This window comes from Brachybacterium sp. AG952, from assembly GCF_004362645.1.
GTDB lineage: Bacteria > Actinomycetota > Actinomycetes > Actinomycetales > Dermabacteraceae > Brachybacterium > Brachybacterium conglomeratum.
The window spans coordinates 1-53918 of the sequence record NZ_SNXV01000008.1 but is presented as its reverse complement, the minus strand read 5'-3'; the positions used below and the strand labels follow the sequence as shown (position 1 = coordinate 53918).

At 72.7% G+C, this 53918-nt stretch carries 55 protein-coding genes and 1 pseudogene (1 of these 56 running past the window's edge); 20 read left to right on the top strand and 36 right to left on the bottom strand.

The window, feature by feature from the left end; translation table 11 throughout:
- On the top strand, window positions 1–55 hold the 3' end of the coding sequence (locus tag DEU31_RS16305) for a LacI family DNA-binding transcriptional regulator (protein WP_133677899.1). It extends 977 nt beyond the left edge of the window; the window shows 55 of its 1032 coding nt (coding positions 978–1032); its start codon lies beyond the left edge, outside the window; it ends in the stop codon at window positions 53–55.
- A gap of 174 nt (window positions 56–229) precedes the next feature.
- Entirely contained in the window at window positions 230–1798 is a 1569-nt protein-coding gene (locus tag DEU31_RS16300) for a glycoside hydrolase family 32 protein (RefSeq protein ID WP_133677917.1), read from the top strand.
- Between the two features lie 130 nt (window positions 1799–1928).
- Here DEU31_RS16300 and DEU31_RS16295 read toward each other — a convergent pair whose 3' ends face one another.
- Together DEU31_RS16295 and DEU31_RS16290 are read right to left on the bottom strand one after the other, a co-directional pair.
- Window positions 1929–3494, bottom strand: a complete 1566-nt coding sequence (locus DEU31_RS16295) for a glycoside hydrolase family 68 protein (protein WP_133677898.1) — start codon at window positions 3492–3494, stop codon at window positions 1929–1931.
- A 312-nt stretch (window positions 3495–3806) separates the two neighbouring features.
- Window positions 3807–4010 (bottom strand): hypothetical protein, encoded by a 204-nt coding sequence (locus DEU31_RS16290; RefSeq protein ID WP_243733870.1) that lies wholly within the window; start codon window positions 4008–4010, stop codon window positions 3807–3809.
- A 19-nt stretch (window positions 4011–4029) separates the two neighbouring features.
- Here DEU31_RS16290 and DEU31_RS16285 point away from each other — a divergent pair, with 19 nt between their 5' ends.
- The 3 genes from DEU31_RS16285 (at window position 4030) to DEU31_RS16275 (ending at window position 5053) form a co-directional block, all read left to right on the top strand.
- Window positions 4030–4275, top strand: coding sequence for a hypothetical protein (locus DEU31_RS16285; RefSeq protein ID WP_208110002.1), 246 nt, complete (start codon window positions 4030–4032; stop codon window positions 4273–4275).
- A 116-nt stretch (window positions 4276–4391) separates the two neighbouring features.
- On the top strand, window positions 4392–4742 hold the full coding sequence (locus tag DEU31_RS16280; protein WP_133677897.1) for a type II toxin-antitoxin system RelE/ParE family toxin: 351 nt from the start codon (window positions 4392–4394) through the stop codon (window positions 4740–4742).
- A 5-nt stretch (window positions 4743–4747) separates the two neighbouring features.
- The gene (locus DEU31_RS16275; protein ID WP_133677896.1) at window positions 4748–5053 is read left to right on the top strand and encodes a helix-turn-helix transcriptional regulator; all 306 of its coding nucleotides are present in this window, start codon (window positions 4748–4750) and stop codon (window positions 5051–5053) included.
- A 189-nt stretch (window positions 5054–5242) separates the two neighbouring features.
- On the opposite strand, the gene DEU31_RS16270 is transcribed toward DEU31_RS16275, so the two are convergent.
- Window positions 5243–5581 (bottom strand): hypothetical protein, encoded by a 339-nt coding sequence (locus DEU31_RS16270; RefSeq protein ID WP_133677895.1) that lies wholly within the window; start codon window positions 5579–5581, stop codon window positions 5243–5245.
- A gap of 45 nt (window positions 5582–5626) precedes the next feature.
- Between DEU31_RS16270 and DEU31_RS16890 the strand changes: the two genes are divergently transcribed.
- Window positions 5627–5794 (top strand): hypothetical protein, encoded by a 168-nt coding sequence (locus DEU31_RS16890; protein WP_166649557.1) that lies wholly within the window; start codon window positions 5627–5629, stop codon window positions 5792–5794.
- A 288-nt stretch (window positions 5795–6082) separates the two neighbouring features.
- Window positions 6083–7477: a DUF4041 domain-containing protein gene (locus DEU31_RS16265; RefSeq protein ID WP_133677894.1), complete on the top strand. Its 1395-nt coding sequence runs from the start codon at window positions 6083–6085 to the stop codon at window positions 7475–7477.
- Between the two features lie 186 nt (window positions 7478–7663).
- Here DEU31_RS16265 and DEU31_RS16260 read toward each other — a convergent pair whose 3' ends face one another.
- The 4 genes and pseudogenes from DEU31_RS16260 to DEU31_RS16245 all read right to left on the bottom strand — a co-directional run bounded on the left by DEU31_RS16260 (window position 7664) and on the right by DEU31_RS16245 (window position 12169).
- A complete protein-coding gene (locus DEU31_RS16260) occupies window positions 7664–8560 on the bottom strand; it encodes a carbohydrate ABC transporter permease (RefSeq protein ID WP_133677893.1) in 897 nt (298 codons plus the stop codon).
- A complete protein-coding gene (locus DEU31_RS16255) occupies window positions 8557–9396 on the bottom strand; it encodes a sugar ABC transporter permease (RefSeq protein WP_243733869.1) in 840 nt (279 codons plus the stop codon). Before DEU31_RS16255 ends, DEU31_RS16260 begins: the two co-directional genes overlap by 4 nt.
- A gap of 25 nt (window positions 9397–9421) precedes the next feature.
- Window positions 9422–10651 (bottom strand): annotated as a pseudogene (locus DEU31_RS16250) (sugar ABC transporter substrate-binding protein).
- Between the two features lie 129 nt (window positions 10652–10780).
- A complete protein-coding gene (locus DEU31_RS16245; RefSeq protein WP_133677891.1) occupies window positions 10781–12169 on the bottom strand; it encodes an alpha-glucosidase/alpha-galactosidase in 1389 nt (462 codons plus the stop codon).
- Between the two features lie 104 nt (window positions 12170–12273).
- On the opposite strand from DEU31_RS16245, the gene DEU31_RS16240 reads away from it, so the two are divergent.
- On the top strand, window positions 12274–13251 hold the full coding sequence (locus DEU31_RS16240; protein ID WP_133677890.1) for a helix-turn-helix domain-containing protein: 978 nt from the start codon (window positions 12274–12276) through the stop codon (window positions 13249–13251).
- 19 nt (window positions 13252–13270) lie between these two features.
- On the opposite strand, the gene DEU31_RS16235 is transcribed toward DEU31_RS16240, so the two are convergent.
- The 7 genes from DEU31_RS16235 to DEU31_RS16205 all read right to left on the bottom strand — a co-directional run bounded on the left by DEU31_RS16235 (window position 13271) and on the right by DEU31_RS16205 (window position 19805).
- Window positions 13271–13588 (bottom strand): hypothetical protein, encoded by a 318-nt coding sequence (locus DEU31_RS16235; RefSeq protein ID WP_133677889.1) that lies wholly within the window; start codon window positions 13586–13588, stop codon window positions 13271–13273.
- Window positions 13589–13619: 31 nt separating this feature from the next.
- Complete coding sequence (locus DEU31_RS16970; protein ID WP_208110001.1) at window positions 13620–14189, bottom strand: CPBP family intramembrane glutamic endopeptidase; 570 nt, start codon at window positions 14187–14189, stop codon at window positions 13620–13622.
- Between the two features lie 1007 nt (window positions 14190–15196).
- Entirely contained in the window at window positions 15197–16132 is a 936-nt protein-coding gene (locus tag DEU31_RS16225) for an FAD binding domain-containing protein (RefSeq protein ID WP_133677888.1), read from the bottom strand.
- A 4-nt stretch (window positions 16133–16136) separates the two neighbouring features.
- Complete coding sequence (locus DEU31_RS16220) at window positions 16137–16925, bottom strand: ABC transporter permease subunit (RefSeq protein WP_133677887.1); 789 nt, start codon at window positions 16923–16925, stop codon at window positions 16137–16139.
- Entirely contained in the window at window positions 16925–17791 is an 867-nt protein-coding gene (locus tag DEU31_RS16215; protein ID WP_133677886.1) for an ABC transporter permease subunit, read from the bottom strand. Before DEU31_RS16215 ends, DEU31_RS16220 begins: the two co-directional genes overlap by 1 nt.
- 21 nt (window positions 17792–17812) lie before the next feature.
- Window positions 17813–18646 (bottom strand): ABC transporter ATP-binding protein, encoded by an 834-nt coding sequence (locus tag DEU31_RS16210; RefSeq protein WP_133677885.1) that lies wholly within the window; start codon window positions 18644–18646, stop codon window positions 17813–17815.
- Between the two features lie 70 nt (window positions 18647–18716).
- Window positions 18717–19805, bottom strand: coding sequence for an ABC transporter substrate-binding protein (locus DEU31_RS16205; RefSeq protein ID WP_133677884.1), 1089 nt, complete (start codon window positions 19803–19805; stop codon window positions 18717–18719).
- A gap of 460 nt (window positions 19806–20265) precedes the next feature.
- Between DEU31_RS16205 and DEU31_RS16200 the strand changes: the two genes are divergently transcribed.
- Window positions 20266–20922: a nucleoside deaminase gene (locus DEU31_RS16200; RefSeq protein ID WP_133677883.1), complete on the top strand. Its 657-nt coding sequence runs from the start codon at window positions 20266–20268 to the stop codon at window positions 20920–20922.
- An 82-nt stretch (window positions 20923–21004) separates the two neighbouring features.
- On the opposite strand, the gene DEU31_RS16195 is transcribed toward DEU31_RS16200, so the two are convergent.
- Genes DEU31_RS16195 through uraH form a run of 5 tightly spaced genes read right to left on the bottom strand, consistent with a single transcriptional unit; the run spans window position 21005 to window position 28073 of the window.
- A complete protein-coding gene (locus DEU31_RS16195; protein ID WP_133677882.1) occupies window positions 21005–24046 on the bottom strand; it encodes a molybdopterin cofactor-binding domain-containing protein in 3042 nt (1013 codons plus the stop codon).
- On the bottom strand, window positions 24043–25311 hold the full coding sequence (locus DEU31_RS16190) for an XdhC/CoxI family protein (RefSeq protein ID WP_133677881.1): 1269 nt from the start codon (window positions 25309–25311) through the stop codon (window positions 24043–24045). Before DEU31_RS16190 ends, DEU31_RS16195 begins: the two co-directional genes overlap by 4 nt.
- On the bottom strand, window positions 25308–26735 hold the full coding sequence (allB, locus tag DEU31_RS16185; RefSeq protein WP_208110000.1) for an allantoinase AllB: 1428 nt from the start codon (window positions 26733–26735) through the stop codon (window positions 25308–25310). The genes DEU31_RS16190 and allB overlap by 4 nt, the downstream gene beginning before the upstream one ends.
- Window positions 26736–26746: 11 nt before the next feature.
- Window positions 26747–27751, bottom strand: coding sequence for a factor-independent urate hydroxylase (pucL, locus tag DEU31_RS16180; RefSeq protein WP_133677880.1), 1005 nt, complete (start codon window positions 27749–27751; stop codon window positions 26747–26749).
- A 1-nt stretch (window position 27752) separates the two neighbouring features.
- Window positions 27753–28073 (bottom strand): hydroxyisourate hydrolase, encoded by a 321-nt coding sequence (gene uraH / locus DEU31_RS16175; RefSeq protein ID WP_133677879.1) that lies wholly within the window; start codon window positions 28071–28073, stop codon window positions 27753–27755.
- Between the two features lie 270 nt (window positions 28074–28343).
- On the opposite strand from uraH, the gene DEU31_RS16170 reads away from it, so the two are divergent.
- Complete coding sequence (locus DEU31_RS16170; RefSeq protein WP_133677878.1) at window positions 28344–29438, top strand: ABC transporter substrate-binding protein; 1095 nt, start codon at window positions 28344–28346, stop codon at window positions 29436–29438.
- A gap of 150 nt (window positions 29439–29588) precedes the next feature.
- On the opposite strand, the gene DEU31_RS16165 is transcribed toward DEU31_RS16170, so the two are convergent.
- From DEU31_RS16165 to DEU31_RS16140, 6 genes are all read right to left on the bottom strand, one after another.
- Complete coding sequence (locus DEU31_RS16165; RefSeq protein WP_243733868.1) at window positions 29589–30491, bottom strand: MurR/RpiR family transcriptional regulator; 903 nt, start codon at window positions 30489–30491, stop codon at window positions 29589–29591.
- A complete protein-coding gene (locus DEU31_RS16160) occupies window positions 30488–31789 on the bottom strand; it encodes an allantoate amidohydrolase (RefSeq protein WP_133677877.1) in 1302 nt (433 codons plus the stop codon). Before DEU31_RS16160 ends, DEU31_RS16165 begins: the two co-directional genes overlap by 4 nt.
- The gene (locus DEU31_RS16155; RefSeq protein WP_243733867.1) at window positions 31786–33054 is read right to left on the bottom strand and encodes an alanine--glyoxylate aminotransferase family protein; all 1269 of its coding nucleotides are present in this window, start codon (window positions 33052–33054) and stop codon (window positions 31786–31788) included. Before DEU31_RS16155 ends, DEU31_RS16160 begins: the two co-directional genes overlap by 4 nt.
- Before the next feature lie 132 nt (window positions 33055–33186).
- Window positions 33187–33684: a 2-oxo-4-hydroxy-4-carboxy-5-ureidoimidazoline decarboxylase gene (locus DEU31_RS16150; RefSeq protein ID WP_133677876.1), complete on the bottom strand. Its 498-nt coding sequence runs from the start codon at window positions 33682–33684 to the stop codon at window positions 33187–33189.
- The gene (locus DEU31_RS16145) at window positions 33681–35456 is read right to left on the bottom strand and encodes an AtzH-like domain-containing protein (protein ID WP_133677875.1); all 1776 of its coding nucleotides are present in this window, start codon (window positions 35454–35456) and stop codon (window positions 33681–33683) included. Before DEU31_RS16145 ends, DEU31_RS16150 begins: the two co-directional genes overlap by 4 nt.
- Entirely contained in the window at window positions 35453–36544 is a 1092-nt protein-coding gene (locus DEU31_RS16140) for an acetamidase/formamidase family protein (RefSeq protein ID WP_133677874.1), read from the bottom strand. The genes DEU31_RS16145 and DEU31_RS16140 overlap by 4 nt, the downstream gene beginning before the upstream one ends.
- A gap of 99 nt (window positions 36545–36643) precedes the next feature.
- Between DEU31_RS16140 and DEU31_RS16135 the strand changes: the two genes are divergently transcribed.
- Window positions 36644–37381, top strand: a complete 738-nt coding sequence (locus DEU31_RS16135; protein WP_133677873.1) for a YoaK family protein — start codon at window positions 36644–36646, stop codon at window positions 37379–37381.
- A gap of 35 nt (window positions 37382–37416) precedes the next feature.
- Here the strand turns inward: DEU31_RS16135 and DEU31_RS16130 are convergent, their stop codons facing one another.
- The 3 genes from DEU31_RS16130 to DEU31_RS16120 all read right to left on the bottom strand — a co-directional run bounded on the left by DEU31_RS16130 (window position 37417) and on the right by DEU31_RS16120 (window position 40022).
- Window positions 37417–38100: an NTP transferase domain-containing protein gene (locus DEU31_RS16130; protein WP_133677872.1), complete on the bottom strand. Its 684-nt coding sequence runs from the start codon at window positions 38098–38100 to the stop codon at window positions 37417–37419.
- An 11-nt stretch (window positions 38101–38111) separates the two neighbouring features.
- Complete coding sequence (locus tag DEU31_RS16125; RefSeq protein ID WP_279535636.1) at window positions 38112–38834, bottom strand: response regulator transcription factor; 723 nt, start codon at window positions 38832–38834, stop codon at window positions 38112–38114.
- A 423-nt stretch (window positions 38835–39257) separates the two neighbouring features.
- A complete protein-coding gene (locus DEU31_RS16120; RefSeq protein WP_133677871.1) occupies window positions 39258–40022 on the bottom strand; it encodes an SDR family NAD(P)-dependent oxidoreductase in 765 nt (254 codons plus the stop codon).
- A 150-nt stretch (window positions 40023–40172) separates the two neighbouring features.
- On the opposite strand from DEU31_RS16120, the gene DEU31_RS16115 reads away from it, so the two are divergent.
- Window positions 40173–40961, top strand: coding sequence for an SDR family oxidoreductase (locus DEU31_RS16115; protein WP_133677870.1), 789 nt, complete (start codon window positions 40173–40175; stop codon window positions 40959–40961).
- Window positions 40958–41647, top strand: coding sequence for an FCD domain-containing protein (locus DEU31_RS16110; protein ID WP_133677869.1), 690 nt, complete (start codon window positions 40958–40960; stop codon window positions 41645–41647). Before DEU31_RS16115 ends, DEU31_RS16110 begins: the two co-directional genes overlap by 4 nt.
- Here DEU31_RS16110 and DEU31_RS17345 read toward each other — a convergent pair.
- Window positions 41619–41744: a hypothetical protein gene (locus DEU31_RS17345; RefSeq protein WP_279535635.1), complete on the bottom strand. Its 126-nt coding sequence runs from the start codon at window positions 41742–41744 to the stop codon at window positions 41619–41621. The genes DEU31_RS16110 and DEU31_RS17345 overlap by 29 nt on opposite strands.
- Window positions 41745–41971: 227 nt before the next feature.
- Here DEU31_RS17345 and DEU31_RS16105 point away from each other — a divergent pair, with 227 nt between their 5' ends.
- The 5 genes from DEU31_RS16105 (at window position 41972) to DEU31_RS16085 (ending at window position 46156) form a co-directional block, all read left to right on the top strand.
- The gene (locus DEU31_RS16105; RefSeq protein WP_133677868.1) at window positions 41972–42640 is read left to right on the top strand and encodes a DUF4282 domain-containing protein; all 669 of its coding nucleotides are present in this window, start codon (window positions 41972–41974) and stop codon (window positions 42638–42640) included.
- Window positions 42641–42729: 89 nt separating this feature from the next.
- Window positions 42730–43401: an RNA polymerase sigma factor gene (locus tag DEU31_RS16100; RefSeq protein WP_133677867.1), complete on the top strand. Its 672-nt coding sequence runs from the start codon at window positions 42730–42732 to the stop codon at window positions 43399–43401.
- Window positions 43398–44777 (top strand): protein kinase, encoded by a 1380-nt coding sequence (locus DEU31_RS16095; RefSeq protein WP_133677866.1) that lies wholly within the window; start codon window positions 43398–43400, stop codon window positions 44775–44777. Before DEU31_RS16100 ends, DEU31_RS16095 begins: the two co-directional genes overlap by 4 nt.
- Window positions 44778–44891: 114 nt before the next feature.
- Window positions 44892–45578 carry a hypothetical protein gene (locus DEU31_RS16090; protein ID WP_133677865.1) on the top strand — a complete coding sequence of 229 codons (687 nt, stop codon included), beginning with the start codon at window positions 44892–44894 and terminating at the stop codon, window positions 45576–45578.
- 2 nt (window positions 45579–45580) lie between these two features.
- Window positions 45581–46156, top strand: coding sequence for an OmpA family protein (locus DEU31_RS16085; protein WP_053917821.1), 576 nt, complete (start codon window positions 45581–45583; stop codon window positions 46154–46156).
- 96 nt (window positions 46157–46252) lie between these two features.
- Here DEU31_RS16085 and DEU31_RS16080 read toward each other — a convergent pair whose 3' ends face one another.
- The 4 genes from DEU31_RS16080 to DEU31_RS16065 all read right to left on the bottom strand — a co-directional run bounded on the left by DEU31_RS16080 (window position 46253) and on the right by DEU31_RS16065 (window position 49043).
- Complete coding sequence (locus DEU31_RS16080; RefSeq protein WP_010552177.1) at window positions 46253–46483, bottom strand: sulfurtransferase TusA family protein; 231 nt, start codon at window positions 46481–46483, stop codon at window positions 46253–46255.
- A 62-nt stretch (window positions 46484–46545) separates the two neighbouring features.
- Entirely contained in the window at window positions 46546–47628 is a 1083-nt protein-coding gene (locus DEU31_RS16075) for a YeeE/YedE family protein (RefSeq protein ID WP_133677863.1), read from the bottom strand.
- 80 nt (window positions 47629–47708) lie between these two features.
- Window positions 47709–48032: a hypothetical protein gene (locus DEU31_RS16070; protein WP_133677862.1), complete on the bottom strand. Its 324-nt coding sequence runs from the start codon at window positions 48030–48032 to the stop codon at window positions 47709–47711.
- 120 nt (window positions 48033–48152) lie between these two features.
- Window positions 48153–49043: a PD40 domain-containing protein gene (locus tag DEU31_RS16065; protein ID WP_133677861.1), complete on the bottom strand. Its 891-nt coding sequence runs from the start codon at window positions 49041–49043 to the stop codon at window positions 48153–48155.
- Between the two features lie 142 nt (window positions 49044–49185).
- On the opposite strand from DEU31_RS16065, the gene DEU31_RS16060 reads away from it, so the two are divergent.
- Window positions 49186–50436 (top strand): MFS transporter, encoded by a 1251-nt coding sequence (locus tag DEU31_RS16060; RefSeq protein WP_133677860.1) that lies wholly within the window; start codon window positions 49186–49188, stop codon window positions 50434–50436.
- Between the two features lie 118 nt (window positions 50437–50554).
- On the opposite strand, the gene DEU31_RS16055 is transcribed toward DEU31_RS16060, so the two are convergent.
- Entirely contained in the window at window positions 50555–50836 is a 282-nt protein-coding gene (locus DEU31_RS16055; protein WP_010552172.1) for a DUF2277 domain-containing protein, read from the bottom strand.
- Between the two features lie 236 nt (window positions 50837–51072).
- Between DEU31_RS16055 and DEU31_RS16050 the strand changes: the two genes are divergently transcribed.
- Window positions 51073–51984 carry a PfkB family carbohydrate kinase gene (locus tag DEU31_RS16050; protein ID WP_010552171.1) on the top strand — a complete coding sequence of 304 codons (912 nt, stop codon included), beginning with the start codon at window positions 51073–51075 and terminating at the stop codon, window positions 51982–51984.
- A 137-nt stretch (window positions 51985–52121) separates the two neighbouring features.
- On the opposite strand, the gene DEU31_RS16045 is transcribed toward DEU31_RS16050, so the two are convergent.
- Both DEU31_RS16045 and DEU31_RS17365 read right to left on the bottom strand, forming a co-directional pair.
- Window positions 52122–52919 (bottom strand): SDR family oxidoreductase, encoded by a 798-nt coding sequence (locus DEU31_RS16045; protein ID WP_010552170.1) that lies wholly within the window; start codon window positions 52917–52919, stop codon window positions 52122–52124.
- A 127-nt stretch (window positions 52920–53046) separates the two neighbouring features.
- The gene (locus tag DEU31_RS17365; RefSeq protein WP_010552169.1) at window positions 53047–53337 is read right to left on the bottom strand and encodes a hypothetical protein; all 291 of its coding nucleotides are present in this window, start codon (window positions 53335–53337) and stop codon (window positions 53047–53049) included.
- Between the last annotated feature and the right edge of the window lie 581 nt (window positions 53338–53918).

Below are 53918 nucleotides of genomic sequence, written 5' to 3'. Positions count from 1 at the left end.
GCAGCTGCGCGTGAGCTGCCCCGTCGTCGCCCGGGACTCGATCGCCGCGCGCTGAACCGCGGCCGCCGCTCGACCGCCCCCGCTACGACGCGACCCGTCGGCCGCATCGCTGCGCTCCGCAGGAGCACGCCCCTCCCCGCACCGTCGCACAGCCGTCGCGTCACGCACCGTCCCCGAACCGATCCGATCCGTCCCCGATCCCACCGATGATGATGGAGAACGCCCGATGATGATCAGACCCACCCGACGCGACCTGCTGCGCACCTCCGGCTGCGGAGCCCTGGCCCTCACAGGAGCCCTCCTGAGCACCACGACCTCCCCCGCCCTCGCCGAGGAGCCCGCCTCGCTCCGCGCCCGCTTCCATCTCACCCCGCCCCGCGGCTGGCTGTGCGACCCGCAGCGCCCGGTCCTCACCGGAGGCACCACGCAGCTGTACTACCTGCACTCGGAGCAGAACTCCGGGGACGGCGGGTGGGACCGGGCGTCCACTGCGGACCTGGTCACCTTCGAGCACCACGGGGACGCGATCCCGCTGCGCCCGGACTTCCCGGTGTGGTCGGGCTCGCTGGTGATCGACGAGGAGGACACCGCCGGCTTCGGCGCCGGCGCCGTGATCGCCCTGGCCACCCAGCCGACCGGCGGCGTGCGCCGGCATCAGGAGCAGTACCTGTACTGGTCCCTCGACGGCGGCGCGAGCTTCACTCAGCTCGATGACCCGGTCATCGTCAACGAGGACGGCCGCGAGGCGGAGACCCCGGCGGAGGTCGAGAACGCGGAATGGTTCCGGGACCCGAAGGTCCACTGGGACGCCGCGCGCGGGGAATGGGTGTGCGTGATCGGCCGCCACCGCTACGCGACCTTCTACACCTCCGCGGACCTGCGCACCTGGACGCTGCGCCGCAACTTCGACTACCGCCTCACCCCCCAGGACCCGGACCTCGGCGGCATCGAGTGCCCGGACCTCTTCGAGATGACGGCCGACGACGGCACCACCCACTGGGTGCTCGGCGCGAGCATGGACGCCTACGGCGTGGGGCTGCCGATGACCTACGCCTACTGGACCGGGACCTGGGACGGCGAGCAGTTCCTGGCCGACTCGCTCACCCCGCAGTGGCTGGACCACGGCTGGGACTGGTACGCGGCGGTGACCTGGCCCGCCCCGGAGGACCCCGCGCGTCTGCGGTACGCGATCGGGTGGATGAACAACTGGAAGTACGCGAACCGCGACGTGCCCACCGACCTCTCCGACGGCTACAACGGCCAGTTCTCGGTGGTCCGCGAGCTGCGCCTGCGGCGCGAGGCCGACGGGCGCTGCGCGCTCGTGTCCACGCCCGTGCCGGCGCTCGCGGCGGCCGCGCGCACGGTGCGCACGCTGCCTGACGTGACCGCGGACGGCGCGGCCGTGCTGGACGTCGACGCCCGCGCCTACGAGCTCGAGCTCGACCTGACCTGGGGGGAGGCCACGAACGTGGGCGTCTCCGTGGGACGCTCGGCCGACGGGTCCCGGCACACGAACGTGGGCGTGATCGACGGGCGCGTCTACGTGGACCGCGGCCCCTCGGATCTCGAGGGGTACTCCTTCGGAGAATTCCGCCGGGCGGAGGCGCCCATCGACCCCGCCGCGCGCGTCGTGCACCTGCGGATCCTGGTAGACACGCAGAGCGTGGAGGTGTTCGTCGACGACGGGTACACGGTGCTGTCCCAGCAGGTGCACCTGCTGCCCGGGGACACCGGCGCCTCCCTCTACGCCGACGGCGGCCCGCTGCACGCCACCGCGATCACGCTGCGGGAGCACTGAGCCCCGCCCCGGTCGGCGACGCGGCGCCGCCCCCTCTCGGGGACGGCGCCGCGTCGGTGATGCCGGGCTGCTCCTCCTGCGCGGTCGTCCGCGGGCCGTCAGGCCCGGGGCTCCCGGCGCAGGCCGCCGATCACTTGTAGTGACCGACCCCGCCCTTGCGCTTGTTGGTGGGGAGGTACGCGTACGGGCCCAGGCCGTCGTCGCCGAAGGAGTAGTCCACCGCAGAGGTCGCGGTGGCACCGTCCACGTCCACCTTCACGGTGGGCGAGAGGGTGCCGCCGCGGCGGCCCTCGACGTTGTCGATGAAGGACTGGACCAGGCCGCCGGGCTGGATGTAGTGCGAGTACGCCTGGAACTGGCGCGGGTTCTGACCCTCGGTGGGCGACTCGGGGGCGTCGGCCGGGAGGTTCAGGTCCACGGGACTGCCCAGCACCACGCCGGAGGAGTTCAGCGGCTGGAAGTCGGAGCGGATGCCGTCGCCGACGAAGCCGTAGACGCCGTCGGGGCCACGGAGGTCCGCCGCGTAGGTGAACTGGTGGGAGATCGTGAACAGGAAGTACTTCCCGTCCTCGATGATCATCTGGGGGCGCTCGGTCTGGTCGTTCACGCCGTAGGCGGTGAGGATCGGGGGGAGCATGGTCCAGGAGGTGAGGTCCTTGGAGTCCGCCCAGGCCAGGCCGATGTTGCCGCGCTGCCACTGGACGCCCTTGGCGTTGACCTCGTCGACGGTCTCCGCGAAGGGGTCGCCGTCGACGTAGCCGAGGTCCTCGGCGGTCGCGTCGGTCTCCGCGGTGCCGGGCACGCCCGCGCCGCAGCCTTCGAAGAGCATGAAGGTGATCCCGGGGGTCGCCGGGTCCTCGAAGGTGAAGGGGTCACGGAAGGAGAAGTACTGGTTCTGCTCCTGGGTCTGGTACCAGGTGCCGTCGGGCTCCGCGATCTCGAGGTGCTCGCCGAAGTCGGAGAAGCTCACGCCCTTCTTGGTGGCCTTGATCTTGCCGAGCACGGTCGCGAGCACGGCGGGCTTGCCGTCGGTGCCGGGACGCTTCTCGCCGAAGGTGGTCGCGGTGTAGAACACGCGCACCTTGTTGCCCTGCATCAGACGGGCGGAGCCGGACCACTCGGTGTTGGACAGGGAGGTCTCGTCCTCGAAGAGGTAGCCGCCGTAGGTCCAGGCCTCGTCGGGCTCGGCGGTCGAGGGGCGGGTGAAGTAGCCGATGCGGGCGCTCCAGTGGCGCTCGTCGAAGGGGATGTCGCGCGGGGCGACGAGGGAGAAGATGACGTCCCAGCCCTTGTAGCTCATCTGGTTGGAGTACTCGTCGGTCAGCGACCAGGTGTCCCAGACCCACACCTCGTCGGTCATGATCGGGAAGTCCACGGGGATCTCCGGCATGGTGATCGACTCGGGCATGGAGTTCTCGCCGCGCGCGACGGTCTCGTCGTTCTGGGTGCGCATGATCTGGCGGGCATCCGCACGGGTCCAGCGGGCGTGGAAGTCACTGGTGATCGGGTCGTAGGCCTGCTGGGTGTGCGGGGTGGGCTGCGGGCCGTCCGCGGTCGGGGCGTTCGGCGCGGCGGGGGCTGCCTGGGCCGCGGAGGAGCCGAGCGCCGAGGCGGTGCCGGCGGCGGCCAGCGTGCCCAGGGCGAGGGCGCCGAAGCCGCGGCGGGTGGGGTTCAGGGGGGTGGTGTGACGGGACACGTCTACTCCTGGATCGGGGATGCGGGAGACGGTTGCCGCGTCGAGGCGGACGTGCCGCCGTCGACCGCCGGCGCTCGTCGGATTCGACCTTGACACGTGCTGAAGCGGGCGCGTCAAACGGTCGTGACGGCGGCCACAGGGTCACTCATTCGCTTGAGGCCAGGCGCAGCGGCTTCCTTCAATGCAGGTCAGAGCGCCAGGGCCGCGCTCAGGTGAACGTTCCCGTGGAGCTCGGCAAGGCGTGACGGAGACCTCACGCAGACCGTCGGATCAGCGACGCGCCTCGAGCGGTCGACCAGCCGCCGGTCGGACTCAGCCATCCCGCAGCCGCTCCGGCAGCCGGTCCGCATGCGCGGCCCGCAGCTCCTCGGTCATCGCGCGGGAGTCCTCGAGGGTGAGCAGCGCGGCGGTCAGCCGCTCCAGCGCTACGGCGTGGAAGACGTTCTCGAGCTCGCCATCGAGCGCCGCGATCAGGCTCGACGCGCAGGGCGACCTCCAATCAGCCTGGCTACGCACGCAGGGCGTGGACCCCGCGATGGCTCCGCGCCATCTCGTCCCCTCCACCCATGACCTGACCTACGCGGTCGTCGCCGGGCTCGGCTGGGGGATGCTTCTGACCATGCAGGCCGAGCCGCTGCTGGCGAGCGGGGATCTGGTCGCGCTCGGCGGCGAGCCTGTCACCTCGGCGCTGTACTGGCAGGTGGCGAGGGCGCCGTCGACGCTGCTCGAGGGGCTGACGGAGGTGCTGGCGGCGGCGCGGCGGGAGCTGGTGCAGGGGTGAGTGGTGCACGCGAGAGCGGAATGCAGGTCACCGCAGCGTGGAACCGCCTTGCCAGCCCCAGCGACCGCAGTCACCCACATCTTGCCTGTAGAACCTACAGGTTCTAGGGTGAGGTGATGTGGCAGGTGGACATCGCTGCGATCGCCGACTGGCTGCGGGCACTGGACGACGACTCCCGTGAGCAGGTCGTCGCCGCGGTGGAACTCCTCGAGGAGCACGGCCCTCATCTGGGGCGGCCGCTCGTGGATACGGTGTCCGGGTCACGGCACAGGAGGATGAAGGAGCTCAGACCGGGTTCGTCAGGCAGTAGCGAGCTGCGCATCCTGTTCGCCTTCGATCCCGGCCGACAGGCGATCCTCCTGGTCGCCGGCGACAAGTCCGGGAACTGGACGAGTTGGTATCGGCGAAACATCCCCCTCGCCGACGACCTGTTCGATGAACATCTGCGCAGGCTGGAAGGAGAGTGACCGAGATGGCGATGTCGATGAAGGAATTCCTCGCAGAGAACCCGGTGGACCGCACGAAGGTCGACCAGCACAAGGAGCGGATGCTCTCCGAGGTCCGCGCCCACAGACTGCGGGAGCTGCGCGAGGCGGCCGGCCTCACCCAGCAGCAGCTCGCCGACCTCATCGGGGTCACGCAGCGCCAGGTGTCCAAGATCGAGCATGGCGACCTGGAGAGCACCAAGGTCGGGACGATCCGGGGCTACCTCGAGGCCGTCGGCGGGGAGCTCTCCCTGGAGTACGTCACTGGAGATGCCCGCGTCCAAGTCGCCTGATCACACGACGCTGGACTACATCCGGCACACGCTCGCCGCGCTCTGCTCCCAGCATCTCGCCCCTTCACGTCTGGCTGGACGCAGGGTGGATCGGCCGTTCAGGCGGTGCGCGGAGATCAGCATCGGCCCAGTCCCCGCGCGCCTGCAGAGAAGCTGGGGCTCACGGCACCTGCGGGCAGGGCGCTGACCTCACGCGGACTCGGACGGATTCGGGGGCCACCCCTCGAATCGCCCGGTGCTCGAGATCTGCAGACGCTGCTCTCGCGTGAGGTGACCGTTGAACCAGGCCGTGAACTTCGCCAGCGACGCGGCGTCGTCGACGCGGACGCCGAGGGAAGCGGCGTAGGCGCAGATGTTCTCCGGTGTCGAGGGGCGTGGGGGGTCTTCGACCGCTTCGAGAGCCGGGAGAACCAGCTCGCCGAGAAGCGCCCGCGCCGCTCCGACCTCCATGTTCTCACGATGCCAGCGTCGATGCGCCGCGAGGATCTCGAAGAATTCGCCGAGCGCGGCGATCTGCGCGAACAGCATCACCCTCGGCTGCCATTGGTGACGAGGCACGAGCTCGAGGAGCAGATGACGGATCCTCTCCTCGGTCCACCGGATCTCGGCGGGATCCCCGTGGGAGCCGACGAGGAAGACGAGCAGCGGCTTGACATGGTCAGCTTCGTCGACCGCCTGCTCCAGGGATACCGCGGAGCAGCGGCAGATCACGAACTGGTCCAACAGGCTGTCGATGGCTGAGCGGGGGTCCGAGGCCGCAGCTCTCGGTCGCGACGGAGACGTTGAGCGGGGTTTGCGGCGCCTCTTCTTCTTCGGCATACGGCCATCGTCGTCTCCTCACAGCCGTCGCGAATGTCGCTGTGGACAGCCCAGTGCTGTGGAGGGCAGGTCGGTGCCGAAATCCGGGCGTGACCGGTGGAAACATGCATGCGCTGTGCCCTGTCACGGAACCGTCACGTCGCACTCCGATGTCTGGCCCTCGCCATACGATCCAGGCATACCACCCAGCTTCGATGAAAGGCCATCTCCATGACCCACGCATCCCAGCCGCAGGCCCAGCCCGAGCTCGGCGTTCTCGACAAGTTCCTCCTCACGCCGAAGGCGCAAGAGCTTCTCGGCTGGCAGAGCAAGCAGATCGACCTGCTCGAGTCACGCCTCGATGCCGGCAGCCGTGCATATGCGTCGATGGATCGCTGGGTCAAGGAGCACGGCGGACCCGAGATCGTCGAGAACGAGGATGCACTTGCGAAGTCGCGGAACCAGCTCAGCAAGGCCAGGAAGGACCTTCAGACGGTCCGGGCCGAGGTAGCGCAGTTCAACGTCGACCTCACGATGGACAGCGCCGGAGATTTCGACCGCACGCATCCGGCGCAGGACTCCATCGGACTCAGCGGCGAGCTGCGCGATCTGCGCACCGAGATCAAGTCCGCGGTCAAGGACGGTTCTGCGGTCACGATTGCCAAGGAGGCCGACACGACCGGTCTCACCCCCGCGAAACGACGTCGCGCGGCGACCAGGATGGCCACCCTCGCCCTGCGTGCTTTCAATGCGGAGGCTGACGCCGTGATCGCGGCCGCGACAGCGAACAACGAGGACGCAAGTGCTCAGAAGATCGCGCGCTCGGCAGATGCGATCGGAAAACTCCTCGACACCTTCGACGGCGAAATCTCAACCAGCTACATCGAGCTGAAGGTGCGCGAACTGCGGCTTGCAGTTCGGCATGCGAAGGCAAAGGCATTCGAGCGGGAGCTCGAGAAGGAGCGACGTGCCGAGCTGCGCGAGCAGGCAAAGGCCGAGCGGGAGCTCGAAGCGGAACGCGATCGTCTGCGCAAGGAGCTCGCGCACTACGAGAACATCCGCCAGTCGATGCACGACAAGGGCGATGACGAAGGGCTCGCGCGCATGGAGGCCAAGCTCGCGGAGATCCAGCAGGGCATCGAGGACGTCGACCAGCGCGCCGCCAACATCCGCGCAGGGTATGTCTACGTCATCTCGAACGTCGGAGCGTTCGGCCAGCGGATGGTGAAGATCGGTCTGACCCGCCGCCTCGACCCCATGGATCGCGTGCGGGAGCTCGGTGACGCATCAGTGCCCTTCGGCTTCGATGTCCATGCTCTGTTCTTCGCCGACGATGCGGTAGGAGTGGAAGCAGAGCTGCATCGTCGCTTCGCCGACAAGCGAGTGAACCGTGTGAACCTGCGCCGCGAGTTCTTCTATGCCACCCCCGTCGAGGTCCGCGAGCACCTTGCTGAGGTTGCCGGTGACCTGATCGAGTTCCGCGAAGACCCTGAAGCGGCACAGTTCCGTGAGAGCCAGCAGCTCGCCGCGCAGGGCATGACCGAGTCGGCTCGCCCAGATTCCAGTGCCTTCGCTGATGGCTTCGGGGACGACGACCTCGAACTGGCGGCGGAGCCCTCACGATGATCTGAACTCGAAGCAGTCGCGCTCGTCGCCCGAAGCCGGCTAGCAGCCGCACTCCGACGGCGGCTCCGCCACCACTCCGAGGTCTCATCAGGTGGCGGGGCCGCCGTCGGGGTCGGTCGCGAATCTCGGGACGTCACGCCGTCGGCCATGTGGCAGGGGCTATCGGGGCTTGCGCACAGGAGGACCTCACTTGACCCCCGTGCTCGCGATCCCCTGCACGAACTGCCGCTGGAACGCCAGGAACACCACCAGGATCGGCAGCACCGTGATGGTCGCGACCGCCATCACCGCACCCCACGGGGAGGCGAAGGCCGGATTGTTGGTGAGCGTGGAGAGCGCGACGGGGACCGTGAGGCTCTCGTTGCCCTGCAACACCACCATCGGCCAGAGGAAGTCGTTCCATCGGGCCATGAACGCGAGGATCACGAGCACCCCGATGAGCGGGCCGCAGGTGGGCAGCACCACCTGGAAGAAGGCGCGGAACTCCCCCGCCCCGTCGACCCGGGCGGCCTCGACCAGCGCGTTCGGCACGGAGAGCATGAACTGTCGGGCGATGAAGATGCCGACCACGTCGAAGGCCGTGGGGAGGATGACCGCCCATGGGGAGTCGACGAGCCCCAGCCGCGCGACGACGAGGAACGACGGCACGAGCGTCACCTGGATCGGGATCATGATCGTGATGAGGAAGGCGCTGTACAGCAGGCCCTTCCCCCAGAAGCGGTACTTCGCCAGCGCGTACCCGGCTCCGAGTGAGACGCACACCGAGATCGCGGTCGTGACCACGGCGATGAGCAGCGAGTTCCCGATCCATCGCCACACGGGCTGGGTGGAGAACACCTCGGAGAAGTTCGACAGGGTCGGAGCCTCGGGCCACAGGTAGAACTGCGAGCTCTGGGACTGCCCACCGGGGGTGAGCGCGGAGATCACCATCCAGTACAGCGGGAAGACCATCAGCAGAGCGAGAAGGGCGAGCGCGGCGACGAGCAGCCAGCGCCGTGGGGAGGTGCGGGACGTGCGACGTCGCGCGCCCTCGGGGAGTGCGTTCTCGGTCCGGGCCGGTGCAGGTTTCACGGTGGTGCTCATAGGAAGCTCTCCGCTCTCTTGGACGCCTGCTGCCGCAGCAGGGTGAAGACCAGCAGGATCCCGACGAGGACCAGGCCGAGCGCGGCGGCGTAGCCCATCTGACCGTCCTGGAAGGCGGAGCGGAACACGTACTGGATGAGGACCGTGGTGGAGAAGCCCGGGCCGCCGCCGGTCATCACGTAGATGACGTCGAAGGCCTGGAGCGAGAACACCACGTTGAGGATCAGGAGGATGGAGGTGGTGGGGGTGAGCATCGGGACGGTGATGGAGCGGAAGCGCGCCCACCGGTCGGCGCCGTCGATGGATGCGGCCTCCTTGAGCTCGGAAGGGATCGACTGGAGCGCTCCGAGGTAGATCACCATGCAGAAGCCGATCCGGGTCCACACCACCACGATGATCAGCGTGAACATGGCCATGTTCGGCGAGGTAAGCCACGGGATCCGGTCCACGCCGAGCAGGGCGAGGGCGTTGTTGGCGACGCCGTAGTCGACGTTGAAGATCCACGACACGATCACGCCGACCACGACGCCGGCGGCGACCATCGGGACGAAGAACATCGCCCGCAGCACGCCCCGGCCCGGCAGGGGCCGGTTCAGGGCGACGGCGAGCGTCAGCCCTGCCGCCATCGCGGTGGGGACGGTGCCGATGGTGAACACGAGGGTGTTGATCAGGGCGGTGCGGAAGAGCCGGTCGGAGCCGAGCTGGGCGAAGTTGTCCACCCCCACCCACTGCCCCTCGCCGAGGGTCTGGGTGTCCTGGAAGCTGAGCGTGATCGCGATGACGATCGGGATCAGGGAGAAGGCGGCGAACAGCAGGGCCGCGGGGCCGATGAACACGTAGGGAGTCAGGCGGTTTCGCCGGTCAGCGGGACGTGACACTGAGCATCGCCTCCATCATCTGGGCCGAGGCCTCCTGCGGGGTGAGCTGACCGATGAGGCACAGGTCGAGGTAGTCGGCGAACACGGCGTTCAAGGAGCTGAAGTACTCCCCGGACTGCGCCTTCACCATGGACAGCGGGATCGTGGTGCCCTGGTCGATGAACTGCTGCATGACGTCCTCGTGGGCGGCGTAGCCGATGTCCTCCGCATCCAGCGAGGTGCGGGAGGGGATCCAGTTCCCGTTGTGGCAGAACTCCTGGATGTTCTCGCGGCTGGTCATGTAGGCGACCAGCTCGGCGGCGAGCTCCGGCTCGCGTGCGGAGCGGGTGACGGCGAGGGCGTTGCCGCCGAGGTCGGAGGCTTCGCCGACGTTGCGGATCATGGGGGCGGTGCCCCACTCCTCCGGCATGGCCTCGTCGAAGGCGGCGATCGCCTCGGGGTTGGTCAGCGCCATGCCCACCTGGCCGGTGGTGAACAGGTCGAAGTCGACGTGCCCGCCGCCGGACTTGCTCATGTTGCTGGGGCTGACGAGTCCGTCGGCGTACCACTGCCGGCCGAAGGCGAGCGCCTCGATCGCGGCGTCGGTGTCCATCGAGGGGGTGAGTCCGTCCTCGCCGAGGAAGGCGCCGCCGTTCTGGTAGATCAGCGGCATCCACCGGTAGGCAGTGTCCGGGCCGCTCCATCCGTAGGAGAAGGCGTAGTTGCCGGTGGCCTGCTTGACCTCGGCGGCGATCTCCAGGAACTGGTCCCAGGTCCAGGCGTCCTCCAGTGCGGTGGGCGGCTGCACGCCGATCTGCTACATCACCGTGCGGTTGTAGAAGGTGATGAAGTTGTCGGTGTGCTGGAAGACGCCGAAGATGCCGTTCTCCCGCTGGCCGATCGCCCAGAACGGGTCGCTCCAGTCCTCCTGGTAGTCGGCAGGGATCGCCGGGGAGAGGTCGAGGAGACTTCCGTTCGCAGCGTACCGGCCGATCTGCTGCGGGGTGATCCGGATGATGTCGGGGGCGAGGTCGGCGGCGAGTCGGGTGATGAACCACTGGTGGAAGGATCCGGTGGTCACCTCGACGGCGACCGACGAGCCGGGGTGGTCCTCGACGAACCTGTCGGCGATGGCCTGGTAGGAGTCGAGGTCGGTGGGGATGTTCCAGGAGGACAGCCGCAGGTGCCGTGTGCCGGTGTCCTCGCCGGCGCAGGCGGCGAGCGCGCCGGTCATCGAGATGCCGGCGACGGCGAGTATCTGTCGTCGTGGCGGGGTCGGGGGTCTCACGTGATCGCTCTCCTTTGAGCAATGGAGTGGAAGGGTGCGGTCGGGCGCCTCGAGACGCCCGCCCGTCGGTCGTCCTCAGCCCTCCTTCAGCCGCGCCGGCAGCCGGTCGGCGTGCGCGGCGAGCAGCTCCTCGGTCATCGCGCGGGCGTCCTCGAGGGTGAGCAGCGCGGCGGTCAGCGGATCCAGCGCCACGGCGTGGAAGACGTTCTCGAGCTCGCCCTCGAGCGCCGCGCGCACGGCGAGGGTCTGCACGTTGACGTTGGTGCGGTTGACGGCAGCGAGCTGCGGGGGCAGCTCGCCGATCGCGGTGGGCTGCACGCCGCGGGCGTCGACCAGGCAGGGCACCTCCACGCAGGCGTCGTCCGGGAGGTTCTGGATGAGCGCGCCGCGGTTGGGGACGTTCCCGTGGATGACCGACGGCGTGCCGGTGACGATCGAGTTCACGATGCTCGCGCCGTACTCGACGCTCGGGGCGAGCTCGGCCTTGAGCCGCTCGAGCTGCGCGTCGATGTCGCCCTGGTCGTCGTGGGCGGCGCAGATCTCGTAGTAGTCCCAGCGCTCGGGGATGTACTCGCTCACCAGCTCGGGGCTCTTGCGGAAGTAGGGCAGGTACTCGGAGGCGTGGTGGCTGGACTCGGTCTGGAAGTAGCCGAAGGCGTTCATGATCGCGGTGCGGACCTGCTCATTGCCGCCCTCGTAGGTGCTGGCCGCCTCCGCGGCCTCGGAATGGTCGCCGTCGTCGCCGGCGAGATCCGCGGCCCCGCGCCCGCGCCGATGCTTCGCGGCCATCACCTCCCGCAGCCGCGGGTAGAGGTCCTCCTGGCCGTGCATGAACTCGAGGATCCAGGCCTGGTGGTTGATGCCGGCGCAGCGGTAGGAGATTTCGTCGTAGGGGATCTCGAGGGTGCGGGCGAGCATGCGGGTGGTGCCCTGGACGCTGTGGCACAGCCCCACCGTGCGCAGGCCCTTGGCGCTCAGGTACGCGGTGGCCATCGCCATGGGGTTGGCGTAGTTGATGAAGGTGGCGCCGGGGCAGACCTCGAGGGCGTCGGCCGCGATCTCGTCGTAGGCGGCGACCGAGCGCAGGAAGCGGAACACGCCGCCGGGGCCGACGGTGTCGCCGACGGTCTGGTCGATCCCGTACTTCCGCGGGATCTCGACGTCGTGGCGGTAGGACTCCACGCCGCCCACCTGGAAGGTGATGATGACGATGTCGGCGCCGTCCAGCGCCGCCCGGCGGTCGATGGTCTCCTCGACCGTGGCGCCGAAGCCGTGGTGGGCGACGAGCTCGCGGGTCGCGGCCGCGACAGGGCCGAGCTTGTCCGGGTTCACGTCCATCAGCGTCAGCGTCGACTCGCGCAGCGCGGGGAAGGAGAGGATGTCGCCGAGCAGCCGGAACGGGAACACGAAGCCGCCGGCGCCGATGAGGGTGATCTTGGGGTTCTTGAGATACGTCGTCGTCATGCGGCCACGCTAGGTGCGCACCGCGCCGGAGGTCTCCCGGGATCCTCGGTGGAAGTTCCAGGATCCTTCGATGGCCGAGGTCATGGCGCGACTACCGTGGGCGCATGAGCGAGGGATGGATCGACGAGCGGGTCGAGGAGCGGCCGCCGGGGCTGTGGGTGCGGCGCGGCGCACCGCCGGCGATGCTCTCGATGCACCGCCACGACGACGTGGAGATCAACCTCGTCCTCGACGGCCGGCTGCACTACCTCTTCGGCGGGCAGAGCCTGACGATCGGCGAGGGCGAGATCGCGGTGTTCTGGGCGGCGCAGCCGCACGGCCTGGTCGACTCGCGCACCGGAGACATGTGCTGGCTGCACGTGCCCTTCGCGCAGTTCCTCTCCTGGGGGCTGCCGGAGTCGCAGACCGCTCCCCTGCTCGGCGCGCAGCCGCTGATCACCCGCGCTCCCGAGCTCGCCCGCCGCATCGCGCACATGGCCGAGCAGTGGGGGCGCGAGATCGAGGGCAGCGAGGTCGGCGTGCCTCCGGGCACGGCACCGACCGACGGGCGGGGTGACCCCTCCGAGGACGGATCGGCCGACGCGCCGGGCGGCACTTCCGTCGGGGCCGCCGGTGCAGACGCAGCCGATGACGCCGCCGACGCCGACGGGCTGGAGATCGCGCTGCTCGAGATCCAGGCCGCGGTGCGCCGCGTGCTGCGCGCCTCCTCCCGCGCCACCCCGGCGCTCCCGGCCGACGGGGCCGGCTCCGTCCCCGCCGAGCGGCTCCGGCAGGTCAGCGCCATGGCGCAGTTCGTGCGCGACCATCACCGCTCCGAGCTGCGCATCGCCGACGTCGCCGCGGCCGTGCACCTGACCCCCTCCCATGCGATGACCGTGTTCCGCCGCACCGTCGGCGTGACCCTCGGGCAGTACGTGACCATGTGCCGCGTCGCCGAGGCGCAGCGCCTGCTGCTGACCACGTCGCTGCGCGTCACCGAGATCGCCGAGGAGGCCGGGTTCGGGTCCCTGTCCAGCTTCTACGAGCACGTGAGCGAGGCATGCGGGATGACGCCGCGGGAGTACCGGCGGCAGGGGCGATGAAGCGCCCGGCCCGGCGGGCTCACCCGTCGGCCGGGCTCGCCTGCCGGACCCGTCCGTCGCCGAGCGGGTCCAGACGCGGCAGCGCGGGCTCGCGCCGGCCGAGGAGCAGCAGTCCCCCGGCCGCGGCCATGAGGAGCACGCCGGCGATCCCGAGGGGACCGTCGAGGAAGTGCGAGTAGTGCGCCATCGTCTGGGTGGTGGCGACGATCCCGAGGAGCACGCCGGAGAGGGTGTTGATCCCGGCGTGCGCGAGCGCTGCGGGCAGCGGGCTGCCGCCGGCGCGGTCGGTGAGGGCTCCGAACAGCAGCGTCATCGCGATGCAGGGAAGCAGGAACATCGCCACCGCCGCCACCCGGTCCGCGCCGGGGTTAGTTGTAGCCGATGAGCACGACGGGCAGGTGCCACAGCGACCAGAAGACACCGCCGACGAGCGCGGCGGGGATCCGGCCCAGCGGCGTCAGCGCCGGCCACAGCCAGCCGCGCCAGCCGATCTCCTCGCCGAGGGTCGCGAGTATCGTCACGGCGAGGCCGGCGAACACGGTGGCGGCAGTGATCAGCACGAGGGCGATCGCCGGGATCTCCTGCCCGGTCTGCTCGGCGAACTGGGCCATGCCGGTCTCGAGCCAGGTGCGACCGGTGAGATCCACCGGGACGCCGCGCACGGCGGCGACCAGCTCGCTGAGCAGCAGGATCGCGACGACCAGCACGAGCCCGAGCGGCATCCAGGCGAGGATCCGCGTCCAGCGTCCGCGGAACCGCAGGCCGAAGCGGGTGCGCCAGGAGACCCGCTCGACGCCCTTGGCCATGATCAGGGAGGCCGCGGAGGGCGCCCACATCCCGACCGCGATCACGGGGGTGAAGGCAGGGTGGGCGATGCCGTCGGGCAGGAACCAGAACGGCGCGGCGGCCAGCGCGAACAGGCCGTAGGAGATCAGCATGAACAGGCTGATGCGCCGCCACGGCACCCGGGAATATTGGGGCGGGGCCGTTGCGGAGCCGGCCGAGCAGGAGGGCGTTGCGGGTCTCCATCCACAGCGACGCGCTGTCGGTGGAGGCGGAGCCGTCGCAGCCGAGCCCCACTGTCATCCCGAGCTCCTTCCAGCGCAGGGCGTCCATCGTCCCGTGGCCGATCATCATGTTGGAGCTCGGGCACTGGGTGGCGGAGACGCCCGTGCGGCCGAGCCGCGCGACCTCGGTTTCGCTGGGGTAGATGAAGTGGGCGAGCCAGGTGCGCTCCTCCGCCCAGCCCACTCGCTCGAGGTACTCGACGGGGCGGCAGCCGTACACCTCGGCGCAGTAGTCGTCCTCGTCGTGGTCCTGGACGACGGACGCCGGGGGCAGGCCCCCGTCCTCGACGGAGCGGGTCATGGATCCGCGGGTGGCGACGAACCGCATCCCCACCTCGCGGGCGGCGCGCACCTGCGCGTCGACGAAGCCCGGTCGGGGGTGGACGTAGAGGTGGTCGGAGCTGGTGGTGCAGCCGCCCATCAGCAGCTCGATCATCGCGATATAGGTGGAGATCTCGATGTCGTCGACGTCCAGCTGCGCCCACACCGGGTACAGGGCGGTCAGCCAGTCGAACAGGGACCCGTTGATCGCCGGGGCGTAGGCGCGGGTGAGGTTCTGGTACATGTGGTGGTGGGTGTTGATGAGCCCCGGGGTGACCAGGCGCCCGCCGGCGTCGACCCGCTCGGCCGCCTCGGGCGTCGGCTCATCGGCCGCGCCGACGGCGGCGACCCGCCCGCCGGTGAGCGCGATCCAGCCGCCGGGCAGCTCGCGCCCGCGGTCCACGACCAGGTGCGCGGAGTGGATCAGGGTGTCGCACGGGGCGTGGGGCATGAGGGGTCTCCTGGGGGTCGGGTCGTCGGGGGTCGGCCGACGGGGTCGTGCGGGGCCGGGGCGGCGCGGGACGATGCGTGTCGAGGTGCCGCGGGCGCAGACCCGCTCAGCGCAGGTGCCCGCCCGCGCCCTCGAGCGGATGCGCCGCCTCCCGCACCGGGGCGGGAGGGGCGCTGAGCTCGGCGACGATCTCCTGGGCGAGCAGCACGGACATGTCGCGCCGCCACTCGGGCAGGCCGTGGATGTCGTCGTGGACGAGCCGGTCCGGCAGCGCCGCCTCCACCCGCCGAGCCACCTCCGCGTCCCCGGCGCCGAGCGGCACCTCGAGCTGCACGGGCCGCACGGTCGCGGCGGTGATCGTCAGGCGCAGGCGCCCATCGCCCAGGTCACGGCCGATGAGCAGTGCACCGGAGCGGCCCAGGTTCGACAGGGACAGCCGCCGGAACGCCGCCCGGGACTCCAGCGACGCGCGCGGGATGAGGAAGGAGCGGATCAGCTCCCCGCGGCCGAGCACGGTGCGGCCGTCGCCGAGCACGAGCTGCGCGACCGGGACGCGACGCTTCCCGCCGCCCGGCGCCCACAGCAGCGCGTCGGCGTCCAGGCCCGCGAGCAGGGAGGTCATGGGCCCGGCGGGGAGGGCGGTGGCGACATTGCCGCCCACGGTGGAGGTGTTCCAGATCTTGAAGGAGGCGACGAACGCGTCGCAGCACGGGCGGATGAGCGCGGTCGCGGGCCACTCCTCGACGCTCGGGAACCCGCCTGCCCGCGCCTGCCGGGCCGTGCCGGGGCGGAGCACGCCGTAGGGCGCCTCGCTGCCGGGGAGGGCGTAGAGCTGGGCGATGGTGCAGGTCGAGGCGATCTCGAGGCCGCTCTCCCACAGCTCCCACGGCTCCCAGCCGGCCGAGCGCAGATCGAGCAGGCGGCGCAGGCGGTCGCTGCCGTACGAGAACAGGACCGTGCCGCCGCCGAGCCAGGCGTCCCCGGCCCGGAAGTCGTCGGGGTCGGCGGTGGCGAGCACCTCCTCGACGGTCGAGAGGTCCACGGGCTCAGACCGTCTGGCCCATGCGGCGCAGCACGAGCCGCTCGAGCACGGAGACGATGCCGTAGAGGAGCAGGGACGCGGCGGTGACGACCACGACCGACGCCCACACGCTCTCGTAGCGGGCGCGGGAGACGTCGGAGACGATCTGGTAGCCGATGCCCTGACCGGTGGCGAGCCATTCGGCCAGCAGCGCCCCGGTGAGCGCGCCCGGGATGGAGATGCGCAGCGCGGTGAAGAAGGCGGGCAGCGAGGCGGGCAGGGCGACCTTGCGGAACGCGGCGACCTTGGAGCCGCCGAACACGGAGACCACGTCCACCATCGCCGGGGACGCGGAGCGCAGCCCGAGCACGATGGTGACCAGTGCCGGGAACAGCACCACGATCCCGCCCATCGCGGCGACGGTGGCGGTGCCGCGCCCGAAGATGAGGATGAGGATCGGGGCCATGGCGACCAGCGGCACGGAGCGCAGCAGCATCGCGATGGGCAGCAGCGCATCCTCCACGCCGCGGATCAGGGTGAACGCCGCGGCGACGACGAGCGCGAGGGCGAGCCCGGCGACGAAGCCGATCGCCGCATCGGCGAGGGTGATGGTGAGGTTCTCGGTGACGGCGGCGCGGTGGGCGGCGGCGTCCTCGTCCAGCGCGAGGTAGCCGAACACGTCCAGCGGGCCCTTGCCGATGAAGCTGGAGACGTCCAGGATCCGCAGGCCGCCGGCCCAGATCGCGAGGACCACGGCGAGGGAGATCGCCACGCCGAGGGTGGAGCGGGAGAGGGACTTCAGGGCGTGGGTCATCAGGACCTGCCTCCTTCGGTGCCGGCGGACCAGGGGGTGGCGAAGCGGGCGATGAGCGCGAGGACGGCGAAGGCGCCGCCGGCGAGGAGCCCGCACACGATGGCCACGCCCCACACGCGCTCGATCTCGAGGGACTGCTGGGCGTTGACCATCGCGGGTCCGAGCCCGCGGTCCACGCCGCCGACGTACTCGCCGAGCACCGCGCCGAGCAGCGCGCCGGGCGCGGCGATCTTCAGGGAGTTCAGGACGCTGGGCAGGGCGGAGATGATCTGGACCTTGCGCAGCTGGGTGAGGCGGGTGCCGCCGTAGACGGTGATGACGTCCAGCGCGGCCTTGTCGGCACTGCGGAGGCCCAGGATGGAGCCGACCAGGGTCGTGAAGAACACCGACAGGGCGGCGAGGACCACGGCGGTGCCGGAGGGGGCGCCGGAGGTGGGCGGGCCGAGGACGATGAAGATGATCGGGCCGATCGCGACCAGCGGCAGGCAGTAGCTGATCACGCCGAGCTGAGTGATGATCCGCTCGAGCGCGGGCACCACCATCACCACCCCAGCGAGCAGCAGGGCCAGCGCGTTCCCGGCCAGGTAGCCGAGGCCGGCCTCGGCGAGGGTGACGGAGGCGTTGCGGGAGTAGTAGCTCCATCCGTCGGCCGCGAACTGGGCGACGATGGCGCCGGGGGTGGGGATCGCGCCGCCCTGGGCGGCGCCCGCCCCGGACAGGACGGTCGCGGCGAGCAGCCACCACACGGCGATGACGCCGAGCGTGCCGAGCGCGCCGAGCGCCCAGCGGGGCAGGGGCTCGCGCGGCCGACGGGGCGCGGCGGCGGGGGCGGGGATCTTCTCCGCGGCGGCGGTCGAGGTGGTCATGGGATGCGTCTCCTTCCCGTCTCAGGCGCTCTCGGGGAGCGCGGCGGTCGGGGTGCCGAAGAGGACCTCGGAGGCGTGGTCGCACAGGGCGTGGAACTCGGGGGTGCGCATCATCTCGGGGGTGCGGGGGCGGGGCAGGTCCACGTCGAACACCTCGACGATCCGGCCGGGCCGTGCGCTCATGACGGCGACCTGGTCGGAGAGGAACACGGCCTCGGAGATGCCGTGGGTGACCATGAGGGTGGTGGCGGGCTTCTCGGTCCAGATGCGCAGCAGCTCGAGGTTCAGGCGCTGACGGGTCATGTCGTCCAGCGCCCCGAAGGGCTCGTCCAGCAGCAGCACCTCGGGCTTGACCACGAGCGCGCGGGCGATGGACACGCGCTGGCGCATGCCGCCGGAGAGCTGGCCGGGCTTGGCGTTCTCGAAAGCGCGCAGGCCCACGAGGTCCAGGAGGTCGTCGATGTAGGGCTCGTTCTCGAGCTTCCCGGCGACCTCGAGGGCGAGGCGGATGTTGCCGCGCACGGTGCGCCAGGGCAGCAGGGCCGAGTCCTGGAAGGCGATGCCGAGGCGGGAGCTGGCCCGCAGCTCGGCGGGGCTCATCCCGTCCACGAGGGCGGTGCCGGCGGTGGGGGTCTCGAGACCGGCGAGGATCCGCAGGATCGTGGACTTGCCGCAGCCCGACGGACCCAGCAGCGACAGGAACGCGCCGCGGTCGGCGGCGAGCTCGGTGTCGGTGAAGGCGGTGACGGGCTTTCGACCGGAGTTGTACGTCTTGCTGAGGCCCTGGAGGTCGATGCCGGTGGCGCCGGCCCGGGGCAGCTCGGGGGTGGGGCGGGGCGTGCTCTGCGCGGTCATTCTGGTGCCCTTTCGGGGGTGCCGGATCAGGGGTGGCGGTGCTGGCGTGGCGGTGCTGGGGCGGGACGGGTCAGGCGGGGAGCAGGTCGGGGTTCTCCTCGTAGACCTCCTGCAGCAGGGTCGGGTCGAAGAAGGCGTCCTGGTCGACCTCGTGCCCGGCCAGGGCCAGGAGCTCGATGTTCTTCGCGGCGAGCTCGTCGGAGATGGTGAACAGGCCGTTCGAGTCGGTCTCGTCGCTGACCACGAGCTGGTTCTGGGCCTCGGCCTGGCGCTGCTCCTTCTCGGGGTCGAGCCCCAGGTCCGCGCCGTACTCCTCGTAGGCCAGGCGCGCGGACTCCTCGGGGTCGGCGAGGGCGTCCTTCCAGCCGCGCACGGTGGCGGCGAGGAAGCCCTTCAGCTCCTCGCGCCGCTCGGCGACGTTCTGGACAGTGGTGACGAAGGCGCCGGAGACGAAGGGCAGACCGTTGTCGGCCAGCGGCAGGTTCACGGCCTCGAGCCCGGCGAGGGCGACGGTGATCGCCTCGTTGGTCAGGGTGCAGATCTGGCCGTCGACCTCGCCGTTGATCAGCGGCTGGGGGTCGAACTGGACGGTGACCCGCTCGACGTCCGCCGGGTCGATGCCGTTGACCTCGAGGAGCGCGTTGAACAGGACCTCGTTGGTGCCGGTGGCGACGCCGATCCGCTTGCCGACGAGGTCGACGGGGGTGGTGATGGGGGTGGCGGAGGTGGAGCAGATGGTGAAGGGGTTGCGCTGGAACTTCGCACCGAGCAGCACCAGCGGCGCCTCCTCCCCCGCGACCATCGACCCGGCCGCCAGCGGGGTCGTCATCCCGACCAGTGCCGAGTCGGACAGCACCATCGCCTCCGAGGAGGTGCCGGAAGGGCCGCCGGGGATGAGGGTGACCTCCGTGAAGCCGGCGCCGGTGTAATAGCCGCGGGAGTCGGCGAAGTACTCGCCGGCGAACTCGGTGGTGCGGATCCAGTTCTGGTTCACCTCGAGGGTGCCGAGGCTGCCGCCCGCGCTCGCGCCGTCGGCCGACCCGGAGCAGCCCGCGAGGGCGAGGGCGGGGGCGGCGAGCGCACCGGTCAGCAGCAGTCGGCGGGAGGGCGCGGCGGTGACTCCGGGGAGCGCGGCGGGTGCGGCAGGACGGTGATGCATCGAGGGCGCTTCTTTCCACTGGTTCTCGTCCGCGCCGTGGTCCTGCGCGGTATCGGGGACCGTGCGGCGCGTGGGGTCCGGGGCGGCCGACGGGGGCCGGGACCGGGCTGCGCAGGAGCTCCTGCGCAGCGAGTGCTCCGCAACAGGTCATCCGATGGCGGCCACGCTATGGAACGGCTGTTTCGTGAGGGGTGCGCTCCTGTTTCGGGGGCGTAACACGGGGCCCGAGCTGGTCTCGGCCAGGTCTCGGACGGGTCTCAGCGCGGTCGCGGGATCGACTCGGGATCGACCTGGGCGGAACTCGCCACGATCTCGTGCCTCACCGAAACACCGTCGACACATCCCGCGCCTAGCCTGGCCGCGGTCGGAGGGACGGATCGGCTCCCGTCACTCCCGCCACCCCACGCACCCACTCACCGGGCCGTCATCACAACGGCCCGCGCTCCGCCGGGAGGCACCCATGGCCCCGCAGCACCGTTCCGACACCATCCCTCCTGTCACCTCCTTCGGCGCGTCGATGCCGGTGTGGGTGGACGAGGAGGTCGCCGCGCTCGGGCACGGCCCGGTCGGGGACGGGCAGGAGGCGCGCACGGTGCTGATGCGGCTGCTGAACCGGCTCGCGGACCGCAACATGCGCGAGGGCGGCGGCGGGCCCTTCGCCGCGCTCGTGCGCGACCCCGCCAGCGGCGAGATCGTCACCGCCGGCGTGAACCGGGTGCTGGCATCGGGGCTGTCCTCCATGCACGCCGAGGTCACCACCCTGTCCCTCGCCCAGGCGCGGCGCGGGACCTGGGATCTGGGCTCTGCGGGGGCGGCGCCGCTGGAGCTGTGGGTCAACGCCCGCCCGTGCGTCATGTGCTACGGCGCGACCATGTGGTCCGGGGTGAAGCGCCTGGTCATCGCCGTGGACGGGCCCGAGGTGGAGGAGCTGACCGGCTTCGACGAGGGCCCCATGCCCGAGGACTGGATCGGCCGCTTCGCCGAGCGCGGGATCGAGGTGGAGACCGGGGTGCTGCGCGAGGAGGCGGTCCAGGTTCTCGCCGACTACCGCGACCTCGTCGCCGGCGGCGGCGCGACCCTCTACAACGCCCGCGGCACCGGAGTGCACGCGAGCTGACCGCTCGAGCCAGGTCCACGACGGGCCGACGGGCCGGCCGACGAGGCCGTGCGCGTCGGCCCGTCGGCCGGTCCGAGCTCGCTCAGGCGACGCGGCCGGGGACGACGCGCGCGGCCTTCATCGCGAGGTAGAGCCGGTCGCGGCTCATGGGCAGCGAGGTCATCCGCACGCCCACCGCGTCGCGCACCGCGTTGGTGAGGGCGGGGGCGACCGGGGTGTAGGGACTCTCGCTCATGGACTTCGCGCCGAGCGGGCCGAGGCGGTCGCTGGTGGTCGCGAAGAGCACCTCGGTGCGGGGCACGTCCGCGTAGGTGGGCACGTGGTACTGGCGCAGGATGTCGGTGGTGACCTTCCCGGCGTCGTCCACGATCACCTCCTCGTACAGCGCCGCGCCGAGGGCCTGCGCGGCCCCGCCCTGCACCTGGCCGCGGCACTGCAGGGGGTTCACGACGAAGCCTGCATCGGCCGCCTGCACGCTCTGCAGGATCCGCAGCTCGCCGGTGCGGCGATGCACCGCGACCCGCACCCCGTGGACGTTGAAGGCGACGGAGCGGGGCGAGCCGTCCCAGTGCGCCTCGGCCTCGAGAGGCGAGTCCTCGGTGCTGCTCGCGGCGAGGTCCTCCCAGGTGACGAGGGTGCCGGTCGGGCTGTGGCGGAGGCCCGCTGCCTCACCCGTCCAGTCGCCTGCGCGGTCGCCGCCGGGATTGCGGTCGCCGCCGGGGACGTGCTCACCGGCAGGCGCGAGGCCACCGGCGGCAGCGCTCTCGTCGGCCGTCGCCACCCCAGCGAGCGCCGACGCCCGCTGGGCGAGCAGCCCGAACAGCGTCTGCGCCGCGTGGAGCGTCGCCTTGCCGGCGACGACGGTGCCCGCGGAGCCGTACGCCCCGGTGTCGTGGCCGACCAGCGACGTGTCGGACTGGAGGATCGTGAGCCGGTCGGGGGCGCAGCCGAGCGCAGCGGCGGCGAGCTGGACGTGCACGGTGGTGGTGCCGTTGCCGAACTCGGCCGTGCCCACGCGCACCTCGATCGTGCCGTCGGGGCGGAGCGCCAGGCGGCTGTGGGAGAAGTGGCCGCGCGGCGGGACGGTGTCTAGCATCGACAGCGCCATCCCGGTGCCGACGGCCCAGTCGGGCCCGAGCCCGGGCGCGCCCGCGCCGGCAGCCTCGTCGGCCGCCCGGCCGGCTCCGCCAGGAGCCCCGTCGGCCGACTCCCCCAGCCCCTCACCAGGCGCGGCGAGCGCCTCCTCGACCAGGTCAAGGCACTGGTCCAGCCCGTAGGAGCCGTACTCGACGTCGGCCGTGGGGGTGGGCGAGGTGGAGATCATGGGGTCGCCCTCGCGGATCACGTTCAGGCGGCGGAAGGCGAAGGGGTCCATGCCGAGCTCGCGGGCGAGGTCGTCCATCGTGGACTCGACGGCGAAGACGGTCTGGCTGAGGCCGTAGCCGCGGAACGCGCCGGACGGGACGGTGTTGGTGTAGACCACCTCGGCGTCCACAGCTTTGACCGGGCTGTTGTAGACGGCGAGGCATTCGCCGGTGCCGTGGAACATGGTGCCGGGGCCATGGTTGCCGTAGGCGCCGGTGTTGGACAGCAGGGTGAGGTGCAGGGCGGTGAGTCGGCCATCGGTGCCGGCGCCGGCGCGGACCTTCAACCGCATGGGGTGGCGCATGGAAGTGGAGGTGAACTGCTCGGTGCGGGTGTGCTCGAGCTGCACGGGCCGCCCGGTGCGCAGGGTCGCGAGCGCCACGATGTCCTCGGTGAACACCTCCTGCTTCCCGCCGAAGCCGCCGCCGACGCGCGGCGCGATCACCCGCACCTTCTCCTCATCCAGGTCGAACAGGCGCACCAGGGTGCGCTTTGCCAGATAGGGCACCTGGGTGCTCGAGCGGACCACGAGCGTCCCGTCCTCGTCGAGGGTCGCGATGGAGGCGTGGGTCTCGAGGCTGACGTGCTGGACGCGCTGGGTCTCGAACTCGCGCTCGAGGACCACGGCGGCGCGGGCGAGCCCGTCGTCGAGCTCGCCGACGCGGGTGTGCAGGGCGGTGACCAGGTTCGTCGCAGGATCCGCGATGCCGGAGGCGCCGGTCTTCTCGCCGTGCAGGGCCGGGCCGAAGCGGGCGAGGGCCGGGTCGGTGGCCGCTTCGAGCACCTCGTAGTCGACCTTCAGGGCGCGCACCCCGGCCTCGGCGGCGGCGACGGTGTCGGCGAGGACGGCGGCGACGCGCTGGCCGACGAAGCGGACCGTGTCGTCCAGGACGCGGGTGTCCAGCGGGTCGTCGGCGAGGTGCTCGTGCTGGCCGGTGGAGAACAGGGTGGCCGGGGCGTCCTCGTGGGTGAGGACGGTGTGCACGCCGGGGATCGCGAGCGCCGCGGCGGTGTCGATGCTGCGGATCCGCGCGTGGGCGTGCGGGGAGCGGAGGATCTTCAGGTGCAGCAGCCCCGGCAGGGTCGCCGGGTCCACGTCGAGCGTGTACGGCTCGGTGCCGGTGACGACGCGGCGCGCGGCCGGGGCGCCGAGGCTACGGCCGGCGGCGGCACCGTCCTCGACGTGGACGTGTCCGCCGATCGCGTCCTCGATCGCGGAGTAGCCGGTGCAGCGGCACAGGTTGCCCTTCAGGGAGCGGGGCAGGTCGGCGCGGTCCCCGTCGGTCAGCGCCGCGGCGGTCATGATCATGCCGGGGGTGCAGAACCCGCACTGGAAGCCCTGCGCCGTGCGGAACGCGCACTGGACGGGGTGCTCGGGCGGGGTGGTGGGGCCCGCCGGGGCGGGCGGGGTCGCGTCGGCCGACGGGGCTGCGGCGGCCGACGGTGCTGCGCCACCTGCCGGGATCTCGGTGGGTGCGGGGGCAGTCGCGGCGAGGCCGTTGATGGTGGTGACGGCGGAGCCGGCGGCGCGCACGGCGGGGACGACGCAGCTGTGCACGGGCTTGCCGTCCAGGTGCACGGTGCAGGCGCCGCAGTCCCCGCCGTCGCAGCCCTTCTTCACGCCGAGCCGGCCGAGGTCGCGCAGGTAGGTGCGCAGGCACTGGCCGGGGCGGGGCGGGGCCGCAGCGGGGGTGCCGTCGACGATCACGGGGGCTCCGGCCGGGGGTGCGGGGCGGGAGGTCTGCGGGGTGGTGGTCATGCGGGGATGCTTCCGTGCAGGGGGCCGGTGGTGGTGCGCAGCGGTCTCGCGGCGGCGCGGCCGGTGCGCTCGGCGACGACCTCCGCCATGACGGAGAGCGCGAACTCGGCGGGGGTGGAGCCGCCGAGGTCCAGGCCGATCGGCGAGTGCAGGGCCTGGAGCTGGGTGGTGGTGACGCCCCGTTCGAGGAGGCGGCGGATCCGCTCGTGGTGGGTGCGGCGGGAGCCCATCGCGCCGACGTAGGCGACCGGGAGGGAGAGCGCGGTCTCGACCAGGGGGTCGTCGATCTTCGGATCATGCCCCAGGCACGCGATGACGGTGCGGTGGTCGAGCCGCCCGGCCTCGTCCTCCTCACGGAGGTAGCGGTCGGGGCGGGCGACGACGATCCGGTCCGCGGCGGGGAACCGCTCGCGGGTGAGGAAGGTGCTGCGCGGGTCCACGACCGTGGTGTCGTAGCCGAGGGTGCGGCCCTGGGCGAGCAGCGCCGCGGCGAGGTCGGTGGTGCCGTTGACGATCAGGCGCGGGGCGGGGCGCCGGACGAGGAGGAACAGCTCGGGGGCATCGGGTGCGGGCAGGGCCGGGATGCCCTCGGCGGGCAGACCGCAGTCGACGGGCAGGGCGATGATGCCGGTCTCGCCGGCGCAGGTGCGGGCGGCGAGCTGTGCGGCGAGGCGGCGCACGAGCGCGGGGTCGACGGAGTGCACGGGCTCGCCGGTCGCGCCGGGCCCGCCCGTCGCGTCGGCCTCGTCGGTCGCGCCAGGCCCGTCGGCCCCGCCGAGCAGCGCCGCGAGCGGGCCCTCCCACTCCCCCGCCTCGTCGGCGAGCGGGACGGGCAGGGCGAGGCGGCGGCTCGGCTCGTCGAGGCTCCACAGCAGCGCTCCCGGTGCACCGTCGAGCAGCGCGTCGAGCCCCGCGGCGGGGTCCGGGGCGGCAAGGGGCTGGACGAGCACGTCGATGCTGCCGCCGCACATGAGCCCCACCTCCCAGGCGGCGGCGTCGGTGTAGCCGTAGGTGCGGCGCTCGGGCACGCCGGTGGCGAGCACCTCGAGGCCCTGCTCGATGAGGTCCGACTCGACGCAGCCGCCGGAGAGGGAGCCGCGCACCAGCCCGCCCTCCCCGATCACCATCGTGGTGCCGAGCGGCCGGGGCGCGGAGCCCTCGGTCTCGACGATGGTGGCGAGCGCGAGGGGCTTGCCGGCCTCGAGCCAGCGGGTGCAGGCTGCGGCGAGGCCACCCGGGAGCGGCGCGGCGAGGGTGTCGCTCATGCGCCCGCTCCCGCCTGTTCCGCGCCGGGCGCCGTCGCCCCGGGCCCTCTGAGGAACCGGCCGCGCGGGGACCCGTCCTCGTCGGCCGCGAGGATCTTCCCGCGCAGCACCGCATCGACCACCGCGCCCTGGAGCGCGAGGCCGTCGTAGGCGGAGAGCGGGTGACGGTGGGCGAAGCGGTCCGCACGCAGGGTCTGGGGGCGGGCCGGGTCGTAGAGGATCAGGTCCGCGTCGGCGCCCACCTCGAGGCGGCCCTTGTGGGCGAGGCCCACGAGGTCGGCGGTCGCCCGCGCCATCCAGCCGCTCACCTGGGCGATGTCGATGCCGCGGGTGCGGGCCTCGGCGGCGATGGCGGTGAATCCGGCCTGGAGTCCGGAGATCCCGCCCCAGGCCTGCTGGAGGTCGGGGGCGCCGCGGTGTTTCTCCGCCGGGGAGGACGGCGAGTGGTCGGTGACGATCATGTCGATGAGCCCGGCCTCGAGGCCCTGCCAGAGGGCGTCGCGGTTGCCGGCGTCGCGGATCGGCGGGCAGCACTTGTACTCCGGCGACGCATCCGGCACGGCCTCCGCGGCGAAGCACAGGTAGTGCGGGCAGGTCTCGACCGTGAGCGGCAGACCCTCCGCCTTGGCCTGCTGGATGAGGTCCAGGGCGCGGGCGCTGGAGAGGTGGAGCAGGTGGGTGCGGGCCCCGGTCTCGCGCACCGCCTCGATGAGCCCCGCGATCGCGGTGACCTCGGCGGACTCGGGCCGGGAGGCGACGAAGTCGGTGTACTTCGCGGACGGCACCGTCGGGGCGGCGTCGATGGTGGAGGCGTCCTCGGCGTGGACGATCACGAGCCCGTCGAAGCTGGCGACCTCATGCATCGCCGCGCGCAGCTGGGCGGCGTCGACCGGCGGGAACTCGTCCACCCCCGACGGCAGCAGGAAGCACTTGAAGCCCATCACGCCCGCATCCCACAGCGGGCGCAGCTGGGCGGTGTTGCCGGGGACGATCCCGCCCCAGAACCCGAGGTCCACCGCGAGTGCGTCGCGGGCGGCGGCCTGCTTCACACGCAGCGATGCCACGTCGATCGTGGGCGGGATGGAGTTCAGCGGCATGTCCACGAGGGTCGTGACCCCGCCGAGCGCGGCGGCCCGGGTGGCGGTCGCGAAACCCTCCCATTCGGTGCGGCCGGGCTCGTTGACGTGCACATGGGTGTCCACGTTCCCGGGCAGCACCTGCAGACCGTCGGGGACGACGAGGGTGCCGGGCAGGCGCGGTGCCTCGTCCGGGAGCGGGCGGATCGCGGTGATCCGGCCGTCCTCGATGTCGAGCTCGGCCGCGACGAGCCGGTCCCCGAGCAGCATCTCGTGGGCGCGGACGGTGTGCAGCTCGCCGGAGCTCGTCCCGGCTTTCGTCGCGGCCGTCTTCCCTGGTCCTGGCATGGTCCGGGGCCTCAGCAGAATCCGCCGAGCCACTCCCAGGCGGCCGGCTGGTCGGGCTCGCCGGGGCGGGTGACCGCGGCCTGCATGAGACCGTAGGGGCGGTCCCCGGCGATGAACACCTCGTTGTCGTTGCCGAGCTCGAAGGGGCTGAGGTCCACGAGGTAGTGGTGCTTGTTGGGCATGACCATGCGGATCTCGGCCAGCTCCGGACGGGCGGCGAGCACGGCCTCGCCGATCGCGAAGAGGGTCTGCTGCAGGGACAGGGAGTGCGTGGTCGCGAAGGTCTCCAGCAGCACCGCGCGCACCGCCGCGAAGGTCTCCTCCGGGTCGACGCCGGAGGTCCCGTCGGCCGTGATGGGCTCACGGAAGCGCCAGCGGGCGGTGACCTCGGTGGCGAGGATGCGGTCGGTGGTCTCGGGCAGGGTCGTGTACCGGTCCCGCGGGAAGCCGTGGAACTCGCTGCCGGTCGACTTCAGGACCACGAGGTCCTTGATCCCGCCGATCACGTGGGTGGCGCCGTCCTGGACGGTGACGGCGGCGGTGCGGACCTCGGGGCCGGTGCGCACGAAGGAGTGGTCGTGCCCCTCACCTGCGGCGATGATGCGCTCCCAGCCGAACTGCTCGGCCTCCCAGCGCCCGCCGGTCAGCCACGTGCCCTCGGCCATGAAGTGCTCGGCCAGGCGCAGCAGGAACCGCTCGGGACCGGCGACGCCGTACTGCTTCGCGAAGGCGTAGACGGTGTTCTTCTGCGTGTCGGTGGCGATGACGCGCGCGTTGTCGCCGGTGCGGTAGCAGTCCTCGAAGTCGCCGCGCAGCATCGAGGTGACGTTCAGGTCCGTCAGCGCATGGCGCGGGGTGGAGCGGTCCACGTGGACCAGCCGCACCTCGGCCTTGCCGTACTGGTTCCGGCCCAGCACGGCGGTGGGGGCGGAGCCGGTGGGCGCGGAGCCCGCGGGGGCGGCCGACGGGGCGGGGGTCTGACCGGCGGGGGTCTGCGGGGTGGTGGTCTCGAGCATGTCAGCTACCTCGGTAGGTGGAATGGGCGAAGGGGCTCAGCAGGAGCGGCACATGGGCGTGGCCCTCGTCGAGGGAGAAGGCCACCTCGACCTCGGGGAAGAACGTGACCTGGCGGCGTTCGGCGTAGTAGGCGCCGGTCGCGAAGCGGAGGCGGTAGGTGCCCGGCACGAGCGCGATCGGGCCGAGGTCGCGCACGCGCCCGTCGGCGTCGGTGACCCCGGTCGCGACCTCGGAGCCGCCTGCATCCAGGAGAGTCACGGCGACGCCGACGGCGGGCCGGCCGGTGCCGGTGTCGAGCACGTGGGTGGTGACGTGGCTGATGACGGCGTCCTTCCTCCGGCGGTCGGCGGGTCCCCCGCGCCGCCCCTGTGAAGGGCTGCGCGGCCGGGTCCCGCCCTGGTTCCTCCACGCTAGGAATCGGGTGCGGCCGGACCGTTTCTCCCGTGTAAAACATGTGTTTCGCGGGGTCTGCTCTGCAGATGTAACCGCCGTGAAACAGGCCCAGGCGCCTGCTGAAACACACGATCCCTAGCGTCGGACTCGCCGCCACTGCCCCGAGGCGCTGCACCCCTTGAGAAGAAGGCGAACGCCATGAAGACCCCTCGCACCTCTGCCTCCGCCCCGACCCGACGCGTCGTGATCGGCACGTCCCTCGCCGCGCTCGGCGCCCTGTCGCTGGCCGCCTGCGGCGGGGCCGACGCCGAGTCCGCCTCCGGCGGCTCCTCCGACGGCGGGGAGGGCGCGGCCGACTACGGCACGCTCGACATCAACCTCTCGTGGATCAAGAACGCGGAGTTCGCCGGCGAGTACATGGCCATCGACCGCGGCTACTTCGAGGAGGCCGGGTTCTCCGAGGTGAACCTCATCGCCGGCGGCCCGTCCGGCACCTCGAGCGAGACGATGGTCCTCTCGGGCTCGGCGATCATGGGCACCACCTCGCCGCTCGGCGTGGCGCCGCTGATCCAGGACGAGGAGGCGCCGCTGAAGATCATCGGCGCCACCTACCAGAAGAACCCCTTCACGATCATCTCCCTCGGCGACGCCGCCCCGATCGCGACCCCGGCGGACCTCGTCGGCAAGAAGATCGGCGTGCAGACCGGCGTGAACGAGACCCTGTTCGACGGGTTCCTCGCCGCCAACGGCATCGACGCGGCTCAGCTCGAGAAGGTGCCGGTGCAGTACGACCCGCAGCCGCTCGTGAACGGCGAGGTCGACGGGTTCTTCGGCTACCTCACCAACGAGGCGCTGACGCTGGAGCTCGCCCGCGAGGACGTGGTGAACCTGCCGCTGGCGGACAACGGCCTGCCGTTCATGGCCGAGAGCATCGTGGTCACACAGGATTCCATCGAGACCCAGCGCGACCTGCTGAAGGCGGCGCTGGTGGCGCTCATCCGCGGCTGGAAGGACGCGATCGCCGAGCCCGACGAGGGCGCGCGCCTCGCGGTCGAGGACTACGGCCAGGACCTCGGCCTGGACATGGAGAAGGAGACCCGCCAGGCCGAGGAGCAGGTGGCGCTGGTCAGCACCGACGAGACCGACGCGAACGGTCTGCTGACCATGTCCGACGAGCTCATGCAGCAGAACGTGGACGCGCTGGTCGCGGCCGGCTACGACCTCACCGTGGAGGACTACTTCGACACCAGCCTGCTCGAGGAGGTCTACGCGGAGAACCCCGACCTGATCTGACCCGGGGGAACCGAGGAAGGGGCGAGCCTGCGGGCTCGTCCCTTCTGCTGTGCGGGGTCGATGTGCTGAGTGTGCTGTGCTGTGCTGTGCGCGCTGCGCTCTGTGCGGTGAGGCTCTGTGCGGTGAGGCTCTGTGCGGTGAGCGCTGGGCTCAGCTGTCCTCGAGCTCGCCGAGGAGGTCGTAGGCGGCGGTGATCCGGCTGATGCGGCGCACCCCGTCGGCGCCGCGCCGGTTCAGCACGCCGTTGGCGAGCAGGGACACCAGCGCCGTGGCGGTGGAGTAGCTGTCGAAGGCGCCGTCGGAGTCGATGGGGCACTCGAGCCAGCAGTCGGCCGCGGCGGCGTAGGGGCGGGCGGTGCCGTCCCCGACCAGCAGGCACCGCCCGGGCGATTGCGCGATCGCGTCGGCGAGGGCGGGGAAGGTCGTCGGCCGACGGCGGAAGCCGATCAGCACCACCGCGTCCTCGTCGGTGAGCCCGGCGAGCTCCTCCCCCACCGCCTGGCCGGGCTGAGGAGCGAGACGCACCTCGTCGCGGGCCTGGATGAGCTGCTGGTGCAGGTGCAGGGCGACGGGGTAGCTGTTGCGCAGACCCACCACGAGGATCCGCCGTGCGCCGGTGAGCAGGGCGGTCGCCTCCTCGAGCGCCCCGCCGGAGAGGACGGTGAGCAGCCGGTCGTGGTTCTCCCGCTCGGCGCGGACGTGCGCCTCGAGGCTCGGCCTGAGGCCCGGCACGCCGGTGCGGGTCGGTGCCGCGAGCGGTGTCCCGGCGCGGCGCATGGCGCGGGTGTGCTCCTTGACCTCGCGGAAGTCGGCGAAGTCGAGCTTGCGGAACAGGCGGCTGACGGTCGCCTTGGACACCCCGGTCTCGCGGGAGATGTCCGCGGCGCTGAACACGGCGAGGTCGCCGAGGTGCTCGAGCAGGAAGTCGCAGATCCGGCGCTCCTGCGGGGTGAGCTCGGCATACTTCGCGTCGATGCGGGCGTCGATGCGCACCTCGCGGCGCGGCATCTCGCGCAGGCCGGCCGACGGGAGCACGCGGATCGCGGCGTTCATCGGATCCCCGCGGCGGCGAGGGTCGCGGCCTCGAAGGCGTCGAGCGCTGCGGCGACGTCCTCGGTGGTCACGGCTTCGTCGGGGTGGTGGCTGATCCCGTCGGCGCAGCGGACGAAGAGCATGCCGATGTCGGTGAGGGCCGCCATGGCCATCGCGTCGTGTCCGGCGCGGGAGAACAGCTCGAGCGGCGCATCATCGCCGCCGGCACCATCGCCGACCGAGCGGATCCCGGTGCGGACGGCGTCCATGAGGTGCGGTGCGCAGCGCACGGCGGAGGCCTCGTGGATCTGCTCGACCTCGAGGGTGAGGCCGCGCTCGGTGCAGAAGCCGCGGATCGTCCCGAGGGTCTCCTCGAGCACCGCGTCGCGCAGCTCGTCGGTCTCGGCGCGCAGGTCCAAGGACATCTCCACGCATCCCGGCACCACGTTCACGCCGCCCGGGTAGGCCTGCACCCGGCCGACGGTGGCGATCGCGCCGCGCTCGCGGGCGATCTGCTCGATGTCGAGGACGGCGCGGCTCGCCCCGATGAGGGCGTCGCGTCGGCGGTCGTAGGGGGTGCCGCCGGCGTGGCGGGCCTCGCCGAGAACGGTGAGGGTGAAGCGTCGGGCACCGGCGATCGAGGTGACGACGCCCAGGGGCCGGTCCGCGGCCTCGAGGTAGGGGCCCTGTTCGATGTGGACCTCGAGGTAGCCGGCGACCTCGTCGGGGCCGAGGGCCGCGTCGGCGATGCGGGCGGGGTCGAGGCCGAAGCGGGTGAACGCCTCGGCCATGGTGATCCCGTCCTTGTCCTCGAGGGCGAACCAGTCCTGCTCCCAGGTGCCGGCGAGCGCGCGGCTGCCCAGCAGGGTCGCGCCGAAGCGGGTGCCCTCCTCGTCGGCGAAGGCGACGACCTCGAGGGCGACGGGAAGCTCGCTCGCGCGGTCCTTCAGCCTCGCGACGGTCTCGATGGCGAGGAGCACCCCGAGGATCCCGTCGTAGCGGCCGGCGTCGGGGACGGTGTCGAGGTGGGAGGCGAGGACCAGGGCGGGCAAGCCCGGGCGGGAGCCCTCGAGGCGTCCGCGCTGGTTCCCGGCGGCGTCCTGCCAGGTGCGCATCCCGGCGGCGGTCATGAGCTCGGCGGCGACCTGGTTGTGGGCCGCGTGCTCGGGGGTGAGGTAGGTGCGCTCGATGCCGTCCTCGAGGGCGGAGATCGCGGCGATCCGGTCGCAGTCGGCCATGATGCGCGCGGCCGCCTCGAGGGTCGCAGCGGAGAGCGCGGGGGTGGTGGGGCTCGCAGGGGTGGCGTCGTCGGCGGTCATCGCGCGGCCCCCGCGACGGCCGCGGCAGCCCCGTCGGCCGCACCCTCCCTCGCGCCCTCGTAGTGCTCGCGGGCCGCGCCGACGCCGCCACCGGCGACGACGTCCGCCCCTCCGGCGCGGAGCACCTGCTCCAGCGCCGCGAGGGTGAGGAGCACGGCGTCGCGGCGGGCGTTGTAGCCCATGGTGCCGATCCGCCAGACCTTCCCGTGCAGGGGCCCGAAGCTGGTGCCGATCTCGATGCCGAAGTCGTCCAGCATCGCGGCGCGTGCGGCGTCGCCGTCGATGCCGTCCGGGATCTCGACGGCGAGGACGTTGTGCATGCGGTGGGCCTGGTCGCCGAAGAGGGTGAGTCCCAGGCCCTCGATGCCGGCGGCCATGGCGGCGCCGTGGAGGCGGTGGCGGGCGACGGCGGCGTCCATCCCCTCCTCGACCAGCAGGCTCGCGCACTCGCGGGCGGCGTAGAGCATGCTCGTCGCCTCGGTGTGGTGGTTCAGGCGCTGCTCGCCCCAGTAGTCCAGGATCATCGCGAGGTCGAAGTAGTTCGAGCGGATGCGGGTGCCGCGCCCGGCGGTGCCGTCGGCGATCCCGGCCTCGACGTGGCGTCGCGCCCCGATCACCTCGACCGCGCGATCGGAGAGGGTCAGCGGTGAGCTGCCGGAGGGGCCGGCGAGGCACTTCTGCAGGCCCGCGGTCGCGGCGTCGATCCCCCACTCGTCGACCTGCAGGTCATTGCCGCCGAGGGAGGCGGTCGCATCGGTGAACAGCAGCGCGCCGTGACTGGCGGCGATCGCGCCGAGCTCGTCGAGGGGCTGGTTCATGGTGGTGGAGGTGTCGCCCTGGACGACGGCGAGGAGCTTCGGGCGGACCGTCCGGACCGCGTCCTCGATGACGGAGGCGGGGAACACCTGTCCCCATTCGGTCTCGAGCGTGTGGACCTCGGCGCCGCAGCGCTCGGCGATCTCGACCAGGAGGTGGCCGAAGCGGCCGAAGATCGGGACGAGCACCTTGTCGCCGGGTTCGAGGAGGGAGACGAGCACGGCCTCGATGCCGGCGCGGGAGGTGCCGTCCACCAGGAGCGTCGCCTCGTTGCGGGTGCGGAACACCTCGCGGAAGAGGCCCTGGGTCTCGGTCATGAGCGCCGTCATCGCGGGGTCGAACTGGCCCAGCAACGAGGCGGACATGGCCCGCAGCACGCGGGGGTCGGCGCTGATGGGGCCGGGGCCCATGAGCAGCCGCGGCGGCGGGGCGATCTGCGAGGTGCGCATCAAGGAGGTTCCGTTCTGGGGACGTGCAAGCAGTGCTGGGACATTCAGAGGTTCTGGTCCCAGTGAATGCAACAGACGTTTCAGGGGTGTTTCCGTCGCGGATCGAGGACGGGAAGCCTGCGAGGTGGCGGGTCAGTCCGCGAGCAGGGCCTCGAGGCGGCGCAGGGCGATCTGGCGCAGCTGCTCGGCGCGCTCCTTCTGCTCGTCCTCGTCGCTGAGGAGCAGGCGCCGCTCGAGCTCGGCGAGCATCTCGGCCTGGGTGCGGCCGGCGGCGCGGATGAGGAACACGGTCCCGAACCGCTCCTCGTAGCGGGCGTTCGCGCGCACCCACTCCCCCGGGTCCTCCACCCCCGCCTGCTCGGCGGCGGAGTGCGCGGTCTCCGCAGCTCCCAGGCCCTTCGCCTTCTCCCCGATGCGGGGATGGTGGGCGAGCGCCCCGTGGACCTCCTCGGGGGTCCAGCGTCGGGCGCGGTCCGAGGCCTCGGCGAGCAACGACTCGGCGCAGGGGTAGGGGCGGGCGGTGATGAGGTGGCGCACCCAGGACTCGATCGGGGCGCAGGCGCGCAGCTGCTCGGCGAGCGCGGCGGGCGGTGCGGTGTTCAGGCGCTGGAGGGCGGGCGGGGTGCTCATGCGGGGATCCTCCCCGGCGCAGTGCCGATGGTGGGCGCGGCGTCCGTGGTGGCGGCCGTGCCCGGCGCGGGGCCGACGGGAGGGGCGGTGGCCTGCTCGAGCCGGGTGGCGAGGTCGATGAGGGCGAGGTCGCTGCCGGGCGGGCCCACGAGGGTCACGGCCGTCGGCAGACCGCTCGCGGTCGCGAGCGGCACCGCCACCGCCGGCAGACCGGCCAGGCCCGCCAGGCACGTCAGCCGCATGGTCCGTGCGCGCTGGGCCTCGATCGCGGGGCCGCCCGCGGCCGCGTCCCGCACGAGCGGCGCGATGGACGAGGCTGCGGGGACCACGAGCACCCCCTCGCCGAGGCGGCGTCGGATCTGGCCGACTGCGCGGGTGCGGGCCTGCTGCGCGTCTGCGGTCTCGCCGGCCGTGACCTGGGCAGCCGCGTCGAAGCGGGCACCGACGTCGGGCGCAAGCTCGCTGCGGTGCGCGCTCACCCACTCGCCGTGGGCGGCCCAGGCCTCGCGGGCCTGGAGGAGGCGGAAGGTCTCGGCGAAGCCGGTGAGCTCGTCGGCGTCCAGCGGGTCCGCCTCCTCGATCTCGATCGCGGTGCGCCAGCGCGCGAGGGCGGTGTCGAGGGCGTCTGCGACCTCGGGGTCCAGCAGCGTCTCGAGCCCGGGGACGGTGCGCAGCGCGGGGTCCTCGAGCCCTTCCTGCTCCTCGGGCAGGAGCACGGCGGCGGCGCGGGCGAGGAGGTCCGGCGTGCGGGTGAGCAGGCCGACCGTGTCGAAGCTCGACGCGAGGGGAAGCACCCCGTCGCACGGCACGGCGCCGTGGGTGGGGCGCAGCGCCCACAGTCCCTGGTAGGAGGCGGGGACCCGGAGGGAGCCGCCGGTGTCGGTGCCGAGCCCGATGCTCGCGTGCCCCAGCGACACGGCCGACGCGGGGCCGGAGGTGGAGCCGCCGCTGATCCGGTGCGGGGCGCGGGGGTTCGGCGGGGTGCCGTAGTGGGTGTTGGTGCCGGCGAGGCTGTAGGCGAGCTCGTCGGTCGCGGCGATGCCGGTGATCTCGGCGCCCGCGTCCAGCAGCAGCTCCACCGCGTCGGCGTGACGGGGCTCGGGGCGGGCGCCCGCGAGCAGGGCGGGGCTGCCGCCGCCGATCCTCTGCCCGGCCACCGCGATCACGTCCTTGACCGCGATCCTCTCCCCGGCGAGGGGGCCCGGTGCCTCGTCGGCCGATCCCCCGCCGGCGGGGACAGAGGCCGGGACGAGCGGGGCGCCGAGGACCCGCCAGATCCGGCGGTCCATCGCGGGCGGGGCCACGGCGACGTGGGCGACGGCGACCTTCCAGCCGTCCTCGCCGCGCCGCCACACCTGGGTCTGCTGGCCGCGGCCGCCGCGCAGCAGCTCGGTGATCGCGACGACCGCCGCGTGGTCCTCGCCGAGCGCCCGCACCTCGACCTCGACGATGCGGCGCTTCGGGGCGCCGCCGCGCCCGCCGCGGAAGGTGCTGATCGCGTCGTGTCCGCGCAGCAGCCCCGCCGCGTCGCCGCGCAGGGTGTCCGGGCCGGGGGCGAACAGGGCGTCGAGCGCCGGGAGGTCGTCGGCCATGAGCGCTCGCTCGTACTCCCAGAACGCCTCGAGCAGCCCGGGGATCTCGGGGCCGTTCGCGACGGGACGGGCGCGGTCCGCGAGGACGTCGGCAGCAGATACGGAGCCCGGCGATTCGGAGCCCTGCGAGACAGCGCCCGACGAGATCGTGATCTGCGCATCGGCGCTGGTGGTGCTCATGGGCGGACCTCCGCGAAGTCGGCCGTGCGGATGCGGGCGTGGACGCCCTTGACGACGTCGACGACCTGGGAGATGTCGAAGTCGGTGGCGGCGCTGAGGTAGGCGAGCGCATGCTCGGGATCCAGGCCCCAGCGGGCCTGGAGCAGCGCGATCGCGTGACGCACGCAGTCCTTCACGGCGAGGTCGAGGTCCTCGTCCATTCCGGTGGGGATGAGGTACTCGGTGGTCTCGGCGAGGGGACCGGCCACCTCGCCGAACTGCGCGATCGCGTCCTCGCGAGCGATCACGTCGAACCGGAGCCGGCTGCGCAGGCTCGCCTCCATCGCGGTCAGCGCCACCTCCCCGTCGCCCTGGGCGAAGTGCGGGTCACCGACGTAGGCGAGGGCGCCCTCGACCTGGACGGGCAGGTAGAGGGAGGCCCCGGCGGTGAGGAGGTTGATGTCGATGTTGCCGCCGTGTCGGCCGGGCGGCACCGAGTGGGGGCGCTCCGCGCCGGGCACGGCCACACCCATGATCCCGAGGAACGGGCGCAGCGGGAAGCGGAGCGTCCGCTCGGCGCCGGCGCGCGGGGCCATGGTGCCGACGGGCCCGTTCGGAGTGTGCTCGACCCCGGCGAAGACGCTTACGGTGCCGGGACCGGCCGGGTACTCACCGGGCAGGGCGCCGCGGCCGTGGCGGTTGGAGACCACGCCGTAGGGCACACGCATCTCGTGCTCGAGGATCGTCACCTTCAGCAGGTCGCCGGGGCGGGCACCGGCGACGTGGATCGGGCCGGTGACCACATGGGGACCGTCGGTCGCCCGGTCGCGACCGGGATGGTCCGCGGCGAGCGCGATCGCGTCGGGCAGCACCTGCTCAGGATCGACGCCGTGGGCGCCGAAGAAGGCGCGCGGGTCCCGGCCCTGGTCCTCGAGGATCCCCTCGTGGCTGAGGGTGTCGATGACCGCCTCGTCGCCGGGCTCGAGGCGCAGTACAGGGGCGTCGGCCGCGCAGGGCAGTCGGCCCCACAGGCTCGTCCCCTCCTCCACGGGGAGGTGGGCGACTCCGGCCGGCACCTTCTCGCCCGCTCGCAGGATGTCCGTCAGCATGGTCCTCCTCAGCTCACGCTCCACGCTAGGGGCGGGGTTTTACGCCCTTGTTACACGGCCGTGCCGCCCGGGTTTCAGGAGGTCCGTAGCCTCCCGGCCATGACCGGAACCCCTGCCGCCGACATCGCCTCCGCCACCGCGAGCGACCCTGCCGCCCCGGAGACGAGCGCCGCGCCCGCGGCCGACCTGCGCCCGCGGCACCTGCGCCTCATGCTCGCCCTCACCTTCGCCACCGGCATCGTCGACGCGGTCGGCTACCTGGGACTGGACCGGGTGTTCACCGCGAACATGACCGGCAACGTCGTCATCCTCGGCATGGCACTGACCGGCGCGGACGACCTGCCCGTGGTCGGCCCGGTGCTGGCGCTGGCAGGCTTCGTGCTCGGTGCGATCCTCGCCGGCCGCGCCCTCGGCGGGCGCACCGGGGCCTGGACCGGCGCGACCACCGCCCTGCTCTGCGCGGTCGCGGCCGTGGTGATCGCCGCCGGCGCGATGATGCTTGTGTGGGAGGACGCCCCGCACACGGCGCTGCTCGGCGTGACCGGAGCGCTGGGCCTGGCGATGGGGGCGCAGGCCGCGACCGCCCGCGCCCTCGCCGTGAAGGACGTGACCACCGTGGTCATCACCTCCACCATCACGGGCCTGGCGATGGACTCGCGACTGGCCGGCGGGACCGGGGCGCTGTGGCCGCGCCGACTGCTCGCGGTGCTGCTCATGCTCACCGGCGCCGCCGTCGGCGCGCTGCTGCTGCAGGTGCACGCGGGGGCGGGGCTGCTGCTCGCCGGGGCGCTCTGCGCGGCGGTCGCGCTGGTCGGGCACGCGCGCGCCCGGGGGTGAGGGCGCGGCCGACGGGGCCGGCCGACGGTCGCAGGTCAGCGGCGGGCGAGGCGGGAGAGGCGGGAGAGGTCGGCGACGGTGTCGAGGTCGCCGCCGTCGTCGAGGTCCCCGCAGTCCACCAGGTCCACACGCTCCAGATTGCGGTGCAGCCAGTCGCGGGCGCCGCGATCGCCATGGGCCTCCGCGGCGGCGGCGCGAGCGTCGGCCGCCTCGAGCAGCACGGGGTGGCGGCGCAGGAGCCGACCGTCGGGCCCCGGGTAGGAGGCGGCGGTCGCGCGGCCGGGCCGGTGCGCGCCGAGCACCCGGCGCACCAGCGCGGGGCTCAGCCCCACGTGGTCGACCAGGGCGAGCATGAGGTGCGGGGCATCGGCCGCCGCGACCCCGACCCGCAGGGAGACGGCGATGCCGGTGCGCCACAGAGGGCTCTCGGCGACCCGCGCCCCGGCCTCGCGCGCGACCGCGCCGACCTCGTCGGCGTAGGCGCCGGTGACGACCAGGACGTCGCGGCAGCCGCCCTCGAGCAGGCGCCGGGTCAGCACCGCGACCAGGGGCTCCCCGCCGAGCGGCAGCAGCGCCTTCGGGCCGCGGCCCAGGCGCCGCCCCTCCCCCGCGGCGAGGAGGACTGCTGTCGTGTCGGGCAGGACTGCGGTCTCTGGCAGAACCGAGGTCTCGGGCAGGGTGAGGTGCTCCGGCGACGGTGACGGATCAGGCTGGGTCATGACGGGGGTCCTCAGGCGCTCTGCAGCTCCGGGACGGCCTCGGAGACGACGAGGTCGAAGCGGTAGCCGACGTTGCGGACCGTGTGGATCGCGGACTCGATGCCGGCGCCGAGCTTGGCGCGCAGGCGCCGCACGTGCACGTCCACGGTGCGGGTGCCGCCGAAGTAGTCGTAGCCCCACACCTCCTGCAGCAGCTGGGCGCGGGTGAACACGCGGCCCGGGTGCTGGGCGAGGTACTTCAGCAGCTCGAACTCCTTGAAGGTCAGCTCCAGCGCCTGCCCGTGCAGGGTCGCGGTGTAACTGGACTCGTCGATCACGAGACCGCCCGCGGTGATCAGCTCCGGGCCGAGTTCCGGTGCGGGGGCGAAGCGCAGCGCGAGACGGAGGCGGACGTCGACCTCCGCGGGGCCGGAGCTGGGCAGGAGGTAGTCCGCGGCGCCCCAGTCCTGGTTCGCGGCGGCCAGTCCGCTCTCGGCCATGATCAGCACCAGCGGCAGGTGCAGGCGCGCCGCCTCGAGGCGGGCGGCCATGTGCGGGGCCCAGGTGAGGTCCGAGGTCGCATCGAACACCGCGACGTCGCACTCGGGGGCGCGGCGCAGCTCGGCGAGGTCCGCGCCGCTGTAGTGCACGGTGTGCGGGAGGATCGCCAGCGCCCCCAGGGCGGGGCGGCGCAGGGCGAGGGGTGCCGGGGAGATGTGCAGGACGCGGAGCGTGGAGTGCAGGGTTCGGTTCACCGGGGGACCACCTTCTTGATCGGGCCGGGATGCGGGGCGGAACGCATCTCACGGTCCCCCCACCTCACCGCAACACTTGTTTCACGCCTATGCCAGAGAGGCGTCGTGATCGAAACGAGACCATTGCGTCCAGGGCACGGGGCTGGGGCTGGGGTGGGCGGCCCGACGGCGCGGGACAGATGCAAGGATCCCTCAAGCACTCCGCCGGGTCCGCCTCCTCGATCATCCGGGCCCTACCCCCGGTTCGTGGACACGGGGGTCGCGTTGAAGGACTCCGCCATCGGCGCCGAGGCGCGGTCGCGGCGACCAGACGGCGACCGCGCACCGTCGATTCCGTTCTCGGCGCGCCGGCCCGCTCTGGAGTCCCCTACGTCGCCGACGAGCTCCGCAGGCACGTCCCCCTCAGGTGACGCGCCGCGCCCCTCACCGTCCGTGCGCCACCGCCGGGATCTGCGTGGCGAGCTTGCCGCCTGAGACGTCCACGAGCGTGCCCGTGATGTATGAGGCCTGGTCGCTGGCGAGGAAGATCAGCAGGTCGGCGACGTCGTCGGGGCTCTCCCAGCGACGCAGCGAGAGGGTGTCCAGCAGGCGGTCCTGCCGCTCGGCGGGCATGTCGGCGAAGCCGTTCATGGAGGTGGGGACCATGCCGGGGGCGTAGGCGTTGACGGTGATGTCGTGGGGGCCGAGCTCGGAGGCGAGCACGCGGGTCAGCTGCACCACGGCGGCCTTCGAGGCGGCGTAGGCGGCGCTGCCCACGCTCGGCACGATCGCGGCGAACGAGGCGGCGTTGAGGATCCGCCCGCGCCTGGCCCTCTGCATGTGCGGGGCGACTTCCCGGCACATGAGGAAGGTGCCGCCGGTGTTCACGTCGAAGCACTTCTTCCAGGTCGCCCAGTCGGTCTCGACCACGGTCGAGTCCGCGACGATCCCGGCGTTGTTCACGAGCACGTCGATCGTGCCGTGGCGCTCCACGACGGCCTCGACCGCGCGGTGCACGGAGTCGGGGTCGGCGACGTCGCAGACCACCTGGTCCACGGTCGGCGCACCCTCCGCCGCCTCGTCCGGGAAGGCGAGGTCGAGCGCGACCACGCGCGAGCCCTCCTCGGCGAAGCGTGCGGCGATGGCCGCGCCGATCCCACGCGCCGCCCCGGTCACCACGACCACCCTGTCCCGCAGATCCAGCTCCATCGCCCTGTCCTCTCCTGCGGCTACCGTGCCGCGCTCAGCATGCGGCCCGTCGGCCGCGCTCAATAGTCATACTATTGGGTGACGGCGGCCCGTGGGGCCGCGAGCTCGCCGCAGAGGACCTGATGGCGAGGACGCCCGAGGAGGAGCGAGATGACGACGGACGGGACGACGGCGAGCGGACGAGGCGCGCAGGACGAGCCGACGCACGGCGCGAGCGCGACCGGCCCGCGCACGGTGTGGATCACCGGCGCGAGCAGCGGCATGGGGCGCGCGACGGCGCTGCGGGCGGCGCGCACGGGCTGGATGGTCGCGCTGAGCGGCCGGCGCCGCGAGGTGCTCGAGGAGCTCGCGGCCGAGATCCGCGAGGCAGGCGGCAACGCGCTGGTCGCGCCGCTGGACGTGCAGGATCGCGAGGCCGTGCGGGGCACCGCCGAGCGGATCGCCGAGCAGCTCGGCGGGATCGACGCGCTGGTGCTCGCGGCCGGCCTGAACGCGCCGAAGCGGCGCTGGGACGATCAGGACCTGACGGAGTTCGACGCGATCGTCGCCACGAACCTCACCGCGGTCGCGAGCACCGTCGACGCCGTCCTCCCCCACCTGCGCGAGCGCGGCGGGCAGGTCGTGGTGATCTCCTCCTATGCGGGCTGGTCGTTCCAGCCCGGTGCGGGGGTCGCCTACTCGGCGAGCAAGACGGCGCTCGGCTCCCTGGTGCGCACCCTGAACCAGCAGGAGGCGGGTCATGGCGTGCGGGCCTGCCATCTGTGCCCGGGCGATGTCGCGACCGACTTCCTCGATCAGCGCCCCTCCGTGCCGGACGCCGAGGCTCGCGCACGGATGCTCACCGCGGAGGACATCGCCCGCACCGCCTGCTTCGTGCTCGGCTCCCCCGCGCACGTGCGCATCGACGAGCTGGTCGTCTCCCCCGTCTCGCAGGCATGACCCCCGGGGCGAGCGCCTTCGAGCAGGCGCTCGACCAGATCGGCGCCGCGATCGTCGGCGGCGAGCTGGAGGCCGGCGCCGCGGACACGATCGAGGGGCTCATCGCCCGCACCGGCGCCTCCCGCAGCGTGGTCCGCGAGGTCACGCGCGTGCTCGGCGGGCTCGGGATGCTGAGCGCCGGCCGACGGGTCGGCCTTCGCATCCTCCCGATCAGCGAGTGGGACCTGCTGGATCCACGGGTGATCCGCTGGCGCCTCGAGGGCCCGGACCCTGCGCGGCAGCTCGCGGAGCTGCGCTCGCTGCGTCATGCGGTCGAGCCCGCGGCAGCAGCGGCCGCCGCCCGGGAGATCCGAAACGGGCGCGGGAGCACCCGCGCACTCGACGCCGCCGCGAACTCGATGGTCGAGGCGGCCGACGGGCCCGAATCCGGCGCCTTCCTCGCCGCGGACCGGGCCTTTCACGCCGAGGTCCTCGCCCTCTCCGGCAACGCGATGCTCGGCCGGCTGCGGGCCGTGATCGAGGAGGGCCTGCGCCACCGGGCAACTGTGGAGCGGGGCGAGCAGGCCCCCGACCGGCACGACCTCGGACTGCATCAGGAGGTCGCGGCCGCGATCGGCGCCGGCGACGAGGCGGGGGCCGCGGCGAGGATGCGGGAGATCATCGAGCGGGCGACGGCGGCACGCTGAGCAGTCCGGCGACGAAGCTGACCGCGGCGAAGCCTGCGGTCTCGGAGCTGAGCAGCTGCTGCAGGGCGCGGCTGAGCGGAGGGACCCCGTCGGTCATGATCTGCATGGTGCGGCCGGCCCGCCGAGCTTCGCATCCGCTCGCGGTGCGATTCGGCGGGGGCCGCGGGCGTCCTCCGGTCGGAGCGCCAGGGCCGACTCCGCTCCGCAGACACCTCCCCCTCGCCGTCGCCCGCGGGCTACGGTGAGCGTCAGGGTGGGAACGGCGGCGCGGGGGCGCCGACGAGCTCCTCCTCGTCCATCAGATCTCGCAGAAGGAGTCGCACCATGTCGCAGCCGCCCGAGGGCAGCAACCCGCTGGATCCGCAGCACGGACAGGGCTCCGCGCCCGAGCCGACGAGCAGCGGATACGGCGCCCAGGAGCAGGCCCCCTCCGCGGGCGGGGCCGGGCAGGATCCCTACGCCGCCCCGTCGTCGGACCCCTACGGCCAGCAGTCCGCCGCGGCGTCCGGTCAGCAGGACGCCTGGGGAGCACAGAGCGCGCCGTCGGCCCCGCACCCGGCCGCCCAGGAGCAGGCCTGGGGCTCCGCGCAGAGCCCCGCGGCCGCGCCCTACCCCGCCACCGGCGGCGGCACCTCCGGGGACGGCCGCTTCGGCGAGGCAGGCTTCTTCAAGGCGCTGTTCGACTTCAAGTTCGAGCACTTCATCACCGTGAAGTTCTCGTCGTTCCTCTACGTCATCGCGTTCGTCGTCGCGGCGCTGATGTGGCTGAGCAACATCGTCAGCGGGATCCTGTTCGGATTCGCCTGGGGAAGCATGAACAGCTACTTCGGCGAGCCGAGCTTCAGCCCGGTCCCGCTGATCCTCTCGATCCTGTTCGGCTGGATCCCCTCGGTGATCGCGCTGATCGCGATGCGCCTCGGCCTCGAGTTCGCGGTCGCGACCGTGCGCACGGCCCAGAACACCGGTCGCATCGCGGAGGCCTCGCAGCGCTGAGCCTTCTCCGGGCCCGCCCGGTCCGCACGTCGTCCTGAACGGGGCGTCCGCCGCTCGGCGGGCGCCCCGTTCGCGATAGGCTCGCGAGCATGGGGACGGAGTGGGGACCGCCGCCGGGGTCGACGGCGCAGCACGGCGATGAGCTGGCACGACATCTGCACGCAGGGCGCCTCGACGCCGCCCGTCGCACGGCCGACGAGCTGCTCGCAGCCGACGGCCAGGACGAGGCGCTCGCCCTCCTCGCCGAGCACGCCGGATCGAGCCCGATAGCGCTCGAGCTCTTCGTCGAGGTGCTCGACGGCACCGGGGTGGTGCGCCGCTTCGCCGGGGCCGCGCTGCTGGATCCCGGAGCGGTCGAGGACGTCGCCCAGGACTCGCTGATCTCGATCGCGGAGTCGATCCACCGCTTCGACGGCCGCTCCAAGGTCACCACCTGGGTGCACTCCATCGTCCGGCGCCGCGTCGCGGACCATCTGCGGCGCCTGCGGGCCACGGTCGAGCTCGAGGAGCAGCTCCGGCCCGCCGAGAGGATGAGCTCGATGATCGCCGAGCGCGTCAGCGTGCGGCAGGTGCTCGCGGATCTCCCGGACCTCTACCGCGTCCCGCTCGAGCTGCGTGACCTCGAGCAGCTGCCCTACGCGCAGATCGCCGCGCAGCTGGACCGCGCCGAGGGCACCGTGAAGTCACAGGTCAGCCGCGGCCGGGCGATGCTCGCCGGACGACTGGGCGAGGGCGATCCCGCTGCCGGGGCTCCCGCGTGACGGCGCTCGGCGAGCGCTACCGCCTGGGCGGGGTGATCGGCGCGGGCTCCTTCGCGACCGTGCACCGCGCCCGCGACGAGCGGCTCGACGCGGACGTCGCGGTGAAGGTGCTCGCGGAGAACCACAGCCTGAACCCGGAGATCCGCGAGCGGTTCATCGCCGAGGGCCGCAGCCTGCGCCGGGTCGGCGGGCGTCACCTCGTCTCCGTCCACGACATCGACCAGAACGAGCGTCAGCAGCCCTATCTGGTGCTCGAGCTCGCCGACCGCGGCTCCCTGCGCCGCCGCGTCGAGGAGCTGCGTGCAGGCGGCTGGCGCGCCACCGGCGCCGACGTGCTCGCCGTGGCGAGGCCCCTCGCCGCGGCGGTCGCCGCCGTGCACCGCGCCCAGCTCGTCCACCGCGACCTCAGCCCCGGGAACCTGCTGCTGACCAGCACCAGCGGCGAGGCGGCGCGCGCCGTCGGCATCGAGTCCTCGCCGTCGGCGGTGGTGCGCGCCGACGAGCGGCTCCTCGTCGCCGACCTCGGGATGTGCAAGGACCTCGCGCGCAGCTCGGGCCTGACCGTCGCGGCCGGCACCGACGGGTTCCGCCCGCCGGAGCAGTCGAGGCCCGGCACCGTCGACATCCGCGCCGACATCTGGGCGATGTCCGCGCTGCTGCGCTGGCTGATCGACGACGCCGAGATGCCGCAGGCGCTCCAGGACGTCCTCGCCCGGGGCCTCTCCGAGGATCCCGGCTCGCGCCAGGCGGAGGCGACGCAGTGGATCGCCGAGATCGAGGAGGCGCTGGCACCGCCCCCGCCCGCGCTACCGGCGGGCGGCACGGCTCCCGGGGCCGACGGCGGCTCCGCGGCGAACGCCCCGCCGGGCGCAGTCGCCGGCTCGACGAGGGCCGACATCGGCGCGCGCACCGGCCCCGGCACGGCCGAGGGGACCATCGCGCGCACCACGACACCGCACGCCGACGACGTCCCCCGTGGTGCCGTCGGCGCCGTCGACTCCGACCGGGGTTCCACCGCTGCCAGTCCGCGCCGGCGTGCTCTCCTCATCGCGCTGCCCGCACTCACACTCGGCCTCGGCCTCGGGGCGGGGAGCCTGCTCGGGCTGGACGCGTCGGCCCCGTCGGCCGCCGGCGACTCCTCCCTCGCGATCGCCGGCCCGGACGAGATCCAGGTGGGCGAGCAGGCGGTGTTCACCGCCGAGGTGGAGGGCGTGGACTCATGGGTGTGGACGCTGCCCACCGGCGAGCACCTCGTCGATGCCGAGCAGGCGACGCTGACCGCCTCGGGGCCGGGACGCGCCGAGCTGGTGCTGCGCGCCCGCACCACGGAGGGCCAGGAACTCGAGGCACGGCGCGTGGTGAGGGTCCGCGCGTGACCGCTCGAAGAATTGGTCGAGATCCGATGCAACCGATCCGCTCCGGCCGACGACATACACCGTGAGAGAACATCCCCGGCGGCCGCGCAGCCGCCCGAGAGAAGGAGTCCGACCATGACCGCTCGCCGCACTCGTCCCACCACCCGGCGCGGGGCCCTGCTGGCCCTCGCCTCGCTCGGCGCGTTCTCGCTCGCGGCCTGCTCCACCGGCGGCGACGCCGAGTTCGAGGAGTCCGGCGGGAACGGGGCCGGCGACGGCGGCTCCGACAGCGGCTCGGACGGCAAGGAGCAGCCGGCCGCGTCCGACGGCGGCGGGGAGGAGGGCTCCGCGGGCGGTGCGGACGATGCGCAGGCGGCCTCCTCGGTCGACCCGGCCGACGCGATCGACGAGCTCGAGTACCCCATCGCGTCCGACGAGGCGGAGGGGACGATGACCGTGGGTCTGCACCACCTGCGCCGACGCGGCGAGACCCTCGAGCTTCTGCTCACGTACACCCCCGAGTTCACCGAGCCCGGCGCCTTCACGCTCTGGGACCTGCACGGCGACGACCACTCCGTGGTGGCGCCCGCCCTCGTGGACCGTGCGAACCTCACCCGCTACGACATCCTGACCACCAACGGGTCCTATGACGGTCCGACGATGTGGAACAGCAAGCAGGCCGCGGTCGAGCTCGCCTCCGGCGACACGCAGGCGTACTGGGCGAACTTCGCCGCCCCGATCGACGACATCTCTGCGATCGACGTCGTGATGGGCGCGGGTCCCTCCTTCGAGGACGTGCAGATCGAGGCCGAGGAGGGATGAGGATGCACCGCACCGCACTGCGCCGCTCCACCGCCGCCGCCTCGCTCGCGGCGTCCGCCCTGCTGCTGGCCCTCGGAGCGCCCGCGGCGCTTGCCGAGGGCGAGACGGAGGGCCCGCCCGAGCAGCCCTTCGAGATCACCGACGAGATCCTCCAGCGCTCGATCACGGTCTACGACCCGGCACGCTCGATCACCGAGCTCGGCGGCAGCGAGCCCGCCGAGGACGAGGTGATCGTGCTCGAGGCCGACATCCTCTTCCCCTCCAACGCCTGGGACCTCTCCGACGGAGCCGCCGCCCGCATCGTCGAGCTCGCCGCGGAGATCCCCGAGGGCGCGACCGTGCAGGTGGGCGGACACACCGACTCCCTGCCCGTGGACCGCTCGCAGTACGACTTCGACAACCAGCAGCTCTCGGAGAACCGCGCCCAGGCGGTCGCCGACGCGCTCACCGCGGAGCGCCCCGATCTCACCCTCGAGGTCACCGGGCACGGCGATGCGAAGCCCGCCGCCGCCGGAGGCGGAGGCGACGACGCCGGCAACGCGGCGGACCGTCGCGTCGAGCTGCGCTACGGGGACTGAGCGGATCGGCTGACGGGACGACAGGATCCGAACGCCCGACGGGCCCCGCCGCGAGAACTCTCGCAGCAGGGCCCGTCGGAGGCGTCGGCCGGGCTCTCAGGCGCCCTTGCGGACCGTGATCGTCCAGCCGGCCTCGCCGGTGCGGTCGAAGGCGACGACCTCGTGGCCGTCCGTCGCCGCCCACTGGGGCAGGGAGTCGGTGGCCTGGGTGCAGTCGAAGTCGATGATCAGGTCATCGCCCGTGCTCAGCTGCTGCATCGCGTTCTTCGCGTCGATCAGCGGGAACGGGCAGACGGAGCCGTTGGTCTGGAGGGTGTAGGCGGCCATGGGAGGGGTCCTTCCGTGGGAGGGGCGGGGCAGTTCTGGGGGCTGTGCGGTGAGCGGGACGATCAGGAGGCGGGGGTGAGCACCGGGGCGGGGCGGTTGGCCTCGGCGGCGCGCTGGGGGCGCTGCAGGAAGAACCAGGCCGCACCCCAGGTGCCGAGCATGATCGCGACCAGCGAGACCCAGCCCTGGTAGCTGAACAGGCTCGTCTCCACCAGGGAGTTGCCGATGGTGCAGCCGCCGGCGAGCGCGGCGCCGACGCCCATCGCGACGCCGCCGCCGGCGCTGCGCAGCATGGTCTGGGCGTCCGGGACGCGCCAGCGGAACTCGCCGGAGAGCTTCGCGGCGAGGAAGGAGCCGACGAGGATCCCGAGCACGAGCATCACCGACCAGTCCACGAGGGTCACGTCGCCCGTGGTCAGGAAGGTGACGATCTTGGCCGACGGGGTGGTGATGCCGAGCCCGCCGTTGCGGCCCGCGGCGGTGGACAGCAGCCACGCGGCGATCGCGATCAGGCCCAGCAGCACGCCGCCCACCCAGGGGCTCCAGGGGATGTCGGCGAGGTAGTGGCCGAGGCCGGTGCGACGCGCCGGCAGCGTCACGGAGGGACGGCCGGAGGCGGCACGCCCCTTGACGGCGCGGTACCGGCGCACGACGAGCACGGCGACGATCGCGCTGAAGACGAGGGTGGGGACCCAGACGCTCACGCCGAGGGTCTCGTGGATCGTGGCGTCGGCGACGGTGCGGGCGCGGGCGGCCTCGGTGAAGCCGCCGAGCGGGCCGTACTTCATCACGGCCGCGAACAGGGCGTAGAAGATCAGCGCGACCCAGGAGCCGATGAGGCCCTCGCCCGCGCGGTAGTAGGTGCCGGTCGCGCAGCCGCCGGCCATGATGATGCCGACGCCGAAGATCAGTCCGCCGCCGATCACGGCGAGCGGGGCGAAGGAGGCGGGCTCGGGGGCGAGCATGCCCATGCCGGTCAGCGCGGCGACGCCGACGGCCTGTATCGCGATGGCGAGCAGGAAGGGGGTGAAGTAGCGGGTGGAGCGGGTGAGGTAGAGGTCGCGGAACGCGCCGGTCACGCAGAACCGGGAGCGCTGCAGGACATAGCCGAGCACGGCGCCGAGGAGGAGGCCGGTGAGGATCATGCGGGCCAGGCTAGCTAATGGGCGCCATAAGCGAAACCGCGGGGTGGGGGTGAGGCGCGGGCCCTGCCGGCCACCGAGCGTCAGCCGATGCGGCCGCCGTAGCCGCGCTGGGCGGCCCTGTCCTTCAGATCGGTGAAGACCTTGCCGAGTCCAGTGGGCTCGGGCTCGTCCTCCGAGGGCAGCTCGATGTACTCCACGATCGAGCGCATCGTCGCCACGTCGATGCTGGGCATCCCGCCGGCGAGCAGAGTGCCGATCCGCTCGCCGACCAGGTTCTCGAGTGTGTCGGCCGCGTCGGCCCCACGCTTCTCGCGGGTCTCCTCCAGGCGCTCGCGCAGCATGCGCGCGGCGACGGGCGAGGCAGGGATCGGCTCGGGGTGTCCGGCGACGGTGATCTGTTCCATGGCGCTCCGCATCGGATCGAGGGGCCGGGCGGCTGCGACCGGCTCCGAGCAGGGTACCGGGCGGGGCGGGGAGCGCTCCGGGGAGTCTGCAGGGCAGCGGCCGCAGCAGGCCGAGCCCTCTCAGCCGCGCGGCCCGTCCACGGGATAGTCCACGAACGCGATGGACCTTCCACCCGGGGACCAGCTGTGCACGTTCATCGTGCCCTGCCCGCCGAACACCTGGGCGAGGTCGCGGATGCCGCTCCCATCGGCGGCGCACAGCCGCACGATCACGTCCTTGTCCGCGGGATGCCCCTCGGTGCCGGGCGGGAAGCTGACATAGGCGAGGCGGCTGGAGTCGGGCGAGACGTGCGGGAACCAGTTCACGCGCTCGTCGGAGGTGAGCTGCTCGATGCCGGTGCCGTCGAGGCGCATGCGGAACAGCTGCGCGTGGCCGGGGACGGTCCGCGCCCGCTCGGAGTTGAAATAGATCCACTGCCCGTCGGGCGAGTACTCGGAGCCGTCGTCGGGGAACTCGTCGTCGGTGAGCTGCACGTCCTCACCGCCCGCGACAGGGATCGTGAAGACGTTCGGCGGGGACCAGTTCCCCTCCGCATCGGCGGTCAGCCCGATGTAGGCGAGGGTCGTGCCGTCGGGACTGACGCCGTGGAGGAAGTGGAGCCGGCCGTCGTCGTTCGTGATCCGTCGGGCGGTGCCGCCCGCGAGCGGGGCGCGGTAGATGTGCCAGTCCATGCAGGAGACGAAGACGTGCTCCCCGTCGGGATCCAGGACGTGGTCGTTGTTGAGCTCGGGAAGATCACCGAGGTCGATCCGCTCCGGCGCGGAGCCCGGGCCGACGGGGAGGCGGAACAGGTGGCCGTCGCCGTTGATGTAAAGAGAGGCTCCGTCCAGGGACCAGTTCGGGGCCTCGTAGAGCGTCTCGGCGGACTCGTGGACCAGCGTCCGCTCGCCGTTGTCGACGTCGAGGGTCCAGATGCGGGAGCGCTGGCCGGGGGCGAGAGTGCGTGCCATGGAGGGATTCTGCCCGACCCCGTTCCATCCCTCACCCCGCCCTGGCCCCGGCCCCTCCCCCGCCCTTAGGATCGATGGGTCCCCCTCCGCTTCCAGCGTCGGCAGCGAGTCCCCACCCCGTCCCGCCGCTGGAGGTCGCCCGATGACGCAGCCGCACGCTCCCCAGGCGCCGCTCTCCCCCGGGCGTCTGCGCCTGGTGATCCTCGCGATGGCGCTCGGCGCCTTCGCGATCGGCACCACCGAGTTCGCCTCGATGGGGCTCCTGCCGCAGATCGCGCGGGACCTCGAGGTCTCCACCCCGCAGGCCGGGATGCTCATCACCCTGTACGCGCTGGGCGTCGTGATCGGCGCGCCGCTGGTGACGATCGCGGCCGTGAAGATGCCGCGGGCGAGGCTGCTGGTTCTGCTCATCGCGCTGATCGGACTGGGCAATCTGCTCTCCGCCATGGCGCCGACGTTCTCGGTGCTGGCTGCCGCGCGCTTCGTCGCCGGCCTCCCCCACGGCGCGTTCTTCGGCGTCGCCTCGCTGGTCGCGGCTCGCCTCTCCCCGCCCGGACGGCGCGCCCGCTCCGTCTCGCTGGTGATGCTGGGCCTGACGATCGCGACGATGCTGGGCGTGCCCGCCTCCACCGCCTTCGGGCAGGTCGTCGGCTGGCGCTCCGCCTACGTGATCGTCGTGGTCGTCGCCGCTCTCAGCACGATCGCGATCTGGCGACTGGTGCCCGAGCCCGAGGGCGCCGGGGTCACCGGCTCGATCCGCGGCGAGCTGCGGGCGCTGCGCCGGGCGCAGGTGTGGTTCGCGCTCGGCATCGGCTCGATCGGCTTCGGCGGCATGTTCGCGGTGTACAGCTACATCGGCGAGATCGTGCCCGGCGTGATGGGCCTCGGCGAACGGGCGGTGCCGGTGGCGCTGTTCGTGTTCGGCGTCGGCATGACGATCGGCAACGTCCTCGCGGGCCGCGCCGCGGACCGCAGCCTCTACGGCACGATCTTCACCGGGCTGATCGGCATGACGGTGAGCCTCACGGTCTTCGCCCTCGTGGCCGAGAACGCGATCGCCGGGATGATCCTGCTGTTCGCCCTCGCGATCACCTCGCAGTTCATGGGCCCGTCCCTGCAGCTGTTCCTGCTGGACGCCTCGCCGGATGCGCCCTCGCTCGCCGCGGCCCTGCACCACTCGGCGCTGAACATCGGCAACTCCCTCGGCGCGGCGCTCGGCGCGGCCGTGCTCGCCGCCGGATGGGGCCTGCTCGCCCCGGCCTGGACGGGCGTGGCCCTCGCGATCGCCGGACTCGGCATCGCCGGCTGGTCCTTCGCCGTGCACCGTCGTCAGCAGGCGCGCGCCGCCGTCGAGGCGCCCACGACGACCGACGGGGTCCCCGCGGTCTGCTGACCCGGCACGGGCCACTGGCCGGGGCCGGCCTGCACAAAGGGGACTCCAGCGGCACGGCGTGGAGCTGAGCTCCGCGGCATGCTGCTGGAGTCCCCTTCGTGCAGACGCCCCCCTCCGCTCAGGACGCGGCGGGTGTCCCGAACCGCTTCGCGCTGCGGGCCCGGGCCTTCTCCCGCTCGACCTCACGGTCCTTCGGCGGCGCAGAGGTGACGAGGTCGGCGAGCAGGTGCTCGGTGGCGTGGACGATCTGCGCCACCGCCCGCTCGAACACCTCGGCGTTGGCCTGCGAGGGCCTGGTCATCCCGCTGACCTTGCGCACGTACTGCAGCGCGGCGTCGTGCACCTCCTGCGAGGTGGCCTCGGGCTCGAAGTTGTGGAGGGGGCGGATGTTGCGGCACATATCCTCAGGCTGGCACGCGGCGGGTGAGCCGTCGAGCTGTCTGCACGAGGGGGCGGAAGGTGGCAGGCGCTGTCGACGTGCGTCGCGGCGTGCCGCTGGACGCCCGGTGGTGCCGGAGACCTGCTCGGACCGCCCGTCCGTGACCCCGAGCCGCCCCTGCCGTCCGGATCCTGCGCGGGACGATCGACCGGTCCGTGACGCTTCCCCCGCATGCCGGCCCCGTGGTACCACGGGGCATGGCCACCACCGATCCCTCCACCGGCGTCCTCGTCATCGGCCAGATCGCCCGAGATCTGGTGCTGCGCGTCGAGGACTGGCCACCGGCCGGTGACAGTGCGCGCGTGGCCGAGCGGCGGGAGATGCTCGGCGGCAAGGGCGCCAATCAGGCGGTCGCGCTGCGGCAGCTCGGGTCGCCGGTGATCCTGCTCGGCGTGGCCGGGACCGACGCGGTGGGCGAGACCGTGCTCGCCCAGGCCCGCCGCGATGACCTGGATCTCTCCTGGGTCGTGCGCCGCGGGGAGACCGCGCTGCTGGTGGACGTCGTGGACGGGGAGGGCACGCGGCGCCTGCTCGAGCACGTGCCCGAGCAGTCGCTGCTCACCGTGCAGGACGTGCAGGAGGCGGCCGTCGCCGCGGACCGGGTCGACACGGTCTGCCTGCAGCTGCAACAGCCCGCACCGGTCCTGCTCGCCGGGGCGGAGCTGGCCGCGGACCGCGGACTGCGGCTCGTCCTGGACGGCGCCATCGACGGCGCCGCCCGCGACCGGCTGCTCGCGGCGGCCGACGTGGTGCGGATGGACGCCGCGGAGACGCGTCTGATGACCGGCATCGAGCCGGCTGATCACGAGGCGGGCCGCCTCGCGGCCCGGCGCGTCCTCGACTCCGGGGCCGGGCTCGTCGCGCTCTCCGTCCCCGACGGCGACCTCGTGGTGTGGCCGGAGGGCGAGCAGCTCGTGCCGCACGGCACCGAGCAGGTCGCCGATCCGACCGGTGCCGGCGACGCCTTCCTCGCGGGCCTCACCATCGGCTTGCGCCGGGGCGAGCCCCCGGAGCTGGCCGCACGGCGGGCGGGTGCGGCGGCCACGTCGACCGTGCGACGGCTGGGTGGGCGGCCCGACCTGCGCGCCCAGCGGCCGGCGGACGGCTGAACCGGTCGGAGCGCCGCAGCCGGGGCTCCTGGGCGACCTGCCGGCGGCGCTGCCGGGAAGGATGTCCTGTCGAGCAGGGCGAGCAGGGCGGCGCAAGCCCGCTCACCGTTCCGCCGCCATCACGGACCCGCCCGGTCTCAGGGGCGACGCCAGGCGTCGTCGGCCGTCGCCGCCGCGCCCTGCGGCCCCATCTGCAGCATCCCGCCGTCCACGACCCAGGAGGCTCCGGTGACGTAGGAGGCCTGCGGCGAGGCGAGGAAGGCGATGACGGCCGCGACCTCGCGGGCGTCCCCGGGCCGTCGCAGCGGCACGCCGGGGCGCTCCTCGGTGCGGGGGTCCTGGTCGGTCTGCCCGGTCATGGGGGTCGCGATCTCCCCGGGCGCGACGGCGTTGGCCGTGATGCCGTGCTCGCCCAGCTCGAGGGCGATGGTTTTCAGCAGCCCGCCGAGACCGTGCTTGGCGGCGTCGTAGGCGGAGGATCCGACCTTCGGCTGGTGCTCGTGCACGCTGGTGACGCCGATGAGCCGTCCGCCGTTCCCGGCCTGGACGAGGTGGCGGGCGGCGGCCTGCAGGCAGACGAACGCGCCGTCGAGGTCGACGGCCATGACGTCGCGCCAGGTCTCCAGCGGCGTGTCCAGGAACAGCGTGCTGTGGCCGGCGCCCGAGCACTGCACGAACACATCGAGCCCACCGAGCTGCGCGACGAGCCGGTCCACGACGCCCCCGGCCCTCTCGAGGTCGGAGGTGTCGAGGTGGGCGACGACGGCCTCGCGGCCGTGGCTGCGGACCTCCTCGGCCGTCCCCTCGGCGCCCTGCCGGTCGGTGTTGAAGGTGATGCCCACGTCCATCCCGGCCTCGGCCAGGGCGACCGCGGTGGCCCTGCCGATCCCGGAGTCGGAGCCGACGACGACAGCACGGGTGGGGGCGAAGGACATGGAATGCTCCTGTGGGTCGGGTCGGGTCACACGGTCGAGGCGGGGAAGGTGCGCGTAGCGGAGGGGGACGGCCGTCCGGCCGTCCCCCTCCACGTTCACGGGGCGCAGGAGCTGAGCCCCACGGGCCTCAGGAGCTCTGGCCGCCCTTGCGGCCGGCCTCGCTGGGGTCGGCGGAGTTCTTCTCGCCGAAGCTGCCCGAGCTCTCCTGGCCGCCCTGGCGACCGGCCTGGCTCGGATCGGCCGAGTTCTTCTCGCCGAAGCTGCCCGAGGACTCCTGGCCGCCCTGCTGGCCGGCCTGGCTCGGATCGGCCGAGTTCTTCTCACCGAAGCTGCCGGTGCTGGCCTCGCCGCCCTTCTGGGCCTGCTGCTCGGTGTCGTTCCGGTTGCCGAACTGTCCGGAGTTGTTCTGATCAGCCATGATGGAACTCCCTTCCTGTTCGCCGGTCAGTGTGCCCGGCTGAGCCATCTGCTCGTGGCAACGACGCTAGGACTCTCCCTCGGTGCCTGGCAACGTAACGACCCGTCCGGTCGACCGCCTTGCAAGTCCGTGCCGGGGGGCCGACCATACGCGCGACACGTACGGAGCATCGTCCGACTCACCGCGAAGCCACCGCCCCGAGCTCCCGTCGAGAACTCTCCGCTGCGGGACGTGCCGAGCGGATCGTCAGTCGTCGGGGAGACGTAGCCCTTCGGTTCGGTGCATCGGTGCACGTGACGCAGCACCGAGGAGTCCCTCATGGCGGAAGCACTCGACACCGGACGATCCGCGCCCATCACTGCACCCCGCCGCTGCGCCAGGCGTCGGAGATGCTTCTGACCGTGCCCGCGAGGAGCGAGAACGCGCGCCATAGTGCGCACAGATCCCGGGCATGAAAAAAGGGAGTGGAGGAGGCGAACACCCGCTAGGGGTTCAAGCACTCCTCCACTCCCAGTGAAGATGTCCGGCGGCGACCTACTCTCCCACACCCTCCCGAGTGCAGTACCATCGGCGCGATCGAG

Excerpts from the sequence above, each read along its gene's own strand:
- DEU31_RS16075 (WP_133677863.1), bottom strand. The coding sequence starts at position 47,628 with ATGATCCTCACCGGCCTCCTCCTCGGCGCCGTGCTCGGCTATGTCCTG.
- DEU31_RS16090 (WP_133677865.1), top strand. The coding sequence starts at position 44,892 with ATGACCGCTCGCCGCACTCGTCCCACCACCCGGCGCGGGGCCCTGCTG.
- allB (WP_208110000.1), bottom strand. The coding sequence starts at position 26,735 with ATGCCAGGACCAGGGAAGACGGCCGCGACGAAAGCCGGGACGAGCTCC.
- DEU31_RS16200 (WP_133677883.1), top strand. The coding sequence starts at position 20,266 with ATGGCCCCGCAGCACCGTTCCGACACCATCCCTCCTGTCACCTCCTTC.
- DEU31_RS16135 (WP_133677873.1), top strand. The coding sequence starts at position 36,644 with ATGACCGGAACCCCTGCCGCCGACATCGCCTCCGCCACCGCGAGCGAC.
- DEU31_RS16065 (WP_133677861.1), bottom strand. The coding sequence starts at position 49,043 with ATGGCACGCACTCTCGCCCCCGGCCAGCGCTCCCGCATCTGGACCCTC.
- DEU31_RS16170 (WP_133677878.1), top strand. The coding sequence starts at position 28,344 with ATGAAGACCCCTCGCACCTCTGCCTCCGCCCCGACCCGACGCGTCGTG.
- pucL (WP_133677880.1), bottom strand. The coding sequence starts at position 27,751 with ATGCTCGAGACCACCACCCCGCAGACCCCCGCCGGTCAGACCCCCGCC.
- DEU31_RS16055 (WP_010552172.1), bottom strand. The coding sequence starts at position 50,836 with ATGTGCCGCAACATCCGCCCCCTCCACAACTTCGAGCCCGAGGCCACC.
- DEU31_RS16085 (WP_053917821.1), top strand. The coding sequence starts at position 45,581 with ATGCACCGCACCGCACTGCGCCGCTCCACCGCCGCCGCCTCGCTCGCG.
- DEU31_RS16235 (WP_133677889.1), bottom strand. The coding sequence starts at position 13,588 with ATGTTCCTGCTTCCCTGCATCGCGATGACGCTGCTGTTCGGAGCCCTC.
- DEU31_RS16970 (WP_208110001.1), bottom strand. The coding sequence starts at position 14,189 with ATGCTGATCTCCTACGGCCTGTTCGCGCTGGCCGCCGCGCCGTTCTGG.
- DEU31_RS16080 (WP_010552177.1), bottom strand. The coding sequence starts at position 46,483 with ATGGCCGCCTACACCCTCCAGACCAACGGCTCCGTCTGCCCGTTCCCG.
- DEU31_RS16070 (WP_133677862.1), bottom strand. The coding sequence starts at position 48,032 with ATGGAACAGATCACCGTCGCCGGACACCCCGAGCCGATCCCTGCCTCG.
- DEU31_RS17345 (WP_279535635.1), bottom strand. The coding sequence starts at position 41,744 with ATGACCGACGGGGTCCCTCCGCTCAGCCGCGCCCTGCAGCAGCTGCTC.
- DEU31_RS16050 (WP_010552171.1), top strand. The coding sequence starts at position 51,073 with ATGGCCACCACCGATCCCTCCACCGGCGTCCTCGTCATCGGCCAGATC.
- DEU31_RS16260 (WP_133677893.1), bottom strand. The coding sequence starts at position 8,560 with ATGAGCACCACCGTGAAACCTGCACCGGCCCGGACCGAGAACGCACTC.
- DEU31_RS16890 (WP_166649557.1), top strand. The coding sequence starts at position 5,627 with ATGACGGATCCTCTCCTCGGTCCACCGGATCTCGGCGGGATCCCCGTG.
- DEU31_RS16205 (WP_133677884.1), bottom strand. The coding sequence starts at position 19,805 with ATGCATCACCGTCCTGCCGCACCCGCCGCGCTCCCCGGAGTCACCGCC.
- DEU31_RS16060 (WP_133677860.1), top strand. The coding sequence starts at position 49,186 with ATGACGCAGCCGCACGCTCCCCAGGCGCCGCTCTCCCCCGGGCGTCTG.
- DEU31_RS16215 (WP_133677886.1), bottom strand. The coding sequence starts at position 17,791 with ATGACCACCTCGACCGCCGCCGCGGAGAAGATCCCCGCCCCCGCCGCC.
- DEU31_RS16190 (WP_133677881.1), bottom strand. The coding sequence starts at position 25,311 with ATGAGCGACACCCTCGCCGCGCCGCTCCCGGGTGGCCTCGCCGCAGCC.
- DEU31_RS16155 (WP_243733867.1), bottom strand. The coding sequence starts at position 33,054 with ATGCGCACCTCGCAGATCGCCCCGCCGCCGCGGCTGCTCATGGGCCCC.
- DEU31_RS16100 (WP_133677867.1), top strand. The coding sequence starts at position 42,730 with ATGGGGACGGAGTGGGGACCGCCGCCGGGGTCGACGGCGCAGCACGGC.
- DEU31_RS16240 (WP_133677890.1), top strand. The coding sequence starts at position 12,274 with ATGAGCGAGGGATGGATCGACGAGCGGGTCGAGGAGCGGCCGCCGGGG.
- DEU31_RS16280 (WP_133677897.1), top strand. The coding sequence starts at position 4,392 with ATGTGGCAGGTGGACATCGCTGCGATCGCCGACTGGCTGCGGGCACTG.
- DEU31_RS16275 (WP_133677896.1), top strand. The coding sequence starts at position 4,748 with ATGGCGATGTCGATGAAGGAATTCCTCGCAGAGAACCCGGTGGACCGC.
- DEU31_RS16220 (WP_133677887.1), bottom strand. The coding sequence starts at position 16,925 with ATGACCCACGCCCTGAAGTCCCTCTCCCGCTCCACCCTCGGCGTGGCG.
- DEU31_RS17365 (WP_010552169.1), bottom strand. The coding sequence starts at position 53,337 with ATGGCTGATCAGAACAACTCCGGACAGTTCGGCAACCGGAACGACACC.
- DEU31_RS16120 (WP_133677871.1), bottom strand. The coding sequence starts at position 40,022 with ATGGAGCTGGATCTGCGGGACAGGGTGGTCGTGGTGACCGGGGCGGCG.
- DEU31_RS16270 (WP_133677895.1), bottom strand. The coding sequence starts at position 5,581 with ATGCTGTTCGCGCAGATCGCCGCGCTCGGCGAATTCTTCGAGATCCTC.
- DEU31_RS16245 (WP_133677891.1), bottom strand. The coding sequence starts at position 12,169 with ATGACGACGACGTATCTCAAGAACCCCAAGATCACCCTCATCGGCGCC.
- DEU31_RS16110 (WP_133677869.1), top strand. The coding sequence starts at position 40,958 with ATGACCCCCGGGGCGAGCGCCTTCGAGCAGGCGCTCGACCAGATCGGC.
- DEU31_RS16160 (WP_133677877.1), bottom strand. The coding sequence starts at position 31,789 with ATGACCGCCGACGACGCCACCCCTGCGAGCCCCACCACCCCCGCGCTC.
- DEU31_RS16045 (WP_010552170.1), bottom strand. The coding sequence starts at position 52,919 with ATGTCCTTCGCCCCCACCCGTGCTGTCGTCGTCGGCTCCGACTCCGGG.
- DEU31_RS16265 (WP_133677894.1), top strand. The coding sequence starts at position 6,083 with ATGACCCACGCATCCCAGCCGCAGGCCCAGCCCGAGCTCGGCGTTCTC.
- DEU31_RS16150 (WP_133677876.1), bottom strand. The coding sequence starts at position 33,684 with ATGAGCACCCCGCCCGCCCTCCAGCGCCTGAACACCGCACCGCCCGCC.
- DEU31_RS16105 (WP_133677868.1), top strand. The coding sequence starts at position 41,972 with ATGTCGCAGCCGCCCGAGGGCAGCAACCCGCTGGATCCGCAGCACGGA.
- DEU31_RS16115 (WP_133677870.1), top strand. The coding sequence starts at position 40,173 with ATGACGACGGACGGGACGACGGCGAGCGGACGAGGCGCGCAGGACGAG.
- DEU31_RS16285 (WP_208110002.1), top strand. The coding sequence starts at position 4,030 with ATGGCTCCGCGCCATCTCGTCCCCTCCACCCATGACCTGACCTACGCG.
- DEU31_RS16140 (WP_133677874.1), bottom strand. The coding sequence starts at position 36,544 with ATGCTGACGGACATCCTGCGAGCGGGCGAGAAGGTGCCGGCCGGAGTC.
- DEU31_RS16210 (WP_133677885.1), bottom strand. The coding sequence starts at position 18,646 with ATGACCGCGCAGAGCACGCCCCGCCCCACCCCCGAGCTGCCCCGGGCC.
- DEU31_RS16165 (WP_243733868.1), bottom strand. The coding sequence starts at position 30,491 with ATGAACGCCGCGATCCGCGTGCTCCCGTCGGCCGGCCTGCGCGAGATG.
- DEU31_RS16195 (WP_133677882.1), bottom strand. The coding sequence starts at position 24,046 with ATGACCACCACCCCGCAGACCTCCCGCCCCGCACCCCCGGCCGGAGCC.
- DEU31_RS16130 (WP_133677872.1), bottom strand. The coding sequence starts at position 38,100 with ATGACCCAGCCTGATCCGTCACCGTCGCCGGAGCACCTCACCCTGCCC.
- DEU31_RS16145 (WP_133677875.1), bottom strand. The coding sequence starts at position 35,456 with ATGAGCACCACCAGCGCCGATGCGCAGATCACGATCTCGTCGGGCGCT.
- DEU31_RS16300 (WP_133677917.1), top strand. The coding sequence starts at position 230 with ATGATCAGACCCACCCGACGCGACCTGCTGCGCACCTCCGGCTGCGGA.